Annotated in this window: 49 protein-coding genes (2 of these 49 only partly in view); 26 read left to right on the top strand and 23 right to left on the bottom strand. The window is 47.0% G+C overall.

Features of this window, described 5'->3' with window-relative positions:
- From NYG90_RS01045 to NYG90_RS01000, 10 genes are all read left to right on the top strand, one after another.
- Nucleotides 1-1,350, top strand: partial view of a transglycosylase domain-containing protein gene (locus tag NYG90_RS01045; RefSeq protein WP_115011079.1) — the 3' portion only. It extends 588 nt beyond the left edge of the window; the window shows 1,350 of its 1,938 coding nt (coding positions 589-1,938); its start codon lies beyond the left edge, outside the window; its stop codon occupies nt 1,348-1,350.
- Between the two features lie 169 nt (nt 1,351-1,519).
- Nucleotides 1,520-1,813 carry a hypothetical protein gene (locus NYG90_RS01040; protein ID WP_285264566.1) on the top strand — a complete coding sequence of 98 codons (294 nt, stop codon included), beginning with the start codon at nt 1,520-1,522 and terminating at the stop codon, nt 1,811-1,813.
- Nucleotides 1,759-2,280: an O-methyltransferase gene (locus NYG90_RS01035; protein WP_285264565.1), complete on the top strand. Its 522-nt coding sequence runs from the start codon at nt 1,759-1,761 to the stop codon at nt 2,278-2,280. The genes NYG90_RS01040 and NYG90_RS01035 overlap by 55 nt, the downstream gene beginning before the upstream one ends.
- A 302-nt stretch (nt 2,281-2,582) precedes the next feature.
- Nucleotides 2,583-3,593, top strand: a complete 1,011-nt coding sequence (gene purM / locus NYG90_RS01030) for a phosphoribosylformylglycinamidine cyclo-ligase (protein WP_285256317.1) — start codon at nt 2,583-2,585, stop codon at nt 3,591-3,593.
- Between the two features lie 44 nt (nt 3,594-3,637).
- Complete coding sequence (locus NYG90_RS01025) at nt 3,638-4,438, top strand: SH3 domain-containing protein (protein ID WP_285256316.1); 801 nt, start codon at nt 3,638-3,640, stop codon at nt 4,436-4,438.
- Complete coding sequence (locus NYG90_RS01020) at nt 4,438-5,349, top strand: shikimate dehydrogenase (protein WP_285256315.1); 912 nt, start codon at nt 4,438-4,440, stop codon at nt 5,347-5,349. Before NYG90_RS01025 ends, NYG90_RS01020 begins: the two co-directional genes overlap by 1 nt.
- Nucleotides 5,350-5,567: 218 nt before the next feature.
- Nucleotides 5,568-7,022, top strand: coding sequence for a TolC family protein (locus tag NYG90_RS01015; RefSeq protein WP_285256314.1), 1,455 nt, complete (start codon nt 5,568-5,570; stop codon nt 7,020-7,022).
- 9 nt (nt 7,023-7,031) lie between these two features.
- Nucleotides 7,032-7,739, top strand: a complete 708-nt coding sequence (locus tag NYG90_RS01010) for an efflux RND transporter periplasmic adaptor subunit (RefSeq protein WP_115011072.1) — start codon at nt 7,032-7,034, stop codon at nt 7,737-7,739.
- Nucleotides 7,740-7,778: 39 nt separating this feature from the next.
- Nucleotides 7,779-10,859 carry an efflux RND transporter permease subunit gene (locus NYG90_RS01005; RefSeq protein ID WP_285256313.1) on the top strand — a complete coding sequence of 1,027 codons (3,081 nt, stop codon included), beginning with the start codon at nt 7,779-7,781 and terminating at the stop codon, nt 10,857-10,859.
- An 8-nt stretch (nt 10,860-10,867) separates the two neighbouring features.
- Nucleotides 10,868-11,488, top strand: a complete 621-nt coding sequence (locus NYG90_RS01000; protein WP_285256312.1) for an outer membrane beta-barrel protein — start codon at nt 10,868-10,870, stop codon at nt 11,486-11,488.
- Here the strand turns inward: NYG90_RS01000 and NYG90_RS00995 are convergent.
- From NYG90_RS00995 to NYG90_RS00970, 6 genes are all read right to left on the bottom strand, one after another.
- On the bottom strand, nt 11,485-13,998 hold the full coding sequence (locus NYG90_RS00995) for an RNB domain-containing ribonuclease (protein ID WP_285256311.1): 2,514 nt from the start codon (nt 13,996-13,998) through the stop codon (nt 11,485-11,487). The genes NYG90_RS01000 and NYG90_RS00995 overlap by 4 nt on opposite strands.
- Nucleotides 13,999-14,030: 32 nt before the next feature.
- Nucleotides 14,031-18,248, bottom strand: a complete 4,218-nt coding sequence (locus tag NYG90_RS00990) for a vacuolating cytotoxin domain-containing protein (RefSeq protein ID WP_285256310.1) — start codon at nt 18,246-18,248, stop codon at nt 14,031-14,033.
- 72 nt (nt 18,249-18,320) lie between these two features.
- Nucleotides 18,321-19,526, bottom strand: a complete 1,206-nt coding sequence (locus tag NYG90_RS00985; protein ID WP_285264615.1) for a 2,3,4,5-tetrahydropyridine-2,6-carboxylate N-succinyltransferase — start codon at nt 19,524-19,526, stop codon at nt 18,321-18,323.
- Nucleotides 19,527-19,561: 35 nt separating this feature from the next.
- Complete coding sequence (locus NYG90_RS00980; protein WP_285264564.1) at nt 19,562-20,563, bottom strand: AEC family transporter; 1,002 nt, start codon at nt 20,561-20,563, stop codon at nt 19,562-19,564.
- Nucleotides 20,564-20,727: 164 nt separating this feature from the next.
- On the bottom strand, nt 20,728-22,083 hold the full coding sequence (locus NYG90_RS00975; RefSeq protein WP_285264563.1) for a patatin-like phospholipase family protein: 1,356 nt from the start codon (nt 22,081-22,083) through the stop codon (nt 20,728-20,730).
- 2 nt (nt 22,084-22,085) lie between these two features.
- A complete protein-coding gene (locus NYG90_RS00970) occupies nt 22,086-22,640 on the bottom strand; it encodes a phosphatidylglycerophosphatase A family protein (protein ID WP_285264614.1) in 555 nt (184 codons plus the stop codon).
- Nucleotides 22,641-22,936: 296 nt separating this feature from the next.
- On the opposite strand from NYG90_RS00970, the gene NYG90_RS00965 reads away from it, so the two are divergent.
- On the top strand, nt 22,937-23,110 hold the full coding sequence (locus NYG90_RS00965) for a hypothetical protein (RefSeq protein ID WP_285256306.1): 174 nt from the start codon (nt 22,937-22,939) through the stop codon (nt 23,108-23,110).
- A gap of 25 nt (nt 23,111-23,135) precedes the next feature.
- Here the strand turns inward: NYG90_RS00965 and NYG90_RS00960 are convergent, their stop codons facing one another.
- From NYG90_RS00960 to NYG90_RS00915, 10 genes are all read right to left on the bottom strand, one after another.
- Nucleotides 23,136-24,401: a glucose-6-phosphate isomerase gene (locus tag NYG90_RS00960; RefSeq protein WP_285264562.1), complete on the bottom strand. Its 1,266-nt coding sequence runs from the start codon at nt 24,399-24,401 to the stop codon at nt 23,136-23,138.
- A gap of 9 nt (nt 24,402-24,410) precedes the next feature.
- The gene (gene gap / locus NYG90_RS00955) at nt 24,411-25,391 is read right to left on the bottom strand and encodes a type I glyceraldehyde-3-phosphate dehydrogenase (RefSeq protein ID WP_434062719.1); all 981 of its coding nucleotides are present in this window, start codon (nt 25,389-25,391) and stop codon (nt 24,411-24,413) included.
- A 32-nt stretch (nt 25,392-25,423) separates the two neighbouring features.
- Nucleotides 25,424-27,235 carry a glucosyltransferase domain-containing protein gene (locus NYG90_RS00950; RefSeq protein WP_285256303.1) on the bottom strand — a complete coding sequence of 604 codons (1,812 nt, stop codon included), beginning with the start codon at nt 27,233-27,235 and terminating at the stop codon, nt 25,424-25,426.
- Nucleotides 27,235-28,335 carry a glycosyltransferase family 2 protein gene (locus tag NYG90_RS00945; RefSeq protein ID WP_285264561.1) on the bottom strand — a complete coding sequence of 367 codons (1,101 nt, stop codon included), beginning with the start codon at nt 28,333-28,335 and terminating at the stop codon, nt 27,235-27,237. Before NYG90_RS00945 ends, NYG90_RS00950 begins: the two co-directional genes overlap by 1 nt.
- Nucleotides 28,336-28,407: 72 nt before the next feature.
- The gene (locus NYG90_RS00940) at nt 28,408-29,556 is read right to left on the bottom strand and encodes an AI-2E family transporter (RefSeq protein WP_285256301.1); all 1,149 of its coding nucleotides are present in this window, start codon (nt 29,554-29,556) and stop codon (nt 28,408-28,410) included.
- On the bottom strand, nt 29,526-29,723 hold the full coding sequence (locus NYG90_RS00935) for a hypothetical protein (protein WP_285264560.1): 198 nt from the start codon (nt 29,721-29,723) through the stop codon (nt 29,526-29,528). The genes NYG90_RS00940 and NYG90_RS00935 overlap by 31 nt, the downstream gene beginning before the upstream one ends.
- A 6-nt stretch (nt 29,724-29,729) precedes the next feature.
- Complete coding sequence (locus NYG90_RS00930) at nt 29,730-29,861, bottom strand: hypothetical protein (protein WP_258552173.1); 132 nt, start codon at nt 29,859-29,861, stop codon at nt 29,730-29,732.
- A 19-nt stretch (nt 29,862-29,880) separates the two neighbouring features.
- A complete protein-coding gene (locus NYG90_RS00925; protein WP_285264559.1) occupies nt 29,881-30,207 on the bottom strand; it encodes a histidine triad nucleotide-binding protein in 327 nt (108 codons plus the stop codon).
- Between the two features lie 107 nt (nt 30,208-30,314).
- Nucleotides 30,315-31,571 (bottom strand): amidohydrolase family protein, encoded by a 1,257-nt coding sequence (locus NYG90_RS00920; protein ID WP_285256299.1) that lies wholly within the window; start codon nt 31,569-31,571, stop codon nt 30,315-30,317.
- A 15-nt stretch (nt 31,572-31,586) separates the two neighbouring features.
- Nucleotides 31,587-32,327, bottom strand: a complete 741-nt coding sequence (locus NYG90_RS00915) for a cytochrome c biogenesis protein CcdA (RefSeq protein WP_285256298.1) — start codon at nt 32,325-32,327, stop codon at nt 31,587-31,589.
- A 197-nt stretch (nt 32,328-32,524) separates the two neighbouring features.
- Here NYG90_RS00915 and NYG90_RS00910 point away from each other — a divergent pair, with 197 nt between their 5' ends.
- Nucleotides 32,525-34,129, top strand: a complete 1,605-nt coding sequence (locus tag NYG90_RS00910) for an anaerobic C4-dicarboxylate transporter (RefSeq protein ID WP_285264558.1) — start codon at nt 32,525-32,527, stop codon at nt 34,127-34,129.
- 19 nt (nt 34,130-34,148) lie between these two features.
- Here the strand turns inward: NYG90_RS00910 and NYG90_RS00905 are convergent, their stop codons facing one another.
- Nucleotides 34,149-34,310, bottom strand: coding sequence for a hypothetical protein (locus NYG90_RS00905; protein ID WP_285264557.1), 162 nt, complete (start codon nt 34,308-34,310; stop codon nt 34,149-34,151).
- A 24-nt stretch (nt 34,311-34,334) separates the two neighbouring features.
- Nucleotides 34,335-34,556, bottom strand: a complete 222-nt coding sequence (locus NYG90_RS00900) for a hypothetical protein (RefSeq protein ID WP_285264556.1) — start codon at nt 34,554-34,556, stop codon at nt 34,335-34,337.
- On the opposite strand from NYG90_RS00900, the gene NYG90_RS00895 reads away from it, so the two are divergent.
- Entirely contained in the window at nt 34,540-36,303 is a 1,764-nt protein-coding gene (locus NYG90_RS00895) for a vWA domain-containing protein (RefSeq protein ID WP_285264555.1), read from the top strand. The two genes, NYG90_RS00900 and NYG90_RS00895, sit on opposite strands and share 17 nt — an antisense overlap.
- A gap of 222 nt (nt 36,304-36,525) precedes the next feature.
- Nucleotides 36,526-37,977 (top strand): type I glutamate--ammonia ligase, encoded by a 1,452-nt coding sequence (glnA, locus tag NYG90_RS00890; protein ID WP_285256294.1) that lies wholly within the window; start codon nt 36,526-36,528, stop codon nt 37,975-37,977.
- Nucleotides 37,978-38,138: 161 nt separating this feature from the next.
- Here glnA and msrA read toward each other — a convergent pair whose 3' ends face one another.
- Nucleotides 38,139-38,645, bottom strand: a complete 507-nt coding sequence (gene msrA, locus NYG90_RS00885; protein WP_285256293.1) for a peptide-methionine (S)-S-oxide reductase MsrA — start codon at nt 38,643-38,645, stop codon at nt 38,139-38,141.
- A gap of 137 nt (nt 38,646-38,782) precedes the next feature.
- On the opposite strand from msrA, the gene rpoD reads away from it, so the two are divergent.
- The 6 genes from rpoD (at nt 38,783) to NYG90_RS00855 (ending at nt 44,546) form a co-directional block, all read left to right on the top strand.
- On the top strand, nt 38,783-40,645 hold the full coding sequence (gene rpoD / locus NYG90_RS00880; protein ID WP_115011054.1) for an RNA polymerase sigma factor RpoD: 1,863 nt from the start codon (nt 38,783-38,785) through the stop codon (nt 40,643-40,645).
- 1 nt (nt 40,646) lies between these two features.
- The gene (locus NYG90_RS00875) at nt 40,647-40,814 is read left to right on the top strand and encodes a hypothetical protein (RefSeq protein WP_285264554.1); all 168 of its coding nucleotides are present in this window, start codon (nt 40,647-40,649) and stop codon (nt 40,812-40,814) included.
- A gap of 73 nt (nt 40,815-40,887) precedes the next feature.
- Nucleotides 40,888-42,462 carry a hypothetical protein gene (locus NYG90_RS00870; RefSeq protein ID WP_285264553.1) on the top strand — a complete coding sequence of 525 codons (1,575 nt, stop codon included), beginning with the start codon at nt 40,888-40,890 and terminating at the stop codon, nt 42,460-42,462.
- Entirely contained in the window at nt 42,459-42,638 is a 180-nt protein-coding gene (locus NYG90_RS00865; protein ID WP_285256291.1) for a hypothetical protein, read from the top strand. The genes NYG90_RS00870 and NYG90_RS00865 overlap by 4 nt, the downstream gene beginning before the upstream one ends.
- Nucleotides 42,639-42,711: 73 nt before the next feature.
- Nucleotides 42,712-43,827 carry an alpha-1,2-fucosyltransferase gene (locus NYG90_RS00860; RefSeq protein WP_285256290.1) on the top strand — a complete coding sequence of 372 codons (1,116 nt, stop codon included), beginning with the start codon at nt 42,712-42,714 and terminating at the stop codon, nt 43,825-43,827.
- A 164-nt stretch (nt 43,828-43,991) separates the two neighbouring features.
- On the top strand, nt 43,992-44,546 hold the full coding sequence (locus NYG90_RS00855) for a hypothetical protein (protein WP_285256289.1): 555 nt from the start codon (nt 43,992-43,994) through the stop codon (nt 44,544-44,546).
- Here the strand turns inward: NYG90_RS00855 and NYG90_RS00850 are convergent.
- The 4 genes from NYG90_RS00850 to mraY are packed head-to-tail and all read right to left on the bottom strand — an operon-like array spanning nt 44,543 to nt 52,169.
- Nucleotides 44,543-45,493, bottom strand: coding sequence for a DMT family transporter (locus NYG90_RS00850; RefSeq protein WP_285264552.1), 951 nt, complete (start codon nt 45,491-45,493; stop codon nt 44,543-44,545). The genes NYG90_RS00855 and NYG90_RS00850 overlap by 4 nt on opposite strands.
- Nucleotides 45,494-45,506: 13 nt before the next feature.
- Nucleotides 45,507-48,818, bottom strand: a complete 3,312-nt coding sequence (locus NYG90_RS00845; protein WP_285256287.1) for a valine--tRNA ligase — start codon at nt 48,816-48,818, stop codon at nt 45,507-45,509.
- Between the two features lie 24 nt (nt 48,819-48,842).
- Complete coding sequence (murD, locus tag NYG90_RS10555; RefSeq protein ID WP_434062718.1) at nt 48,843-51,086, bottom strand: UDP-N-acetylmuramoyl-L-alanine--D-glutamate ligase; 2,244 nt, start codon at nt 51,084-51,086, stop codon at nt 48,843-48,845.
- Nucleotides 51,087-51,104: 18 nt separating this feature from the next.
- The gene (gene mraY / locus NYG90_RS00835) at nt 51,105-52,169 is read right to left on the bottom strand and encodes a phospho-N-acetylmuramoyl-pentapeptide-transferase (RefSeq protein WP_285256285.1); all 1,065 of its coding nucleotides are present in this window, start codon (nt 52,167-52,169) and stop codon (nt 51,105-51,107) included.
- Between the two features lie 166 nt (nt 52,170-52,335).
- Here mraY and NYG90_RS00830 point away from each other — a divergent pair, with 166 nt between their 5' ends.
- From NYG90_RS00830 to glf, 6 genes are all read left to right on the top strand, one after another.
- The gene (locus tag NYG90_RS00830) at nt 52,336-53,757 is read left to right on the top strand and encodes an O-antigen ligase family protein (protein WP_285256284.1); all 1,422 of its coding nucleotides are present in this window, start codon (nt 52,336-52,338) and stop codon (nt 53,755-53,757) included.
- Complete coding sequence (locus tag NYG90_RS00825; RefSeq protein ID WP_285256283.1) at nt 53,750-54,799, top strand: glycosyltransferase family 2 protein; 1,050 nt, start codon at nt 53,750-53,752, stop codon at nt 54,797-54,799. Before NYG90_RS00830 ends, NYG90_RS00825 begins: the two co-directional genes overlap by 8 nt.
- A gap of 146 nt (nt 54,800-54,945) precedes the next feature.
- Nucleotides 54,946-56,304: a DUF4422 domain-containing protein gene (locus NYG90_RS00820; RefSeq protein WP_285264551.1), complete on the top strand. Its 1,359-nt coding sequence runs from the start codon at nt 54,946-54,948 to the stop codon at nt 56,302-56,304.
- A 126-nt stretch (nt 56,305-56,430) separates the two neighbouring features.
- Nucleotides 56,431-56,610 (top strand): hypothetical protein, encoded by a 180-nt coding sequence (locus tag NYG90_RS00815; protein ID WP_285264550.1) that lies wholly within the window; start codon nt 56,431-56,433, stop codon nt 56,608-56,610.
- Nucleotides 56,597-57,370 (top strand): DUF4422 domain-containing protein, encoded by a 774-nt coding sequence (locus NYG90_RS00810; RefSeq protein WP_285264549.1) that lies wholly within the window; start codon nt 56,597-56,599, stop codon nt 57,368-57,370. The genes NYG90_RS00815 and NYG90_RS00810 overlap by 14 nt, the downstream gene beginning before the upstream one ends.
- A 2-nt stretch (nt 57,371-57,372) precedes the next feature.
- Nucleotides 57,373-57,671, top strand: the start of a protein-coding gene (glf, locus tag NYG90_RS00805; RefSeq protein ID WP_285264548.1) for a UDP-galactopyranose mutase. It continues 808 nt past the right edge of the window; only the first 299 of its 1,107 coding nucleotides appear in the window; the start codon lies at nt 57,373-57,375; the stop codon falls past the right edge of the window.

Here is a 57,671-nt window from a genome sequence, read left to right as displayed (position 1 = left end):
GTAGGGCTGCCCAATGCCCCTAGCGTGTATGATCCCACAAAGCGCATAGATTTTTCACTAGCGCGTGCAAATGATGTGATCCGCAGAATGTATGACTTAGGCTGGATCTCTAAGGAATATGCCCAAGCCGCACTTGCAGAAGTGCCTGTTGTGTATAATCAAACCTTGACGCAAAATATCGCGCCCTATGTTACGGATTTCGCGCTTCGCCAGCTTAGTAATATCAAAGATATTAAAACCGGTGGCTATACCATTAAGCTTAATATCGATTTAGAATACCAAGCCCTAGCCCAGCAAGCCCTAATCAATGGCTACAATGGCATACAAGAGCGATTGCAAAAAGTCTCCAAAAATGCTAACGCGCAAGAGCAAGATGAGCAGAGCAAAACAGATACATTTAATGGTGCGATGGTCGTTACAGATACGCGCACGGGCAAGATTCTAGCCCTTGTGGGTGGCGTGGATTTTGCCAAAAGCCCCTTTAATCGCGCCACCGATGCAAACCGCCAAATCGGCAGCAGTGTCAAGCCATTTATCTACCAAATAGCCCTTGACAAAGGCTACTCCACCGCGACAAAAGTCCCAGATGCAGCAAGGGATTTTGATGGCTATCGCGCGGGCAATGTCGATAAATCTTTCCGCGGGCTTATCACCTTGCAAGAGGCATTGATGTTCTCACGCAATCTTGCCACACTTAATATCGTGCAGCTTGTGGGCTTTAGCGCGATTTATAACGGCTTGCTTGAGTATGGGTTTAAAGATCTAAACACAGATATGACAATCGCCATTGGTAGCTTGAATGCCACGCCACTTATGCTAGCGCGCGCCTACTCGATATTTTCAAACTATGGCACGCGCGTGGATCCTATCTTGATCGATAGTGTGATTGATATAAACGGCAATGTTTTTACCTATGATACACAGCAGACAACTATAACTTCGCCTGAACAGGCGTTTTTGGGTATATCAATTATGCGCGAGGTGGTGGCAAATGGCACAGGCAGGCGTGCAAGAGTCAATGGCATAGAAGTCGCAGGCAAAACAGGCACGACCAACAACAATGTAGATTTTTGGTTTTGCGGTTTTACGCCAGATGTGCAAGCGATTGTGTGGTTTGGGCGTGATGACTCTAAGCCCATAGGGCAGTATGAGAGCGCAGGGCTTGTAACAGCACCGGTGTTTGCGGAGTTTATAGGCAATGTCTTGCGGCTTGATCCCGCCCAGCGCAAGAAGTTTGTCGTGCCAGAGAATGTCAGCTCAAAAATGCTTGATAAGTATAAATTCTACTACACGACAACCTCTCCGCTTCCTAGCGCATCAAGCGCGCCTACTGAGCAGAATCTATGGTGATAAAGTCTCAAGGATATGCGAGGTATTGCACACTATCAAGCAGCTTTGCGCACAGCTTGTCCATCTATGACAAGGACTATACACTGCTTGCTAAGACAACAAGAGCTTGCATATTTTTAAAACAATGCTAGAATCCACCCTTACTCCCAAAACTCCCAAAGGATCACAAATGCTTACAACACTCAAAAAGCTTCTTAAAGCCATTATCCCAGAGTCATTCTTGCGCAAATACTACCCATATCGGTGGCAGCTGCATAACTGCCTTGTGCTAGCAAGAGAATACAACCAACTAGAGAGTATGCAAAAGTGGCAATGCCTTGATAAATCCGGCGCACCGCTCGCGTGGATCACCTATCCTTGCTTAGAATACTTAGAAAGCTTAGATTTCTCACATAAGCAAATTCTTGAATGGGGGGGGGCTACTCATCTTTATATTGGGGGGAGAGAGCAGAGTCTGTCGTAAGTATCGAGAGTGATAAGAAGTGGCACGCAAGCATTTGCCCTAAGGTTTTGCCGCACAATGCAATGTATCTTAAGACACAAATCCACGCTGCAGATGCAGCAAATGATTATGCACGCTTCCCATTGGGGCTTGGGAAAAAGTTTGATGTGATTGTCATTGATGGAGGCGATATTGATGGCATAAACACGCGCCTACCCTGTGCCAAAGTAGCCCTAGAGCTACTTAATACAAGCGCGCCACAAGGGGCTATGATCATCGTGGATAATGCTGATTGGCATAGTGGGGTTACGCGATTCTTGCGAGAGTCTGGGCTGATACAGGTGGATTTCTCTGGGTTTGGTCCTATCAATTGCTACACTTGGAGCACTTCGATCTTTTTGACAAGGAATTTCGCCTTTATGCCAAAACTCCTTAAGCAGCCACTCTACTCTAAAGATGCATTGCATTTTGAATATGACAAAGAGTAGCTAGGGCTTTGTGATTTTCTTGGCAGGTGATTTTACGCCGTTTGTGATGATGAAAACGCGCTGTGCAAAAAGTGGATTCTAGTATGGATCGCCACGCTCGTTACACTCGCTCGCGATGACAATTTGAGCTTTCACACTAGAATCCACTTTTTCTAAAGAAGCTTCGCTTTGTGATTATAGTAGTGCTACTAGAATCCTCGATTTTGCAATACAACAAGACTTAGCGGTCAAAATCACAAGTGCCACTATAATTTAGCAAGAACTTTAGCTATAATGCGCACTATTTAAGCACAAGGACTACAATGCCCCACAACACTCAAGCAAAAGGGCTGACTTATAAGGATTCTGGCGTTAATATCGATGAAGGTAACGCCCTAGTTAGCGCGCTAAAACCTCTCGTGCAAAGCACATTTTCCCCCCAAGTCATCGGCGGGATCGGCTCCTTTGCCGGGGCTTATGCCCTGCCCAGTGGATACAAAGAGCCTGTGCTACTTGCAGCAACTGATGGCGTAGGCACAAAACTTAAGCTCGCCATAGAATCCAATAAGCTAGATTCTGTGGGGATTGACTTGGTGGCGATGTGTGTCAATGACCTTATTTGCAACTTTGCTACGCCGATGTTTTTCCTAGACTATTACGCCACAGGCAAGCTGGATAAAGATGCTGCCTTGCGCGTGATAGGTGGCATAGTCGCAGGCTGCAAGCTGGCAGAGTGCGCGCTCATTGGCGGAGAGAGTGCAGAAATGCCTAGTATGTATCAAAAAGGGGACTTTGATCTAGCGGGCTTTGCCGTAGGGATCGCTGAAAAAAGCGAAGTAGAATCCACCTTAAGCGCGCAAGCTGGTGATGTGCTTATCGGGCTGCCTAGCAGTGGGCTACACTCTAATGGCTTCTCGCTTGCTAGGGCATTGCTCTTTGATAAGCTTGCTATGCGCTTTGATGAGAAGCTAGGCGATCAAACGCTCATTGACATACTTTTAGAGCCTACAAGAATTTATGTCAAAACATTCAAAGCCCTAAAGCCGCTTATCCACTCACTAGCTCATATCACAGGCGGAGGCATTGTAGAGAATCTCCCTCGCGCCCTGCCTAGCCACCTTGGCGCACGCATTGATACAAGCGCGATCCCTAGGCAGGAGATTTTCACACTTTTGCTCAAACATATCGAGCGTGAGGAAGCTTACCGCGTGTTTAATATGGGCGTTGGAATGATTTTTGCTGTGGCTAGGGAAAATGTCGCTGAAATTCTTGCCAAAAGTGATGGATTTGTCCTAGGGGAAGTGATCGAGTCTCGTGGCATTACGCTGGTGTGATTCTATGTAATGGCATTACGCCCAAACCTTAGCAAGGAAATATCTTGAAATCTTTTTTGAAAGCCTACACGCTTCCGCTACTAGTTTTGGTGCTAGGTGGTGGGATCTACTATATTGTCTTTTCTACAAGTGTCCAATCTCGCCTAGGGGATAGCGATGCCCCTAAGCCCAAAGACTCTACCATAGCCAAAGAGCCAGAATCCACTCCGCCATCTATCAATGCACAAGGTGAGATCTACACCACTGATAACAATATCTTGCACCTATCTAGTGAGCCAGCAAACCTAGCCCAAAATGATCTCCCAGATCGCGAGCCTAGCACGCAAGATCCCCATTCGCAAGATCCGCTAGAATCTAGCACGCAAACTCCTGCCCATATAGATTCTACTAGCTCTACTTCTCCTGCGCCAGAGACTATCTCAAGCCCTATCCAAGACATTTCCCAAGACATTTCCGCCCAGCCCAATGACAAAAGACCTGAAGCCATCTACTACTCCAAAGCCGTAAGCCTTAATATCCGCGCGATCCCCAAAACCTCCGGGCGCATTCTAGGCAAGCTTACTTTGGGGCAGAGTGTCGTAGTCGTGGAGATCCAAGATGAGTGGGCAAAGCTTGATTCTGGTGGGTGGGTGAGCCTAGCACTACTCTCTCCCACACAGCCAAGCGAGCGACTCTATGTCGTCCTGCCCAACACCCTAAATATCCGCCAAAGTCCAGAATCCAGCGCACCTGTGGTAGGCGCACTCTACAAGGGGCAAAAGGTCCAAGTAGAGATGACCCAAGATGAATGGGCAAAGATTAATTCTGGTGGGTGGGTAAGCCTGCGACTTATCAAAGCTCTGTAATGCACTATCTCTGCGTCTTTGGCAATCCTATCGCCCACTCTCTCTCGCCTTTTTTGCATAATGCGATCTTGCAAGCCTACAATCTCCCCTATCTCTATGGGCGATTTATGCTTGATAGCACGCAGGATCTAGGCAGGGCATTTGCTAGACTAGGGCTTTGCGGGGCAAATATCACGCTACCTTTCAAAGAGCACGCCTGCCAGATCGCTCACTCTCTCTCGCCACTAGCCAAACACATTGGCGCAGTGAATACGCTCGTGCGCGATCAAAGCGACCAACTCATAGGCTACAACACCGATGCGCCCGGATTTGTTATGAGTCTTTTGCTAGAGGGATTTACACTAGGGCAAGAGAAGAGCATAAACGGGATAGAAATGCAACAGCTCGCCCCGCTTATACACCAAAAGGGCAAAGAATATGGCAAGGAGAGCATAGAATCTGCGCTGATTTTAGGGGCTGGCGGTAGTGCCAAAGCCATAGCCTGTGCCTTGCAGCAGTGTGGTATCCGCACCCTAGTGGCAAATCGCTCAAGCAAGCACGAAGCATTTTTCACACAAAGACAAATCCCTTACTGCACCTTTGATGAGCTAGATTGTAAAAATGTGGATTCTAGCGGGCGGTTTGATCTACTCATTAACGCCACCAGCTCTAGCATATCCCACGCCCTACCCCTACCAGAATCCACTCTGCGCCCCTTGCTCACACAAGCCAAGCTTGCCTATGATCTAATGTATGGCGCACCTTCGCCCTTTATACGCCTAAGCCAGCAATGCCACACAAGGCATAAAGATGGCGCGGATATGCTGATTTTACAAGCCATTAGCGCACTTAGACTTTTCTGCCCACAGCTTGAAAATACCCCTAGAATCTATGCGATTATGCGCGGTATTTTTCCTACCTTATCTGCGTAATACACTATATAGCCCTTATGGATTTGCATAAAAACACACGAGCAGTTTGCCTCATCTCTATCGCTCACGCTTAGTGATCCGATCTTGCTGAAAGCTCCGTAATTATGGCGTTTTCTTAAATATTTGTATATACAATTATTTAAGAAAACATTAAAATCTTTGTGTTATAATCGCGCTTCAATTTTTATAACTATATGACTAGAATCTAGGAGTTTATTATGCGATATGGTATTGCGCTACTACTTTGCGCCTATGCTTATGGGCTATCTTTCCAAGCTACGCCACCGGTGCCAGAATCTAGCGCGCGCGTAAATGTAAGCACTGCACCTTTAAGCGAGCCTACAAATACGCTAGCCACACAGGATAAGCCAGCCCTAGGGGTCAATGAGCTGCTTAAGCAAATCGAAGATCTCACTAAAGATTCCACCCAAAAAGTAGGGCTTAAAGACTTACTAAATGGTGCGGATAATAACTACTCCCTCCAAGCCCAAATGCTCCAAGCAGAGTCAAACAAAAAAATCGCTTCGGTCGCTAAAGCGGCGTTTTTACCTAGATTTGATGTAGATTATGGCTACCAGCACAATTACAAAACTATCGAGAATATGATGCAATTTGGTAACTTTGGTAACTACCAAACCCAAGCGGCAAATGCACGCTTCTCGCTTGATCTCTTTAGCGGATTTAGCACCATCAATATGATTAGAGAGAAAAACGCCACCTACCGCTCATCAGTCGCTGATGTAGAATACACCAAGCAAAGTATCTATCTCCAAGTGATCCAGCAGTATTACAGCTATTTTAATAATCTCTCCCAGCTCCTATCGCTAAAACGCCAGCTTGATCAAGTCCGCGCAGATTTGACACGCATACAAAAGCTCTATGACTCTGGGCTATCCACCATCGATGACCTAGAATCTTTGCGCTCGCAAGTCTCATCAAACGAATACCAAATCGCTGATATGCGCCTAAGTGTGGAGCAAAATATCCTAATGCTAAAATACCTAACCAATATCGATTTTGATGGGCTAAAGCGCGAGGATCTCACCACCCCAGCGTTAAAAGACAATCTCGAGCGACAAGACATCATCTCGCTAAAAGAGCAGATAAACGCCCTAAAATATCAAAACAAACAGCAGCATTACTACCCCATTATAACGCTTACTGACACCTACTCGTGGCAGATCCAAAAGCCCGAGTATGTAACCAATCCCACGAAGTTTGGCAGTGATCCTTCAATGGCTTCATTTTATCAAAGAATGTTCCCCACACACGCTAACACCATAGGTCTAAGCGTTACGCTAAAAGTGTTTGATGATATAGGCGTAAGCTTTCAAAAGCAAGCCCTGCGCCTATCCCAGCTCGCCCAAGAAAAGCAGCTAGCCTATAAACAAGCCGAAAAGACAAAAGATGAAATGCTCTATCGCAAGACGCTTGAAGTGGCACAGAGCAAGATCCTCTCCGCTGAAGCAAGCCTAAAATCCGCGAACATCTCCTTTGAGAATGTGCGGAAAAAATACAACAACCAGCTTGTAAATTTCACCGACTATCTACGCGCGCTAAGCACTAAATACAACGCTGAAGCCACCTACAATCAAGCCCTAAACAATTATGAGCTACAAAAGGCAAACTATATCTTTTATAGCGGACAACAAATCCAAGAATATATTAAATAAGGAGAAAAAATGAAGCAGATTCTACAAACAATGGTGATAAGCGTGCTTTGCGCAAGTGCGCTTTATGCAGAGGAAGTCTATGCGATCTTTAATGTCAAAGCCGTGCAAGATGCCAATCTAGCCCTTGATTCTGGCGGGATTGTGGATAAAATCCTAGTCGATGTCGATACTGCTGTGAAAAAGGGCGATGTGCTACTCACCCTTGCCAATAAAGACAAATCCGCCCAGCTCCAAGCGATCAAAGAGCAATATATCTTTGCCAAAAAGCAATATGAGCGATATAGCAAAAGTGCTGATGTGATAGATAAAAACACCCTAGATCAATACCACTCAAACTTCAAAAAGCTAGAGGCTGATTACAACTACTACCAATCAAGCTATGACAAAAGTATCTTGCGCGCACCTTTTGATGGCGTGATCGCAGAGAAGAAGATCGAAGTAGGCGATGGAGTAAGCGGTGCTTCTACGACACTTTTGCGCCTTGTAAGCACGAGCAAGAAAATTGTCTTGCAGTTTGATTCTAAATATCAAGACAAAGTGCGTGTAGGGGATTTGTATGAATATAGCATTGATGGCGGTGGTGCGAAAAAGACTGCTACCATTACTAAAATCTATCCGGCAATTGATACCACTACACGCAAAATGACTGCTGAAGCAGCCGTGGATAACGCGATGACCCCCGGACTCTTTGGCGATGGCTTTATCAAAATACGCTAGATTCTAGGCTTAGCATAAGGACAACCACAAAGGACTATAATGTATAAATTTGCTATCAATCGCCCTATCGCGACCCTGATGTTTTCGCTAGGGATTATATTTTTTGGTGTGCTTGGGTTTAAAAAGATCCCAACTGCTCTCTTCCCTAATATCGACTTCCCTATCGTGCTAATTAGCACCGTGTATCCGGGAGCGTCTCCTACAACCATTGAGAGTAAAGTAACTGATAAAGTAGAAGAGCAAGTGCTGGGCATTGATGGACTAAAGCAAGTTACATCAATGAGCGTGCGCAACACTAGCCTTGTCATCGTGCAATTCCAGCTTGAAAAGCCTATGGACCAAGCAGTAAGTGATGTCATCAACAAAGTCTCATCAGTTACCTTTACCGATGCAGATATTCGCAAACCAGCCATTGACAAAATCGACACCAACGGACAGGCGATCATCTCACTTTTCCTTAGCAGTGCGACCCACTCCCAGCCAGATTTGATGAAGCACGCCGATAATATCATCAAGCCTCAACTACAAAAAGTAAGCGGTGTAGGAGGCGTGCAGCTAAATGGCTACCGCGAGAGACAAGTGAGAATCTACCCCGACCCAACCCTAATGGCAAAATACAACATCACCTACGCGCAAATCGCCCAAGCTATCGGTAGAGAAAACACCGAGCTTGATGGCGGGCGTATCGTCAATGAGACCAATGAATTTGCCATTACTACCGATGGCAATAGCCAAAGTGTAGAAAAAGTCGGCGATATCCGTATCACGGATAATACCCTGCTCCGCGATATTGCCGTGGTAGAAGATGGGCTAGAAGAGTATAAAACTTACGCGGCATTTGATGGCGTGGGCGGGGTGATTATGGAGGTGCAGAAAATCTCTGGGGCAAATGACATAGCCATAGCCGATGGCGTGTATAAAGCCCTACCAATGATCCAAGCAGTAAGCCCGGGCTATGAGGTGCGGACATTTCTAGATACCACAGAGTTTATCCGCGCAAGCTTGCACGATATTGAAGTGGATTTGATTTTGGGCGGGCTTTTGGCGGTGAGCATTGTGTTTGTCTTCTTGCGTAATGTAACAATCACGCTTGTCTCAGCGATCTCTATCCCGATTTCTGTGCTTGGGACATTTGCGCTTGTGCAGATGATGGGCTACTCGCTCAATATGCTTACAATGATGGCGATCACACTTTCCATTGGGATCATCATTGATGATGCGATTGTCGTTATAGAAAATATCCACAAAAAGCTAGAATCCGGTATGGGCAAGCGCGAGGCTGCCTATGAGGGCGTGCGTGAAATCGCCTTTGCGATTTTTGCTATTTCTGCGATGTTGCTTTCAGTCTTTATCCCTGTGGGGAATATGTCTGGGATTATCGGCAAGTTTTTCCAAAGCTTTGGGATCACCGTAGCCCTTGCCATTGGCGTCTCATATATCGTAGTAATGACTGTGGTGCCTATGGTAAGCTCTCTTGTAGTAAGTCCTAAGCAGTCCAGATTCTACCATTGGAGTGAGCCATACTTTGTCAAAATGCAAGATGCTTATGCCAAAACGCTTAAAATTGTGATGAAGCAAAAGACCATTGTAACAATCCTAGTCTTTGGTATCTTTGCTGGCTCCATTGTCGTGCTAAGCAAGCTTGGAATGGACTTTATGCTTAAAGAAGATCGCTCGCAGATGTATTTCTGGGTGCAGACAAAGCCGGGTATTAGTATCTATGATATGCGCAAAAAGACTGAAGCCCTGCAAAGAGCCATTATGGCAGATTCTACCAATGTAGAATACACCACCATTCAAGTCGCCTATGGCAAGACGCAAAACACCAACAAATCTAAAATCTATGTCAAGCTTAAAGATGAAAAGCATCGCAAGGTCGATCAATTTGTCTGGGCAAGAGATATGGCAAAAACTCTTTATGGCTTGCCTGAGGCAAATGGGCTTGTGATTATCCCAGCAGAAGTCCCACTTATCGGCGGTGGCGATAACTCTGCCTTGCAAGTCATCATCTACTCACCCTCTCAAGCCCTAGTTGATGAGAGTGCGGCAAAGCTTAAGTCTATGCTGCTTGAAGGTGCGCTTAAGGGCAGTGTGGTGGATTACCACGAGAGTGTGTCTGACTGGACGCCGGAGTATCGCTTGCATATCCTACGCCAAAATGCCAACCAATATGGCATAACCGCCCAAGATATAGGGCAGGCGATTAGCTCAGCATTTGCCGGGGAAAATAAAGTAGGCTACTATAAAGAAAATGGCAAGGAATACAGCATAACCTTGCGCGTGCCGGATAATCGCCGCTTAAGCGTAGAAGACATTAAGCGCATACAGATTAAAACCGCTAATGGAGAGAGCATCTTTATCGATGGGCTTGTAGAGATAGAGCAATCTAGCACGCCTTCTATCATCAATCGCTACAATCGCCAGCGCAGTATCACTATCTATGCCAACCCAGCGGTCAAAGATGGCAAAAAGGTAGATCTAGCGACCTTGCTACGCACTATCGATGATAAGCATAGCGAGTGGGCAAGCGAGGGCGTGGGCTATGTCTTTAGCGGGGAGGCAGATAACCTCACAGAGACACAAGAAGCCTTTGGGATAGCTGTGGCAACCGCCTTTGTGCTTATCTATCTAATCCTAGCGGCGTTGTATGAGTCGATTTTGGAGCCAATTATCATTATGGTAACAATGCCTCTAAGCTTTTCAGGCGCGTTTTTCGCACTAGGGCTTGTGGGGCAGCCGCTTAGTATGTTCTCGCTTATGGGGCTTATCTTGCTCATAGGTATGGTGGGGAAAAACGCTACCTTGCTTATTGATGTGGCAAATGAAAAGCGTGAAGAGGGATATAGCATAGCTGAAGCGATCCTTTTAGCAGGCGAGCTGCGATTACGCCCGATCCTTATGACAACTATCGCTATGGTCTTTGGTATGCTACCCCTAGCCTTTGCCACAGGGCAGGGCTCATCGATGAAATCAGCCATTGGGATTTGTATGATAGGGGGGCTTATTGTCTCGATGTTCTTAAGCTTGCTGATTGTCCCTGTGTTTTACAGAATCCTAGCCCCAATCGATGATAAAATCAAACGCTTCTATAAAGTCTCTAAGGATCAAATGCTAGCGTAAGGATAGTGATGCAACAAGTGCGTAGCATAATGCGAATTAGCCTAGTAGCCCTAGCGTGCTTAGCGTGGCTACAAGCAACCCCACTAGAATCTAAATTTACAACCCCTGCTTCACAAGTATTTGTCGGAGCAGGAGCATTGCTAGCACTCCAGCAAGATCTCACTCCACATAGCAAGCCCACCACCTACCCTGCCCTAAGCGTATCTGGGAGAGGTGGGTATCAGTATAGGTTTTTTACGCCACTAATTGTGCGGCTGTATTTAGACTATACGATGAGTGTGCGTCCCACAGGGATTGAGAGTATCGCAACTTCACATTTTCTTGTCAATAGTGATGTGGTATCGTATTTTTATACACTAGGGGGGGTGGATTTTGGGGTGTTTGGTGGATTTGGGCTTGGGATTGGGGTGTATGGCAAAGAGGTGCAAGAAGATCCAAATGCGCTAGATTCTGTGCTAGCAAAGGGCTTTAGCGCGTTTGTCAATGGCGGCATAAGCGTGCTATTTAGCAAGGCACACCGCCTAGAGCTTGGCGTGAAATATCCGCTAACTACGCTTACCCTACCTAGCACGCCTGCTAGAGACTATCAAGAAGTGCATATACTCTTTATGTATGATTATGTGTTTTAGGGGATTTGGACATAGATTTTCGCAGCGATTAGATCGACTCGCTCTATCACTGCAGTGTATAGCTCATCGCGCATAAGCTCACAAGGGGCTTGTGTGATAACTACGCGTGCGCCTTGGAGGAGGGCTGGATTTTTTTTGGCATTGCTACTTTCTATACTTTGGGCGTTTTTCCGGGCGTTTTTCCTAGAATCCACTTTTTGCGTTTTGGCGTTGGGATTATCAAAAGTGGATTCTAGGCTTGTGTCTTGGGCGTTGTGTGTATGGATCGCCACGCTTTGCTGCCGCAAAGCTCGCGATGATAGAAAGTGGGCTTGCTTGCTAGAATCCACTTTTTCACATATCGCGTTTTTATTGTCATTGTGAGCGGACTTGTCCGCGTGGCAATCCACATTTTCCCTAGAATCCATTTTTTGTATTTCTTGTCCGCAATTTAAAAAAGTGGATTCTAGAGCTTGGGCTTGTTTGTCAATAGCGGCTAATTTTTCACACAAAGCGTGTTTTTCTTCTTCAAGGATTCTAGGAATTGCGGTGTTGCTAGTGGGGCTTTTTATCGATTTTAGGGCAGAGCTAGACTTGGGGTCTGCGGTTGCCTTAAAACAAGGGATACCGCTCGGCGATAGCCGATGTTTCTTTAGTAAAGCTGAATCCCCCACATTAAAATCCCCCGCACAGATCACACCTAACGCCGGATACCGCTCATCAACAACCCTAACCCCAACACACTCGCCCACAAGCCCACTAGCTAAACGGGTGTATTTTCTGTCTTTAAACTCCGCTTCCGCCCTAGCGATTTGCCGCTCTTTTTCATTGAGCAGCGGGATAATCGCGCCACTAGATTCTAGGATATAGGCGATTTGCTTGCGTGTCTTGCTAGCTAGGCTCACGCCTCTTTGCAGCGTGATTGTGCGCTTGGGGAAATCGCGCATTAGGGTTTTTAGCAAGCGATGTGCGATTAGATCGCTATATCGGCGGATAGGCGAGGTAAAGTGCGTGTAGGCTGCAAACCCTAGCCCAAAGTGTGCTTCTCTCTTGTCCGTATATCGCGCTTCTTTTTGGGATTTTATGATGAGCGTGTCAAGCTGCTCGCGTGCGTTTTCTCCGCGCTTTAGGGCATCTTTTTGCAGGGCTTGTATCTGGGCGTGGAAGTCGCCTTTGGGAATCGTGTAGCCTAGCTCTTTGGCTTGCGACAACAGCGCGTAAATCCGCTCATCACTTGGAGGCTCGTGCGCACGATAGATCCCGCCCTCTTCACACAAATCCGCCAACACCTGCGCGCTTAAGATATTTGCCAAAAGCATTGCTTCTTCTATAAGTGAGTGGCTGGGGCAGGCAGTGTGTATGTGGATAGATTCTATCGCACCTTGTGTATCTAGTCTCATAGCCCTATCAACACTCATAAAATCATAGCCGCTCTCTAATCGCTTTGCCTTTAGCTTTTGTGTGTTGCTATACAAATCACGCAGCCAAGCAAGCTCGCTCTCCCCACTAGAATCCAAAATGCCTTGTGCCTGCTCGTAGCTGATATTTGCCCTAGGGGTGATCACTGCTTCATACAGCCTAGCAGAGCGCGGTAGCTTAGTGCGCTTATGCAGCACGATCTCCCATACAAGTGCTAGTTTAGGCTCATTGGCACGCAAGGAGCAAAGTGATTGGCTTAAAGTATTTGGCAGCATAGGGTAGCAGATATGCGGGAAGTATAGGCTAAAGCAGCGTGATCTAGCCTGCATATCAAGCTCGGTATTTGGCGCGACATACTCGCTCACATCAGCGATAGCGATATAGAGCGTGTGAGAATCCTGCTCCCAAAACACCGCATCATCGTGGTCTTTGGCATCGCTTGGATCAATGGTGATAAAGGGCTTATCACAGAGATCGACCCTATCTGTATAGTAGCCCACATCAACAATCCCAAAGCTTTTAGCAAATTCTTTGGCTTGCTGGCTAAAGTCGCTGGCAAAGTTATATTTATCTAAGATTATATGCTCATCAATCCTAGGATCAAGCAAAGATCCTAGGATCTTTGTAATCTCTGTGCCTTGATATGCTAGCACGCAGTGCTTAGGCAAAGCTCGCAGCGATTTTTGCGAAAAGGGCAGAGGTATGGATTCTAGGCTTTTGCAGTCTATGCCGATGATTTTGCCCTTTTTTTGCGCTAGGCATACAAGCCTTGAAGCAGGCGTGCTATGGCGATTTAGCACTTTGATGATCCTAGGATCTTTAGATCGTATCAAAAGCAGTGCTATATCACCATTAGCTAAAGTGCTAGCTCCATTGCGCCCACGCCCCAAGCGCAGTCCCTTTGCCTTAGGGCTAGCGATATTATGCGCAAATACGCCGCCTTTGTTTTTGTGGATTCTAGCGATGATGAAAGCTGGTGAGAGCCTATGTAGCGCACTATCTTTGGCGATCGCCCCACAAGAGCGTAGCTGCTCATACACGCTGGCAAATTTCTTAGGCAGATCGCGCCGACCTACCACAAGACTGACTAAAAACTCCTCCAAATCCTGCACACCCTACCCCCAATCACACTCTAGAATCCACTCTAAAACACATACCTTACTCCTAGGTTTGCTGTAAGGTTAATGTCTTTATAGCTTAGTCCTATCTTTGACCCTAGAGCAAAGTTGATGAAAGTTTGCTTGCCTAGTAGCACCTCTCCACCTGCTGTGCCTAGTAAATGTGTGTTTAGTCCATCATTGCTACGATAGCTTAGAGAGTTATTCCCTACAAATCGCACATTCTCTCTATTGCCATTAGAGATATAGAGATCTTTTTGCGCTCCAATGTTGATAAACCAATAGCTTGATTGAGAGAAATACTGCCTTGTCTCTAGGGCTAGATTTAGGGCTAGGAGATGTCTTTGTGTATCTGGGCTTTGTATAGCGATATTGCTAGAATCTGGTGTGATATTTGACTCTGGATTAGCAGTGATAAATTTATTGCCACCATTAAGCTCTCCTACACTGATATAGTAGTAGCTAAGCCCACCCATAGGCTTAAAGACAAGCGATTTGTTATTCGTGCCAAAGATATAGCCATAGTTGGCATTGATATTGATAGCGTGAGTATTGTAGGCATAGCCTTGCTCTAATGATCGTAAAAATGGATTCTCTCTTGTTTTAATATCTTCAGTATTGATCCCTAGGGTGTAGTTTGCAGTGAAGTCTATCTCGTGATTAGCGATAAATGCCCTAGAGTAGAATCCTGCATTGACATTGTGGCTGTGATTTGTAAGTAAATCAGCATTATAAGTCCCATAGCCATAAGAAGTAGAAGCCCCAAGGATTAGCCCACTCTCTCCTAGGGGGATAAATCTATCATAGCCAGCATTTAGCCCATAAAGTGTGCCGTGCCCATTTTTGACAAAGGTGGTGCTACCAATCCCTGTCGCCCAGATATTATTCATAAAGTCGTGGCGATTGCTAAACTTATACAAAAAGGCAGGATTCTTCCTAGGAGTAGCATCGCTTGCTATGGTGCTAGACTCTGCATAGTGGGGGAGCTTTGCTAGGGCTTTGGCTTTTAGAGCTGCAAAGGCATTGTTTGTAGAATTAGGACTAAAGTTTGAGAGCTTGACTAGGCGATTTGATCTAGCAATATCTGCTGCAAGTCTTGTAGAAGATGAAGTAGAAGTCTTCCTATCAATAGAAGCAAGTTGGTCTAGGGTGTTATTAAGCTGGTTGGCAGTTTGCAAGAAAAAGTCTAAATCATAGTTTAAGACATTTGCCCCTGTCCAAGTGATACCTTTATCATAGATAGAGAGAAAGTTTAGCCAATCATACACATCAGATTCTACCTGTGTGGCATTGGATTGGGTTAGGGTAATGCTGCCATTGTTGTCTTCAATCTTATTGTCTTTTTTACACTGCTCTGTGTCGTTAGAATTACAAAAGATTTTATTAAGCTTGCCACTAGAATCTGTGTATTCATACACATAGATTTCCTTGCCATCACCACTAAGCTGTGTTTGCACTCCTTGGGTTATAGTAGCGGTATTAGAGATAGAGCCTATTTGCTCTATGCATTCTTGCCCACATTTTTCATAGAGGTAGTAGCGTATATCGCCTATTTGATAAGGGTTGTTTGCATTATCGGAGCTAATCTTTAGCCCTATGTAGTTATAAGTGAGCACTTTTTCATACTTTAGCCCTATGGCTTTAAGATCAAAGCGATCTTTTGTATAGTCTGGGTTATTAGGATCTTGTGTAGGCATATTGCCTGCATAGATTCCTATAAGGTTTTTGATACTCTCGCATTTTTCTTTCTCACTGCCATCACAATGGATTAGAGAAGCCTGCCCACTAGAATCCACAAAGTTATACTTAATCTCCCCTGCATCAATGAGCCTTTTTACTTCGCCTGCTTTAAAGTGGATATTCTCTAGATTTGCTCCAGCATTAGTGATAGCTAGGATTGGCTTGCCATAGCCATTGTGCAAATTAGAATCCTTGATCGATACGCCTAGCTCTAGCACGCCTGCTTCATTTTTACCATTGATAAATTGATTATCTAGCACAAGCTGGGTGTTGGTAGCGTCCATTATGATCTGCCCACCGGGAGTTAGGGTGAGATTGTGGAAAGAAGCAGTGGAGTTAGAATGCAAGGTGATGTTAGTAGCGGTGGTGTGGTGGATATTGGAGGCGTAGAAGCCGCCTTTGACCCCCACAGAGAGCGAGCCTAGCTCTAGCGTGCTATCTTTGACAAAGGCATTGCCGCCATCGCTATTGACAAAGGTCATTCTCGCTGTATCTGCGGCGAGATCTGTGCCATCATCTAACTTAATAGAGTCAAACTTATACTTCCCGCCCTCTTGTGCCCAAAGCTTCGTGCCTAAGCCATCTTGCCCGCCATTTGTATTGCGCTTTTGCACGACTAGGGACTTGGCGGCGAAGTCTTTGTTCATCTTCACATTTGCAGCGACTATTTCCATATCGCCTACACTTGCCTTGCCTTTGACCTTGCTAAAGTCAAAGGTCGCCCCACCCCAAGTCTGCTGGGCAGTAGCAGTGGTAAGCTTGCCTGTATGAGTGAGATCCCCACCACTCTCAAACACCGCATAGTCCGCCGAGCCTACACCTTCTAGCTGGTTGGTAAGCTTGATATTGGTATCTTTTAGCGTGATAGAGTCTTTGGCGATAAACTTCACCACAAATGCCCCAGCATTATCGGTGGCGTTGTTGATACCGCGCGTGGAGTAGATCTCTGCTTTATCAAGGTTTATGCTATTGGCTTCAAAGGTGGCATAAGTCTCATTGACTGCTGTGCCGACATTGCCGTGGAGATTGAGATTTTTGATTGATAGATTTTCTCCAGCCTTGAGATTCATTTCACCTTTGCCAGAAAATAGCGTGGCATTAAGTGTATCAATAGCGATGTTTTTCTCCGCTGTGAAATTGATGTAGGCATTGATCGTAGAAGTGCCAGACTCTATGCTTGTGCTGCCTTTTAGGTAGAGATTCTGCCCTGATAGCTCTAGATGATCGGCAGAGAGCTTGTTTTGCGTGCTAGAGTCTTTGCCTATGGTGAGATCGCCACCTGTGGCGTGCATTTTTAGATGAAATCCCCCAGCATTTAGCGCAGTGCCCTTGGTGTTGTAAATATTGGCGCGATCAAGGGTGATTGATTTGGCTTCAAGTGTAGCGGTGGTAACATTCACCGCGGTGCCAAGATTGGAGTGCAAATCAAGGTTTTGTATCTTTATAGACTCGCCAGCTTTGGCGATAAACTGCCCTTTGCCAGAGTGTAGCGTGGCATTAAGCGTGTTTAAGCTTAGGTTTTTCCCAGCTTCAAATAGGATATAGGCATCGGCTAAATTACTGCCTGATTGCATATTGATCGTGCCTTGCAGATTGATGTCTTCTCCTGCTTTCATTTCAAAATGGCTTGCCCTGAAATTTGCTGTTGTTTTATCATCAAAGGTGATGTTTTTATCTGCTTGAAACTTGGTCGTGCCTATCCAGCTCACGCCATTACTCACTATATCTAAATTAGAATTTTTGAAGTTAATCTCACTAGCTGTAAAATGCGCATTGACACTCTCACTATTAGCAGGCATACTAAGCGTAAAATTATCGGCATTTAGAGAACCTTTAGCAGTGATGTTGAGATTGGAATTAGAGCCTTTGATTTTGAAAGTAGAGCTATTGATTGTAACATTGCCTTGAGCATTAAGCGTGAGTGTGTCGCCTGTGGTGTTAGACCACATATCAAGGTTGAGCCCTTGTGCTGTGATATTCTCTGTGGTATTGAAAGTAAGAGTCGCGCCAGCACCTGCGCCTGTATTATTCCCAGCCCCTAAATGCCCTGTAAGATACGCTTCTTTTGTATTCCAAGTGCCATTGACATAGCCTGTAAATCCTCCAGAACCAAAATGCACGCCTTGTGTGCCTTGCTCCTTTTTATCATTGCCAAAAATCAATGTGCCGTTTTTGTAGTTTGCAGTGAAGTTGCTATCGCTTGCCGCATAGGTAGAAATGTTTTTAGCATAGAAATTACCACTTTCATCGCTGCTAGTAGTTGGGTTATAGCCACCCCAGCTTCCGCAGTATCCAGCCCCCCAATAACTCGCATACAAACAATGCACATCTTGCCCCACATCTTTATCTGCATATAGCCACACAGGCAACACAAACACACAAAAAACTAAAATCCAAAAAGGTCTTAAAGTAGGGCTATGAAGCTTATGCCATAAGTGTTGCGTAAGAGAATCTAGCCAAAAGAGCGTGAGAAAAGGACGCATAGACAAGATAGCTAATCTCATACCCACTCCTTTGCTGATTGCTCAACCAGATTCTATATCTAAACTGCTTTATCGTAAGGCTTTTGTATAAACCTAATGTAAATCCGCGTTTAGCTCGATTTTGCGATTACTTCGAAAGGCGATCATCTTGCCGCTTTTAGAGTCCTGCCTGTAATGCACGCCGTGCTTGCCTGATAGCTCACGCCCTTTATACAGCCCGCTATCTTTGATAGCAAAGTCCGCATTGATCTGCGCGATCTTTTCAGCCCCTGCTTTGTCGATAGCAAAAATTGTGCCTGCAAGCACTGCGATCCCGCCATCGACTATGCAGCCATCGCCTAGACTTATGCCAGTAGAGCTATTGACCCCGAGCAAGCAATTTTTGCCGATGGTGATTGGCTCGCTATTGCCCCCACTTAGCACGCCTAGGATACTCGCCCCTCCGCCGACATCTGTGCCTTCTCCCACAATCACACTAGAGCTTATGCGCCCTTCATTCATACACGCTCCAAGTGCGCCGGCGTTGAAATTCACATAGCTAGCCCCGGGCATTTGCGTATAGCCACCGCTGCCAAGGTATGCGCCAAAGCGCGTTTTGGCAGAATCTAGCAGGCGGATATTGTCGTATTGGGGGATCACTTGCATTAAATATCGTGGGAATTTATCCACAAAGTCAATCGCAGGGAAGCTGCCCTCCATTTTTAGGCGGATTTCATTCTCTCGTAGCCACTCTAGCTCATAGGGGGTATTCCCACTCCACGCGACATTTTGCAATAGCCCAAAGATCCCATCAAGCTGGAGTGAGCGCAAGGGGGCTTTGCCAAGTGATAGGGCTAGGAGCTTTAGGTAGGCGGATTCTACACTCTCACACTTGCTATCGCTATATAGCACGCACAAATGATAGCGGAAATGCCCGCTATGAGTGCAGAGGCGATTTTGCGTTAAGGCTTTTTGGAGCTCTAGGATAACTTGGATATTCTTATGTGTGCTTGGGCTTGTGAGCGACTCTGCCAAAAATGGCTCATACAGCTCTAGCGCACGCTTGATGAAGCCCTCTGTAATGCCAAAAATCGCTTCATTTTCACTAGTGTGGAGTGATTTAGCAGCTTTAAGTGCCTCAAAAAACACCGCATAGCTGCCGAGATTCTCATCGGTCCAATTTAGTAGCGGATAAGTCGCGCTCAAAACCGCTTGAGACTTCTGCCCATACTCAATCCGCGCGATCCCAAATGCTAAAGGCTTTTTATACTCGGGGAGATTTTGTGTAGCGGCGACAAATGCTTTAAATGAGTCTTTCATCATAGCTCCTTAATAATTATAATGGCGGTATTATATTACAAATGGCTTATATATAGCCATAATGGCGTGCTAAAAGCTGCGATAGGCACTCCTGCTACGATACAAGAAATCGCCAGCTTAGAATCCAGCCCCGCACGCGCGATCACCGCGACCGCGCTGATAAGCGGAGGCATAGCCACTTCTAGTAGCACCATTTGGTGATCTTCTTGCAATGGCACTTGAAATAGCCACAAAATCGCAAGATACAACAAAGGAGCCACAAACATACCAAAGCCTAGCACGACAAGCACTTTCCTCCACAGCAAGCGCAAGAAGTCAAAGCGCAGCTGCACCCCTATGGCAAAGAGAGCCACCGGCGTAGCACACGCCGCTAGAGCCAAAATCGGCGCGAAAAGCACCTCTGGGATACTAAAGGGCATAGCCTTAAGCGCAAAGGCGCAAAGCATAGATAAAAAGAGCGGACTAGCAAAGAGCCGCACAAGCACGCTTTGGATACGGAATTTTGTCTTAGAGCTTAGGCTAAGGAGCAGCGGGGTCAAAACAGCTAATGGCAGCCCCGTGCAGAACTGATCTAGCACGATGGCTTTATGCGCGGCTTGCTCGCCTAGCGCGCCTTGCACGATAGGCACACCTAGGAAAAGCGTATTATGCAAGGAAACCAAAAAAGCCATAGCAAGAGAAGTGCCAAAATCAAAGCGCAAGATCTTTGAGACAAATACAAACGCCAGCGCGCCAGCTACAAGATTGCACACAAGAGCTAGGGCAAAAAGCCCCAAAAGCTCTAGGCTCACGCTTGAGTGATATACCCCTGTGAAAATCGCGCTAGGCAGGGCAAAATTGAGCAAGAAGCCTAGCAGGATATTGCCCTGTCTATCGCCAAGCAGGCGCACGCGATTGGCAAAATACCCCAAAAACATAAAGACAAATATGCTATATATCGCGACAAACACAAATGCCTCCTTACGCGCTAGATCTAGCTGCGATCCGTGGCGTGGCGATCCACACAAGTGGATTCTAGCAAGTGGATTATTAAACAAACATCAACACAGCCTAAGTGCTTGCTAAAGCGGATTTATGATCGCTACTTTTACGCGAGTTATAGGCTTATGATGGATCGCCACGCCTTGCTGGCGTGGGGCTCGCGATGACAGAGAGAAGTTGGCTTGTAAAATTGGCAGAGCTAGAATCCACTTTGTCAAGCCTAGATTCTAGCACCCTCTTCATACCCTAGCGCAAAAGCCAGCATAGCGCACAAAAGCTTCTCCCCAAACTCATCAAAGAGCGAAGTCTCTGGCTTTTTATCTTGCAAGAGTGCATAAGCGCGTGCGATCTCCTGCCCCACGCTGGAATCCAAGCTAGAATCTAGCCTAGAGATAGGGGCTGTGGCTTGGGCGATATAGGCTAGGTCGCGCTTGGCTTTAGCGAAGACTTCTAGGGCGTTATAAGTCTTTGCCTCATCATAATTCATAAGCTGCATATAGGATTCTAGCAGGGCAAGGGTGAGCTGCTCTAGGCTTATATGCGTGGCATTATAGGGCTTAAGCGTGCTTAGGAGCATATCACAAAATGGCGTGGTAGAAGTGATTTTAGAGATGATCCCTGTGCTTGCAAGCTGTGTGCCAAAGCGTGCTAGAGTGCTGCTTGATGGGGCGTTTTTATCAAGCTCCTTTGCCAAAAGGCTAGCAAGCAGCCTGCGTGAAAGCGCGCGAAAGGTGCTAGAATCCACTTCATCTAACGGCATAAACGCAAAACGCAAGCCAGCAAGCTTGCCAAAATACCGCTTTGTATCTAAATAGCCTAGCTTGATATTTCGCGCGATAGAATCTTGTGAGAAATCCAGCATCGTGCCTAGATAGCGCGATGGGCGGATATGGCGCACAAGCGGGTTGCTATCATATTTGGTTACAAAATCATTATGCAAAGAAATGGCGATGACTTCACTCGCCCCCATTTTAAAGGCTAGATCGATAGGCAGATTATCATAATAGCCCCCGTCAATGTAGCTTTTGCCATTGATATTATAGATAGGAAAAGCCGGGAAGCACGAAGCAGAAGCCATCACCCAATGCGCTAGGCTTTGCTTGCTTAAAGTCGCTTTGGTCTGCTCGCACGCTTGAAAGCTAGGCACCTCCACGCACAAAAGCCCAAAATCCATAGCCGAGCTAGAAAGCTTTGCATAGTCTAAATGCGTGGTGATGATCTCCCACAAGGGCGCAGTGTCCATACCTTTGTTTTGCGTGTAGGACTTGAGAAATGGCAGGAGCTTTTGGACATTATTGAAGTAGTAGTCTATATCGGTGGTGAGATTTAAGCCCTTGCCTATGACTTTCTCTACATCAAGGCTCTCCCAAAGCGTGCTAGCTTTGTCAAAATCCCCTTGCACGATCATCGCGCCATTTAACGCGCCAATGGACACACCTGTAACAAGGCTAAATGACAATCCAAGCTCGCGTAATGCCCTATACGCGCCTACTTGATACGCGCCCTTTGAGCCGCCGCCACCTAGCACGAGTGCGAGCTTTTTAGCGGGGGTGGGGGCTAGACTCTGGGTGTGCATAGCTAGTAAGCTCGTGCAGAAATTATGCCAGTAGCCACATCATACGCAAAAAGCACCAAAATCCCAGCGATCCCAGCCACAATCCCAGCCGCTACATCATCTAGCACCACACCAAGACCGCCTTTAAGCTTTCTATCAATGCGCCCGATGATAGAGGGCTTCCAAATGTCAAATACGCGAAATAGCACAAAAGCTAGCATAATATGCGCAAAATGCCCCTCGCGCCACAGAGTGCTCATAGTCAGCCATATATCCGCGCTCTTATCGATAGTGAGCCATAGCGAAGGATTCCCATAGCATAGGATACTCATCGCCAGCCACACACCCACAAGCTCATCGATGACGATCCACTTTTCATCGTGCTTTTTGCTATATGCTTCCCATTTGTCAATCTCACGCACCGCGATCGCCCCTATCAAGCACGCAAGCAAAAAGAGCGTCTGCGCAGAGTAGAGCAAAATCGGCAGCCCAAGCAGCACAGAGAGTGCGCTGCCGGCGGTGCCGGGGGCTTTGGGGGATTTGCCACTATATAGCACACTTAGAAAGGCTATTGCTATGGGCGATTCAGCTTTTGGGCTAGAATCGTGGATTTCATCGCCGCGCTGCGTCGATAGACACTCGAGTCTTATCTCCTTGCGCGGCTTGAAAAACCCCGATTCTAGCTCCAAAATCTTAGAATCGCTAGGGCTTGGTGTGGGCTTTTTGCTGGTGGATTGGGCTTTTGCGTTTTGGGCGTTTTTCCTAGAATTCTCGTTTTTACTAGCGGCGTTGTTTTCTGTCATTGGCAGCACCGCTTGCACCGCGTGGCAATCCATAGATTCTACGCTAGCAGAATTGACTTTCTTAGAATCCATTGTTACTCCTTTTAGACTTCACCCTAGAATCCACTTTTGCGTATCAGCGGCAGAGTTTTCAAAAGTGGATTCTAGGAATTGCGGTAGTGCTAGTGGGGCTTTTTAAGGATTTTAGGGCAGAGCTAGACTGGTGGTCTGCGGTTGCCCTAAAATCCTTAAAATCGCCGCTATGATTACCCAAGACCGAATCCCTCTGTGTTAAGCAAAATAAGTTCGCAACCTCCGCTTCCCAAACTCCACCCCGGGCTGATCGTAAGCATTAACCCCCAGCAGCACCCCCGTGCAAGAAGTCAAAAGCTCAAAATACACCACAAGCGCGCCGATATGCCACTCATCTAACCGCTCTAGCACGATAGAATCTGTGGGGATAGCAAGCGACTCCAAAGTCTCTAAAGTCGCTTGCTTTTGGAGATTGAGCAAGCGTAAAAATGGCGTGCCATTGACAAAATCGGTGGATTCTAGTCCTGCTAGATGACAATGCGGCACGATAAAGCTAGAATCCTCACTAGAATCCACCTTATCACATTCATCACTTAAAGACAAAAAGCTCACCACCTTATCACGCGCGCCTTGCACGATGAGCTGCAAGAATGAGTGCTGATCGATACTGCCCACAAGCCCCACAGGTGTAAGCCCCACGCCCTGTGTGCTACTAGAATCCGCTTGGCTCAAACTTTTGCCCAAGCTTTCCCCCCAGAGCTGCACAAACCAGCGATTAAGCTCGCTAAACACACTCCCATAAGAAAACAGCACACTTATGGGATACTGCTTGTGGTGCTTGGCTAAAAAGGCGGCTTTATCGATGATATGCCCCTCTTTGCCAGCAAAAAAGCTCTCCATCATCGCCCTAGCACCTTGCAAAAGTGCGCTAATATCAAGCCCAAGCAAGCTTAAAGGCACAAGCCCCACTAATGAAAGCACCGAAAATCGCCCGCCCACATTAGCAGGGATTGTGAAGCACTCTAGCCCCTGCGCCTTGGCAAAGCTCTCTAACGGCGAGCCAGAATCCGTGATACAGGATAAATGCTGCTTGTTTGCGCTGCTTAGTAAATCAAAATGCGTGATAAGAAACTTCACTAGAGAAATGCTCTCAATGGTCGTGCCGGATTTAGAGATAAGCAAAAAATGCGTGCTTTTTAGCGTGATGGATTCTAGCACGCGCCTTGTCTCAAAGGGATCTGTATGCTCCAAAAAATGCACGCGCCTAGTAGCACTTCTGCAAGAATGCCCCAAAGCCGCATACACCGCCCGCGTGCCTAGCGAGCTACCGCCCACACCGATGATGACAAGATCTGTGATGCTTGAGAAATGCTCGCGCGTGCTATATGCTAAAGCGGATTCTAGGGCGAGTGTGTCAAAGGGGAGCTTGTAGTAGCCACTTGCGCCGCTACTAGATTCTGCCTTGATCGCTTCTAGCACAGGGCTAGAATCCACTTTGGCATAGGGGGTGTGGAAGCTAATCATAGCCGCGCCCTAATGCCCTAGCACAAACGCCGCCATATCCACAAGCCGCGTCGTGTAGCCAAACTCATTGTCATACCACGCAAGGATTTTGGCAAATCGCTCGTGCAGCACCATCGTTTTATCCGGGATAATAATCGCGCTATATGGTGCGCCGATAAAATCGCTTGAGACACATTGATCCATATCGATGTGGAAAATCTGTGGATTTTCTTTAGCATATTGCATAAAAAGGGCGTTTAGCTTATCTTTGCTTGTGGGCTTAGAGAGATTGACACTTAGATCCACCACGCTTACATCAGGCGTAGGCACGCGCATAGCATAGCCGGTAAATTTGCCCGCAAGCTCTGGGATCACAAGGGCTACTGCCTTTGCCGCGCCGGTGGAAGTGGGGATCATACTTAGTGCTGCAGCCCTTGCTCGGCGCAAGTCTTTGTGCTTGACATCAAGGAGATTTTGGTCGTTGGTATAGCTGTGGATCGTGGTCATAAGCGCAGATTCTATGCCTAGATTCTCGTGTAAAACTTTGGCGATAGGGGCTAGGCAGTTTGTCGTGCAAGAGGCATTAGAGATGATAGGCTCGCCTTTATAGCTTTGCTCATTGACACCATAGACAAAAGTGGGCGTCTCATCAGCAGGGGCTGAGATCACAACTTTTTTGACATTGCCTTTAAGGTGGGGGCGGGACTTTTCTAGGGAGTTAAATTTGCCGGTGCATTCAAGCACAGCTTGCGCACTGCCAAAATCTAGCGCGGTTATGTCGCGATTGCTTTGGATTTTGACACGCTTGGAGTTGCCGATCCTTAGCGTAGTCTCATCAAGCTTTTCTACATCATATCTGCCGTGGATAGAGTCATATCGCAGCAAATGCACTAATGTATCTATGCTCGCGGTGGTATTCATACTCACAAGCTCCATATCATCGCGCTTGCCGATGATCCTAGCCGCACAGAGTCCTATGCGCCCTGTGCCGTTGATCGCTACTTGTTTCATCAAACTCCTTTAAAAGTGGATTCTAGTAGTCGCTAGACTTTTGCTCGCTTAAGTTCGCGCGCTTGGGGCTTTTCCTCTCGCATTTTCTCTTCTTTCATCTTTTCTTCCTCTTGGCGCATAAGCTCTTCTTCAAAGGCGTGGGGGTATTTATCCTTGCCCTTAAACTCTATAATCGTGCATTCTGGATAGACTTCTATCAGGTGGAATATATTATCCACGCGCGCTTTGAGTCGCCCTGCGGTGGCTGGGTTGCACTTGGGATTCTCTGCTAGCTTTTCAAAGTCCTCCGCATCGACAACAACTTGCGGCTGCTCCTCTGGCACATCGCCCCAGCCATAGTGCTTCATCGCCGTGCGCACCCAATATTTGCCATCGGTGATTTTCACAAGCCGCTTCATCAAAGGATTGTGCTTAGAGGAATTTTCTAGCACAGGCGAAGCAGTGATCCAGCCCTTTATGCGAAAGGTATAGTCTTTATAGCTTTTTTGCTTAGGCATAACATTGACCAAATCTTGCAGCAAAATCGTTAGGCGGAAGGTTTGGTATTTATCTTGCTGGGAGAGGGCATTGCCATAAGCATTAGCAAAGACAATGAGCGACCACGAGAAAAACCCAACCACAACCGCTGAAGCGACAAAAAACGAGCGAGCATAAAAGGGGCGCGAAACAAGGGTATTAGAATTTGTCTGGCGCGTGTCTTCTTGCTTATACGCCCAGCCACGCCACGCGCTCACCACATAAACCGCCATAGCCGCGCTCCACACACCTATCCCAATAAATGCGCGCGGTCTTTGCAGCGGCTCTGCAAGCACCAAATACACCCCATAAGAAAGCATTATCCCAAGGCTAAGCAGCAGCACACCTAGAAGCAAGGCTAGAATCTTGCTGCGCTTAGATTGGTAGATGATTGATAAAAGAAACATTCCCATAAGGGCGAAAAAGCAGATTTTAATCCCCGTCCAGTCAAAGTCGCTCCACAAGTAGCCAAGATACATTTGCATATTGCTAAGCACTCCGCTTGGCAGCTCACTAAGCGGGAATGTCGAAGTGCCAGCTTGTGAGTGAGCGAATGGGTGCATAATAAAGACCTTGAAAATCCCAAGCGCAGTGGCATAGGTGAGAAATGAAACGCCGATGAAGGTTAGCGTTTTCTTAAGTCCTGCGTTTGTTTGATTAAACATCAAAAAGCCAAAGAAAAGCACAAGGATAATCTCCACCCCACTACTTGCTTGATAGGTCATACACATACCAAGTGAAGAGAGAATCGCCACAGGGATATACGCACGGATATGGTGGATAAACACAAAAGGCAGCACACCAAAAAGCACCGATAGTGCCATATAGGGCGAATCGTATTTAAACGATAGCTCTTCTAAAAAGTAAGGAGAGAGCCCAATAGGGATTGAAGCGATGATGGCAAGCGCGGTTAGGCGTTTTTTATAAGGCTGCTCAGCAGAATCCCACTGGGACTCTTCATTTTTCCAAATAACCTCGCGGATACTCCACACCAAAATCAACGATGCAAAGCTCAAAAACCCTATGGCGACAAACTGCGTCAAAGGCGAGACATCTGCTAGCACTGTGTCCATATGCATAAAGGTGGAGAGATAGTAGCTAATGTAGCGCGAGAAGTTATCCCACTCCTTGTAGCCGATGATAGAGCGATTTAGATCATCGATATAATACACATCTGCACGGATAAGGCTAATGATCCCAAGCAAATACAGCCCAAAGGCGATGAGAAAATACTTCCAAAAGCCCTGCGTGTGAAAAAACGCCCAGCACGCCGCTTTAAACTCTTCAAGTGTTTTTACAAAAAGATTGTCCTTAGATTTCGGTGGCATTAACTCTCCTTTGTGGTAGTAGTGGAATGTGCTAGGCTAGATTCTGCTGCGCTAGGGTGTGGCTGCTCTAAGGTGGCACAAGAGCTTGGCGACTTTTTGCGCTTATCAAGTATGAAGTGTGGGCGCATTTTGACTTGCTCATAGATCCTAGCGATATACTCGCCAATGACTCCAAGCAGCATAAGCTGAATCCCACCGATAAAAGTGATGATGACAATAAGGCTTGGGTAGCCAGCCACGGCATTACCATAGAGAATAGTATCGATAATGCGATAGATCCCAAAGCACACTGCAAAAGCTGAAATAAAAAAGCCAAGCACAAAGGCTATGCGCAGCGGCATCGTGCTAAAGCTTACAATCCCTTCAATAGCGTATTTAAACAGCTTCCAAAAGCTCCAGCTTGAAGACTCCTTAAAATGCGGGATATACTCATACTCTAGGCACTGCCGTTTAAAGCCCACCCACGCGAACATCGCTTTAGAAAAGCGGTGGTATTCTCTCATCTGCAAGAGGGCTTCTATCACCTCTTTATCCATTAGGCGGAAGTCTCGCACACCAGATTCTATTTTGACTTCAGAGATGAAGTTTGAGATCTTATAAAATGTCTCACTAAGTGCAGCGCGGATCTTGGACTCCCCAGCACGAGTAGTGCGGCGGGCATAGATGACCTTGGTCTGCCTGCTAGATTCTAGCCAGATTCTAGCCATATCAGCAATCATACTTGGTGGATCTTGTAAATCTGCATCAAGCAGCACAACTCCCTCTCCTTGCGCTTGCTCTAAGCCGGCTAAAATAGCCGCTTCTTTGCCAAAATTACGCGAGAAAGAATGCACACAGATTCTGCGGTTTTTGTTTGTGTCTTTAGCGGCGATGTCTTCTAGCAAAGCTAGCGTTTTATCACGGCTACCATCATTGACAAATATCAGCTCATAAGGGATAAGCTGCGATTGCGCTTGGGCAAGCTGCGCACTATGCTCCATAATAAATGGCACAAGAGAATCCATAGTCTTTGTGATCTCTGTGAGAAACACAGGCAAAGAGACTTCTTCATTGTAGCAGGGCACAACTATGGATATACCTATGGTGGCAGATGATTTCATAATACACTCTTTACACAGCAATATCTAGGCGGTGCAGGATTATAATCTTTGCAAATAAACCAAGATTAAATCCTAAGCGGACGCGAAATCTCTCTCATAAATTCTCACCATAACGATGAAAAACGCCGTGATCGCAGGTCCTATGATAATCCCCCAGAATCCACACGCGCCAAGCCCCGCAAAAATAGCAAAAAATATCACAAACTCATTGATATTTAGCGGCTTATCTAGTAGCTTGCGATTGACTATGCGGATAAGAAAGGGCTTGATAATATTATCGATAATAAAGCCGATAAAAATAACGCTATATAGCACCAAAACTACCGCTTGAGCCACTTCACCTTGCACATACAAAATAAGCCCCACAGGCAGCCACACAAGCACACCGCCCACAATAGGGATAAGCGAGCAAAGCCCATACAGCACGCCAAGCAGCACACCATCTAGCCCAAAGGCACTAGCCAGCACCCCAAAGGCAAAGCCCTGCAAGCAGACATTTAAGATTGTAGAGAAAAACACCACGCGCAGCACGCCGCTTACATCTGCGGCTATAAGGTCGATTTGCTCATCGCGCACGGGTAAAAGCCTGCGCACATACCTATACCACGCCCCACCATAGTAGAAAAACACCGATAAAAACAGCACGATGAAGCACGCATCAATAACAAAGCTCACGCTACCTTTGCCGATCATAGTGCTTAGGCGACTCACAAAGCCAGCGATAGAAGAGAAAGAGAGATTGGCTAGCACATCTTGGGCTTGGATAAAGGGCAGATAATGCAGCACATTGCGGATAAGCTCTTTTATCTGGAGAAACCACACTTCCGCTTGCTTCCAATCCACTCCTAGAATCCCCACCGCCCCACGATGAATGACAAAATACAATGGGATAATAAATAGTGCCAGCAAGATAAGCACGCTAAAACTAGAAGCAAGCAGATTGCTCCTAGTTTTGTGGTAGAAAAATTCCTTGATCCAATAAGTCGCGATACACAGCAGTGCCGCGATAATCATCGTGTATAAAAAGGCATAATAAAGCCATATAATTAGCCCAAGAGAGAGCGCGAACGCACAGGCGAAAAATATCTTTTTTTGGGGATTAGAATCCATTTTGCTCCTTTTGTCTTTGTTGCTAGAATCCACTTTTTTAGCATTGTGTGAAAAAGTGGATTCTAGACTGTGCGATTTATCTACACTTTGAGCGTTTTTCCTAGAATCCACTTTTCACTAGAGACGGTTTTGTCGTCATTGCGAGCTGCTGCGGTAGTAGCGGCGTGGCGATCCATAGATTCTGCGGCAATGCCAGAATCCTCGTAAGAAGCTACGCCTTGCTGCCGCAAGTCTCGCAATGACGATGAAGCCACACTCAGCCCCTTGTTCTTCTTCAAAGGATTCTAGGAATTGCGGTGGGGCTGTGGCTGCTTTGCGCTATTTTTGGGGTAGGAGTTACCTAGAGCGGTAATGACTGCCCCAAAAATAGCGCAATCAACCGCATTGCTCACCCAAAGCTGAATCCCTACTAGCAAAAGCCCAATCCATTACACACTAAACTATCGCTCCTAACGGCTCTCCGCCTAATATATGAAAATGCAAATGCGGCACCTCCTGCCCACTATGTGCGCCTGTATTGGTGATAAGCCGATAGCCACTCTGCTTGATCCCTGCCACTTCTACGACCTCTAAAATAAACGCGCTAAATCGCGCCATAAGCTCTAGGGTAATGGCATTAAAATCCTTTAGCTCTTGCTTTGGGATCGCTAGGATATGCACCTTTGCCTTTGGGGCGATGTCATAAAACGCCAAAAATTCATCATTTTCATAGACTTTTTTGCAAGGAAGCTCGCCTCGCACGATTTTGCTAAAGATTGTCATCGCTACTCCTTGGGTATAGATGGGGTGGATTATATGTTAGGGGCGTTAATACTTGGCTTAATGGCACATTGCAAGCGGATCTAGGAAGCTGTGCTTGGCAAGATGATCTAGCTAGATTCGTGCTGATATTGCAGCTTGCCACTAATGAAGACTTGCTTGATCACGCCAGAGAGCAACTCGCCATTATAGGGGCTAAAGCTATCATTGATACAAAAGCTCTCTTGCAAATCCACGATGATAAGATCCGCATCTAGCCCCACTTCTAGCGCACCTTTTGGCAGGGAGAGAAGCCTAGCTTGTGCGTATGAAGTAAGCTCGCTAAAGCGCGAGAGTGTGATTAGCCCAGACTTCACAAGATAGCTAAAGCCAAGCGCGAAGTAATGCTCTAGCGCATTTATCCCAAAGCTAGCAGACTCAAAGACTTGGTCTTTTTTAGATTTGTAGCTATCGCTTTGCAAGCAAGTAAGCAGGCTAATGCTAGAATCCAAATGCGCACGCAAAGCCTCTCTTGTAGCAGGATCTTTAAGCGGAGGGAAAAGCTTAAATCTCGTATCAAACGCCGCGCAATGCTCATCGCTTAAAATCAAGTGGTGCAAGGAGGTTTGCGCTAGGATTTGCGCGCCCATTTGCGTGAAATACGCAATAATCCGCATAGATTCTACCTCGCTTATGGTGTCAAACACCCACTTTGTCCCGCTATATCGCGCTAGCTCACAGAGCTTGGCTACTTGCATAGTTTGCGCTAGGGGCGGGATCGCTGGTAGCCCTAGCTGTGCGCTTACTTGAGATTCATTCATCACGCCTTCACTTAGGCTAGGCTCTTGGGGGCTAGCGATGATAGGGACTTGGAGCATTTGGGCGTATTGGGCGATTTTGTAGAGCGCATAGCCATCGATGTTTTGCGCGCTAGATTCTAGATAGATCGCACGAGCTCCAGAGGCGATGAGTGTGGCGATTTCTGCGATTTTGGGCTTGGATTCAAACGAGGATTCTAGGGTGGGGGCTAGGCTTGGGAGAAAATGCACGCTTAGACTAGAATCTAGCGAGGAGATAAGCTCAATAACAGCTGCATTATCCACCCTAGGTGTAGTCTCTGGGCGTAGCAGTATGCTGCCTACTCCACCGCGCAGAGCCTTTTGCGTTAGGGATTCTAGATTTTTACTTGAAAGGACTTGGTTTTTAGGATATGCCATATCAATGAGAGCAGGCAACACCACCTTGCCACGGCACTCAAGCACAGATTCCGCGCCTATGGGGGCTAGATCATCACCGATCTCACAAATGACCCCGCGCCCCTCATCAATGCGCAAATCCGCCTTACACTCTTTGTGTGCATCACATAGCACGCCATTTTTTAGCAGCATAATCTCTCCTTCGCTCTAGTAACTCACAAGCCACGCACTAAGCGCACCAAGCTCACCACTCATAATCAGCACTCCCATCACCACCAAAATCCCCCCAGATACACGCTCAATCCACCGTGTAAAGGGCTTGATCCTAGCAAGCAAGCAAAAGCCCTTTTCTAGCATTATTGCCACGAGCAAAAATGGCATAGCCAAGCCGCACGCATACACGATCAGCAATCCCACGCCATAGCCACCTGTGCCTACAAACAGCGTGATCGCCCCAAATATCGCCCCTGTGCAAGGACTCCAGCCAAGTGCGAAGCTAATGCCCAGCACAAAAGGGGCTAGAATCTCTAGGGCTTTATAGCGCAGCCTCAAGTCATAATGCACGCTTTTATCAAGCAAAACAAACCGCCACAATCCCAAAAAATGCACGCCAAAGATCACCACAATGCTCCCGGCGATTATGTTTGTGATGGGTGAATGCAGCACAGAGACAAGGCTTGAAAATGCCAGCCCCATACCCACAAACACCAGCGAAAACCCAAGCACAAACAAGCACGCACGCCAGAAAATCGCCACACGCAGGCTTCTTTGAGTAATCTTACTAGAATCCAGCTTTTCCACCCCGACTCCAGAGATATAGGACATATACGCCGGCACAAGCGGGAGGATACAAGGCGAGAGGAAGGAGAGCAGCCCAGCGACAAAAGCCACGAGCCACACCGCGCCAAGCTTGCCACTATAAAACCACTGCAATAATACTTCTTCCATACTCCGCGCCTTTATAAACCCTTAAGAGCCTATGCCAAATCCAATGCTTGCAATAATCTTATATCGCGCATATTCTTGCTGAATTGCCACGCATTGTAACGATTTTTATATAAATTTTGCTACAATCGCCGCCTATTTTGCAACGCTATGGCACATATCGTCTGTAAAAGGAGTTATTTTACTTAAAAGGGGTTTTGATGGATTTTCTTGTCAATCTTAGTGAAGGGTGGCAGTTTAGCATTCAGCTTTTGGTGGTGCTTATTTGTCTATTTTATGGTGCGCAAAAGGGCGGTATCACACTAGGGCTACTTGGCGGTATCGGTATTTTTGTGCTTGTGTTTGGCTTTGACATTAAGCCCGGGAAGCCAGCCATTGATGTAATGCTTACGATTTTGGCGGTTGTTGTAGCTAGTGCGACATTGCAAGCAAGTGGTGGGCTAGATGTGATGCTCCAAATCGCAGAGCGGATCTTGCGCCGCAATCCAAAATTCCTAACCATTCTTGCTCCATTTGTTACCTGCTTTCTTACAATGCTGTGCGGGACAGGGCATGTTGTTTATACGATTATGCCTATCATCTATGATATTGCGATCAAAAACAATATCCGCCCAGAGCGACCTATGGCAGCAGCGTCTATCAGCTCGCAAATGGGGGTTGTGGCTTCACCTGTATCCGTGGCGGTAGTGAGCCTAACCGCGCTACTTCTCAATGCAGATCATAAGCTAGCAGGATTTGATGGCTATATCAACTTGCTGCAAATCACTATCCCTAGCACATTGTTTGGCGTGCTGATGATTGGGATTTTTAGCTGGTTTAGGGGGAAAGATTTGGACAAAGATCCAGTGTTTCAAGCAAAGCTCAAAGACCCAGAATTTAAACAATATGTCTATGGCGATTCTAAAACTTTGCTAGGCGTAAAGCTTCCTAAGAAAGATTGGGTAGCGATGTGGATATTCCTAGGGGCGATTGGCGTGGTCGCACTTATTGGGGCGTTTGACTCACTCAAGCCTTCGTGGGGGCAGAAGTATGACTACAAAGCGACTTTAGAGTCTGGCACGACACTAAAATGGACGCCTGAAAAGGGCGATAAAGGCGTCTTCACGCTTAAAGATGTCAAAATCGCTGATGTGGATAATCCGGGAGAGAAAATCGGGCTTGATAAGGCGGTCAAAGCCGATAAGCTAGGCAAAGTAGAAGAAGGCAAGGTAGAGAAAGTCTATAAAGCTGATAAGCTTGGCAACCCAGATATGGACAAAATCTCTATGGTGCATATTATCCAAATGTTTATGCTCCTAGCTGGCTCGCTTATCATTATTTTCACCAAAGTTGATCCTAAAAAAATCGGTAGCAATGAGATTTTCAAATCCGGTATGATCGCGCTTGTGGCGGTGTTTGGGATCTCGTGGATGGCGGATACAATGTTTGCTGTGCATACGCCGATGATGAAATCAGCTTTAGGCGATATTGTTAAAGCGCATCCTTGGACTTATGCCATTATGCTGCTGCTTATTTCAAAATTTGTTAATTCCCAAGCCGCAGCTCTTGCAGCATTTGTGCCAATCGCCCTAAGTATTGGTGTAGAGCCCGGGATCATCGTGGCATTTGCCGCAGCGTGCTATGGCTACTATATTTTGCCAACTTACCCAAGCGATCTAGCGACAATTCAGTTTGACAGAAGCGGGACGACACATATTGGCAAATTTGTCATCAACCATAGCTTTATCTTGCCCGGGCTTATTGGGGTGTTTAGTTCGTGCTGCATTGGGTATGTGCTGGTGGCTATGGTGGCAGGGTATATTTAGTTTTGTAGTTTTTTACGATTCAGCTTTGGGTGAGCAATGCGGCAGTATTACGATTTTTGTGAAAGGCACGACCGCTAAGGTCGCTAACCTTCCCCAAAAATCGCAAAGCTCCCACAGCCCCACCGCAATTCTTAGAATCGTATTGAAGCAAACAAGCGTAAAAAGCGGATTCTAGCTCCAAATCCTAGAATCCTTTGCGAAGTTCTTACATTTTGGGCATTATCCCTAGAATCCATTTTTCACTAGCAATGCCTTTTCTGTCATTGCGAGACTTGTGGCAGCAAGTCGTGGCAAAGCAAGGCGAAGCCGCAGCTTCTTTAGCAATCCATAAAGCAAGGCACAAAAAATGGATTCTAGGGATAAGGTTATAAAAAGCACTCCCACCTAAATCCAAGTCGCAAGGATAGAAAATGAAAAACCTTAGCAAAATCCTAGCAAGCCTTGCCATACTCGTAGCAGTGGGGCTTGGGATATTTAGCTGCTTGCCCCCACAAAAGAGCTCGCAAGAGAGAATGCCCAATATGGTCGATATGCCCCATCACTTTGAGAGTGCGCATAGACCGAATATTAGTAGGGCTTATGATATGGGCAAAGTGGCTCCTCCCACTATGCGCAGCGCGCCAAACCGCAGAGAAATGGCAGAATCCACCGATTCTTTTGCGCAAAAAGATGAAAACTCTTTCAAGCTTGTAGCAAACAACCCACTCTCTACCTTTAGCTCTGATGTCGATACTGCTTCCTACGCGATTGTGCGCAAAGTCATAGAGTCTGGCAGACTGCCTAGCCCTGATATGGTGCGTATAGAGGAGCTGCTTAATAGCTTTTCCTACAGCTATCAAGCACCAAAGGGCGATGAGCCAATCTCCATAAACTTAGAGCTCGCACCCGCCCTGTGGAATCCTGCGCACAAAATCGCACGCATAGGCTTACAGGCAAAGGCGATTGACTGGGATAAACGCAAGCCATTTAATCTTGTCTTCCTTATCGATACTTCTGGCTCTATGGCGGGTGAGAATCGACTAGGGCTTGTGCAAAAGTCCCTAAAACTCCTAGTAGAGAATCTAAGCTCCAAAGATTCTGTGGGGATTGTTACCTACGCTGGAAGCTCTACAATCGCGCTAAAGCCCACTAATGATAAGAAAAAGATCCTAAAAGCTATCGACTCGCTTAGTGCAGGTGGCAGCACACACGGAAGTGCTGGGATAGAGGACGCTTATGAGCTTGCGCAAAAGCATTTTATCCAGAGCGGATATAATCGCGTGATCCTAGCTACTGATGGGGATTTCAATGTGGGTATCACAAGTGAGAGCGAGCTACTAAAGCTCATCAAGCAAAAGGCGCAAAGCGGGATCTATCTCTCGGTATTTGGCTATGGTATGGGGAACTACAAAGACTCTATGCTCCAAAAGCTCGCTGACTTTGGCAATGGCAACTACGGCTATATCGACACACTCCTTGAAGCCAAGAAGCACCTAGTAGAGCAAGTGGGTGCTACGCTCATCACCGTGGCAAAAGATGTGAAAATCCAAGTGGAGTTTAACCCTGCTAAAGTCGCTGCTTATCGACTTATCGGCTATGAAAAGCGAGTGCTAAATGATGAAGATTTCAACGATGATAGCAAGGACGCAGGCGAGATGGGAAGCTCGCATCGCGTTACCGCGCTTTATGAGATTGTCCCTGTGGGGGTAGAATCTAGCCTAGCTACTCTTAATAATGCCAAGCTCGCCCCAGATGCAAAAGGCATCATCGATCCGCTCAAATACGCCCAAACCACCAAGACACAATCACCAAGCCAAGCAAATAGCGCAGGAAGTGCTGAGTGGCTCAATGTCAAAATCCGCCACAAAGAGCCTGCCAACAAAGCGCGCAATGATGAGAGCAGCAAGCTTATCGAGCAAGCACTAGATTCTAGCGCGATTTTGGCTACACCTAGTGCAGATATGCGCTTCGCCCAGAGTGTGGCTGGGTTTGGACTGCTGCTTATGGACTCTAAGTTTGTGGATTCTAGCTTTAGGGGTATAGATAGCAAAAATAGCGCGCAGAGCAGAAACGGCTATCAAACAATCCTTGATACTTTAAGTCAGCAGGGTGTATGCGATGATAGCTATAAGCAAGAGTTCCTAGGGCTAGTGGCAAAGGCAAGCCGCCTTGCTAATCTTGCGAAAGGAAAATAGATTTCAAGGTAGTTAAAGCTGGATTTGGCGCGACACAATTCACACGATAGCTAGTGAGATTATATTAAGCGTTAGATTCTAGCTTTATTATCGCCAAAGCCATAAAATCTGCAGGCTAGGCAGATAGGCTGGATTCTAGCTTTTACTTAGTTTTGCTATACTGCGACTTTGTTTTTGACTTTATTTTACGCAATCTATCACAATACCAAGCAAGGAGCGATAATGGCAGCAGCAGACATTGATAAAGTAGCAGTGGATAAAGCAGCGGTGGCGGAGTTTTTTAGATTCTGCGATGATAATGAAGTGGAGTTTATCGACTTTCGATTTAGTGATATTAAGGGCGTGTGGCATCATGTGAGCTTTTCACGCTCTGCGATTGATGAAAGCAGCTTCCAAGGGCTGCCCTTTGATGGTAGCTCGATCCCTGCGTGGCAGAGTGTGGATAAATCAGATATGATGCTAATCCCTGATCCCGTGCGCTACTTCATCGATCCTTTTACGGCTGATACCACAGCGGTGGTGTTTTGCGATATTTGGGATATTTATAAAAACGAGCCCTATGAAAAATGCCCACGATCTATCGTAAAAAGGGCGATGAAGTTTTTACAAGAGAGTGGGATTGGCGATGTGGCTTACTATGGACCGGAGAATGAGTTTTTTGTCTTTGATTCTATTAAGATAAAAGATGCGGTGAATTGTCAATACTATGAGATAGATTCCGAAGAGGGCGAGTGGAATCGCGCCAAAGAGTTTGAAGGTGTCAATATCGGGCATCGCCCCGGCACCAAGGGCGGCTACTTCCCTGTGGCTCCGGTGGATTCTATGGTGGATTTGCGTGCAGAAATGGTAAAGGTGCTCAATCAAGTGGGGCTAGAGACCTTTGTGGTGCATCACGAAGTGGCACAGGGGCAGGGCGAGATTGGCGTGAAATTTGGCGATATGCTAGAAGCAGCAGATAATGTCCAAAAGCTCAAATATGTCGTCAAAATGGTCGCGCATTTAAATGGCAAAACCGCGACATTTATGCCAAAGCCTTTGTATGGCGATAATGGCAGCGGAATGCATGTGCATATAAGCATTTGGAAAGATGGCAGAAATCTCTTTGCCGGCGATGCTTATCAAGGCTTAAGCGATATGGCACTCCACTTTCTAGGTGGTGTGCTAAAGCACGCAAGGGCATTAGCCGCTTTCACAAATCCTAGCACCAACTCCTACAAACGCTTGATCCCGGGCTTTGAAGCTCCAAGTATTTTGACCTACTCTGCACAAAATCGCTCTGCTAGCATTAGGATCCCTTACAACAGCGGCGAGAAAGCTAAAAGAATGGAGTTTCGCTTCCCCGATAGCTCGGCAAACCCTTACCTAGCCTTTGCAAGCTTGCTACTCGCGGGGATTGATGGGATTAGGAATAAAATTGATCCGGGTAAGCCAATGGAGATCAATCTCTTTGAGCTAACATTAGATGAGATTAGAGAAAAGGGCATTAAGCAGCTGCCCCACACGCTGCGCCACGCTATTGAAGAAATGCTTGTGGATAAGGCGTATTTGAAAGAGGGGGGGGTGTTTAGCGAAGAGTTTATCCAAACTTATAAAGCCTATAAGTTTGAGACAGAAATCTGGCCCTGGGAAGCCCGCCCACATCCATTTGAGTTTTTGACAACTTATAGCTGCTAGAAGCTCTATAAGTAGGGGCAGCGATATGCCCCAGCGACTTTATCCACTAGCACATAAGCCAAGCCCACAATCTTAAAATGTCAAATCTACGATAAACCTAGAATCCACTTTTGATATATCGCTTATTATTAGCGTGCCTGCGGCGATCCATACACGCAGATCTACTTACGCTCCCATAGCCTTAAGGCAGCTTCTATATCAATATGGCAGTAGCCGTGGGGATTAGCCTGCAAGTAGTTTTGGTGGTAGGATTCTGCTAGATAGAAATTTTGCAATGGCAAGATCTCTGTAACCGCCTTGCGCCCACTGCGTTGCTCCCACGCGTGAATGCGCTCTTTGATCACAGCTTCATCGCTGCTATATTCTTGCAGATAATACACACCATTGCGGTATTGCGTGCCAATGTCGTTTGCCTGATAGTTTAGCGCACTAGGATCGATGATAGATAGCAGCCTATCGACAATCTCACTAAGCCCCAAACGCTTCTCATCATAGACAAGCTCCAATGCCTCTACCGCGCCACTTATCCCAGAGCACACAAGCTCATAGCTAGGATTTGCTATGCGTGAATTAGCATAGCCTACACTGGATTCTAGCACGCCAGCCACACGAGTAAAATACCCCTGTATCCCCCAGAAACACCCGCCAGCGAGATAAATCTTGCGCATAAGCACTCCTACATTTATCTTTACAAAAGATAAAATATTATAGAATCCGCGCTTTAAAATTTCTTTTACCAGCCGATAGTTCCATAAGTCTTAACCCCTGCAAGCCCACTTGGCTTAGATCCACACAAAGGCACCCAATGTCCGCAAAGACAATCAACCAGCAATTAGAAGAGCTTTTTGCCACCACAGAGCAAAAGATGATCGCGCACGAGACCATCGCGCAAATCCTAAAAAAGCCCCCCACAGCCGCGCAAGCAAAAAAGATCCTAGAGCTTGCTAAAAAGCATAAATGCGAGCTTGTAAGCTCATCAGAGCTTGCCAAAACACTCAACACCCAAGACAAAATCAAGCTAGAAGAAGAGCGCAAGAAAATCTTAGATGAAGAGCTTGAAGAAGAATTTGACTTTATGAAAGAGCGCGAGCTGCTTGAATGGAGCAGGAGCGATAGCCCTGTGCGTATGTATCTACGCGAAATGGGGCAGATCGACCTGCTCACCAAGGAAGAAGAAGTAGAGCTAAGCAAGCAGATAGAATTTGGCGAAAATATTATCCTTGATGCGATTTGCTCTGTGCCTTATCTCATTGATTTTATTTATGATTATAAAGATGCCCTAATCAATCGCGAACGCCGTGTCAAAGAGCTTTTTAAAAGCTTTGATGAAGAAGGTGGCGATAGCGATGCAGAAAACTATGATGATGAAGAGGAGAGCGAGGAAGAGAGCGAAGAGGGAAAACGCCCCATTTCTAAAAAAGACCAAAAGCGCATTGATAGAGTGCTAGAGAGCTTCAAAGCCCTTGAAAAAGCCAAAAAAGATTGGCTCAAAGTGCTAGAATCCCACGCTGATACGACATTTGATAGCGAGATAGAAGAGCTTGTGTTTATCCTAACGCTTGCGCATAAAAAAGAGGTGCTAAAGTCCAAGCTCCTTGACCTAGGACCTACGAGCAAGCTCATCAACGAAATCGTCAAAGCTATGGAAAATAGCCTAAAAAACGGCGATGGCTTTGAGCGCGAGCTAGCACGGCTAGAATACAAGCTCCCGCTTTTTAATGACACTTTGGTCCAAAACCACCAAAAAATCCTTAGCAATATCACCAATATGAGCCGTGATGAGATTATCCAAGCTGTGCCAGAAGCGACTATGGTAAGCGTGTATATGGAGCTTAAAAAGCTCTTTCAAACCAAAGAAGCAAGCGAGAGTAGCTTCAATATCGACCCAGAAAAGCTTAAAGAAATTTTAGAGCAAATCAAGCGCGGCAAGTCGATTTCTGACAAAGCCAAGACCAAAATGGCAAAGTCCAATCTCCGCCTAGTAGTGAGTATCGCCAAGCGATATACCAATCGTGGATTGCCATTTTTAGACCTTATCCAAGAGGGCAATATCGGGCTGATGAAAGCGGTGGATAAATTTGAATATGAAAAGGGCTTTAAATTCTCCACTTATGCGACTTGGTGGATCCGTCAGGCAATCTCTCGCGCCATTGCCGATCAAGCTCGCACGATACGAATCCCGATCCATATGATAGAGACGATCAATAGGATCCACAAAATTATCCGCAAGCACCTGCAAGAGACAGGCAAAGAGCCAGATGTCGAAGTCATCGCAGAAGAAGTGGGGCTAAGCGTGGATAAAGTCAAAAATGTCATCAAAATCACCAAAGAGCCTGTAAGCCTAGAAGCCCCTATCGGTAGCGATGATGATGGGAAGTTTGGGGATTTTGTCGAGGACAAAACCACGCCAAGTGCTATGGACCATATTTTGAAAGAAGACCTACGCGCCCAGATCGATGAAGTGCTATCCCAGCTCAATGAAAGGGAGCAGTCTGTCATTAAAATGCGCTTTGGGCTGCTAGAAGATGAGAGCGATCGCACGCTAGAAGAGATTGGTAAAGAGCTGAATGTAACGCGTGAGCGCGTGCGCCAGATAGAATCAAGTGCTATCAAAAAGCTTAAACACCCAAAAGTGGGCAGAAAGCTCAAAAACTACATAGAAGAGTAAAATGCACCCCATAAAATCTAGCATTAAGCGGCTTTTGCTCGCGCTTGGGCTTTCGCAAAAGACTATCACACATCTAGGCTTTGCTTATGCGCGTGGGAAAAGGAATGTATCTATTGTGCGGTTTGTTGTGGGGAGGATTCTAGTAGGGGGGGGGGCGACAACAACTTAGGCGCGTAGGCTTTGGGGCTAAAAATGGCGATTGCGGCGCGCGCGCTGCAGTTACATACGCCAAGTATGCGCCCTTGCACGCGCTTGCAAAACACCATTTTTATCACCCAAATCCTGCCGCGAGAGACTTTACACTAGAATCCTCGTTTTCACAAAGCTCCGATTCTATCTCTACAATCCTAGAATCCACTTTTCATCGTCATTGCGAGCGGATTGAAAATTCGCGTGGCAATCCACACGCCGCCCAAGCCCTAGAATCCCAAAGCGAGATTAGAAAGCAGCCAAATCCCACCGCGAGCGACTTTGCACTAGAATCCACTTTTACGCAAAGCCCAGATTCTATCTCCAAAATACTGCCGCGAGAGACAATGGGCGAGAAAAAAGCGGATTCTAGCAAATCCAAACCACAAGCCAACCCTCTGTCATCGCGAGCCGACACTGCCCAATTTCTGTCATCGCGAGCGAGTGAAACGAGCGTGGCGATCCATAGCCTAGAATCCATTTTTTCAAAAGTGGATTCTAGTCATACCAATCTAGTCCCTTATCATAGCAGCGAAGTATCTCATCAAGTGGATTCTATGAATTGCCACGCCTTGCACAGCAAAGCTCGCGATGACAAGAATTTAGATTCTAATAACAACGCCCAAAAGTGCCTAGAATCCACTTTTGAAAATACCCACGCTCAATACGATTCCAAGCATTGCGGTGGGGCTTTGCAAGCTTTGGGTCAATGTGGGGGTGGGAGTTACCTTAGCGGTAATGACTACCCACAAATTGACCCAATCTTGTCGAATCGCTCACCCAAGACTGAATCGCCACAAGCGCAAAAGCCAACACCCCAAACCCCGCCCGTGCTAGTGAGCCTAACCTCCTTCCCCGCCCGCCTCCCCTATCTCCACCACACGCTCTACTCTATCCTCACCCAAGACTACAAAGACTTCCATATAGCCTTGTTTCTTAGCTCTAGCGAGATAGCTCCAAGCAAGCTCCCGCTTATCTTAAAGATTTTTGCAAGGCTCGGGCTGCTTAGTATCCACTTCGTAGAAGAAAATCTGCGCGCGTATAAAAAGCTCTTCTACGCCCTGCAAGCCTACCCAGAGCATATCATCATCACCATCGATGACGACCAAATCTACGCCCCAAATACCATAAGCCTCCTACTAGAATCTTACAAGAAATTCCCGAGCGCGATCCACACGCACCTAGCCTATGATGGCGCGTATATGGCAGATATTTTGGATCTAGATTCTGCTGCATACTGCGCGATCATCGCGCAAGACTCTCCACACCTAGCCCTAGCAAGTGTGGGCGTCTCTGGCGTGCTTTACCCGCCAAGCCCCTTTAGCCAAGAGTTTTTCAACACGCAAGCTATTGTATCGCTCGCGCCTTATAACGATGATTTGTGGTTTTTTGTGATGAGTGTGCTAAATGATGTGCCAAAGGTGCTTGTGAAAAACGCGCTAGAGCACCCTAAAGAATCTAGCATAGCCATCTATGAGAGCCCAAATCTCTGGGAGATAAACTGCGAGCAAAATCGCAACTACGATCAACTCCGCGCTCTGCTAGAAGCCTACCCACAAGCAAGAGCAAAGATCTTAGAATCACTAGGGCTTTGCTATAATGCCACAAATCACAAGGAGCAAGAATGATACTAGTAAAGCTACAAGGCGGTCTGGGCAATCAGCTATTTCAATACGCCTTTGCACGCGCTTTGGCGCATAGGGGGTTTAGCGTAGGCTTAGATGCGAGCTTTAGCTATGTAACGCTAAAAACCTTGCGTGCTAAAGGTGGGCAAAATCTCATAAGGGGGGGGGCAACAACTTAGGCGCGTAGGCTTTGGGGCTAAAAATGGCGATTGCGGCGCGCGTGCTGCAGTTACATACGCCAAGTATGCGCCCTTGCACGCGCTTGCAAAACACCATTTTTATCACCCAAATCCCACCGCGAGCGACTTTGCACTAGAATCCACTTTTACACAAAGCCCCGATTCTAAGAGCAACGCTCATTTTCTGTCATTGCGAGACACTGCGCAAGCAGTGGCGTGGCAATCCACACAAACAAAGACACTAATCCCAGAATCCCAAAATGACAATACTAAAGAAAAATCTTTCCGTGCAGATACTTCCCTAGAATCCGCTTTTACAAAAGTGGATTCTAGCCCTAAAGCTCTAGATCACCACGCAAGCACTATCCGCGATCTAGAGCTTGCAAAGTTTCGCATTACACTGCCTATCCTCCGCCATTTTTCACCAGCACAGGACTCTCAAGCAGACATAAGCACACAAATATATTGCCAAGCACTCTGTGCCAAAGCCTTGCGCAAGATCCTCCCGCCTAATAGCAAGCCCGTGCGCTTGCTCCGCAGGCTCTACACCACGCGCGACTCTCCAAAGCTAGCAAGACTCTTCCAAGCACGCTATCCATTCTCGCGCAACGCCTACTTTGAAGGCTTTTTCGCTAATGCAGTGTATTTTGCCGAGATAGAATCTATCTTGCGCCAAGAATTTACCCCAAAATGCTTAAGCCCTAGTGCCAAAGCCTTGCAAGAGCAGATACGATCCACTAGCGACTCTGTCTTTCTCCATATCCGCAGGGGCGACTACCTAGCACAAGAGAATTGGGAGTATGTCAAGCTAGGCAGCGCGTATTATGACACTGCCATAGCCCTTATGCGCAAAAAGCTCAAATCCCCAAGCTTTTTCATCTTTAGCGATGATTTGGAGTGGTGCAAAAGTGAGCTTTATGCAAGACTAGGGTCGCTTAAGGGTGCAGAGCTACACTTCATCGGCAATAATGATCAAGGCGATGCGATCAGCGATCTTATGGCTATGGCAGCGTGTCAAAACGCCATCATCGCAAACTCCACCTTTAGCTTCTGGGGTGCGTATTTGATCGATAATCCCGCAAAGCTTGTGATCCGCCCAGCCCAATACACTTGGCGCGGTGATAATCCCCTATGCTACCCAGAGTCTTGGATCACGCTTGATGTGATCTGGGGCGATGTGCTGCACTAGCTAGAATCCACTTTTTCACAACGGCGATTTTTGAAAGCCGATTTTCCTGTCATCGCGAGCCGATGAAACTCTCTCCTTCATCGCGAGCTGGCACTGCCCATTTCTGTCATCGCGAGCGAGCTTTGCTCGCGTGGCGATCCATAGCCTAGATCCATTTTTGAAAAGTGGATTCTAGTGCAAATGCAGTGGATTGCCACGCCACTGCTAGCGCAGTGTCTCGCAATGACAGAAGAAACGCCGAGAGTCAAAACGCAGTTTCTTTAGAAAAAGTGGATTCTAGGATTTCTAAAGAAGCTTCGCTTTGTGGTGGGGCTGTGGTTGTTTTACGCGATTTTTTGGGTAGAGCTAGACTAGAGGTCTGCGGTTGCCCAAAAAATCGCGTAATCAATCGCATTGCTCACCCAAAGCCGAATCCCCACCACCAACACCCCAGCGATTCTAAGATTTTGGAGATAGAATCATCACACGCACTGCAGGCGGCAGGATTTTTGATGAGAAAACAAGGCGTAGCCGCAGTTTCTTTAGAAAACAAGGGACACCGCTCGGCGCAAGCCGATGTTTCTTTAGAAAAGCCAACCCAAACAAAAGTGGATTCTAGGATTTGCGATGAAAAAGCAGGGTTGTGCAGTGGCGAGCGAGGAGATAAGACTTGTGGTCTATCGACAAAGCGAGCCACAAACTCCCTGCTTTATCGCGCAAAGCCGAATCCCCAAAGTTAATGTTTTTTGCCTAGGATATTGATGATATATATACTCCCCACCGCCAGCACCCCCCCTACAATCGTATGCCACCTTGGCACCTCATCTAGCAGTAAATACGCAAAGCCTAGTGCAAACACCGGTGCCAAAAGCGCGTAGATCCCGCCCTCCACCACCCCTAGCACAAACAGAGCTTTATAGAAAATTGTCGTAGCAAACACCGTGCAAAACACCGCCGCTACCACAAGCAGAGCGAAAAATACCAAAGGCTTATCCCAAAGACTTGTGATAAACGCCCCACTCTCAATAACTACCCCACTCTCAATAACTACCCCACTCTCAATAACTACCCCACTCCCAAAATCCCCACCCAATCCGCTAGAATCCGCAAATAACGCAGGGCAAAGCAGCACAAAAGTCATCACACTTGTGTAAAAATTGAGTGCTATGGCATTGATCTTTTCTGTGGCGAGCCGCGAGCTGATCATAAGAGCCGCCCAATCCAGCGAAGCTAGCACATAAATGACATAAAACGCGCTAAACATCGACCGCCAGCTCCCAAACACATCGACCAAAAATGCCCCTGCCAAAAGCCCTAGCATAAGCCCGATTTTGGCTGATTTGGAGAGCGACTCTCTCTTATACACGCTCCACAAAAACGCCGCGATAATGGGAGATAGCACTTCAGTGATCACCCCTGCATTCCCAGAATCCCCATAGGGCATACCTGCATACATTAGATAAGAGTAAAGCGCGTTTAGCACACCTGTGATAAGCGTGGGGAGTAGCACAGCCCTTGGGACTGCAAAGGGGATTTTCCACAGCCACATAAGCGGCACAAAGCACACAAGCACAAGCAAATAGCGCAGGCTAGCAATTTGCGCTGGCGAGCCAAACTCAAGCAGCATTTTTGATAGGGGCCACACAAGCCCCCAGCCCATCATCGCTAGCACAAGCAAGATGCGCATAGCCGCTTCTCCACTACTTTTGCGCAAATATGGCTAATTGCGCTAGCACCTCTGCTTGCTTTGCCTTGGCTTCTGCAAGTGCGCTAGCGTTGGACTCTAGGACATTTTTGGGGGCATTGGCTTTGAATTTTTCATTAGATTCTAGGGCTTGGAGCTTATTGATTTCTTTTTCAAGCTTTAGATTTTGGCTATTTAGGCGCGTGATGATGGGAGCTAGATCAATGCCCTGCAATGGTAGATAGCTTTTAATTAGCGATCCAATATCTGCCACGCAGTCTTTATCTAGCCCATTTTGCGCCTTTGTATCCACGCACTCAATCGCGCCTACTTTAGCAAGCTTGCAAATCGCCTGCAATGCGCTAGCAGAGAGCCTAAAATCCGTGGCGATATAAGCTCGCTCGATGGGTTTATTTGCTAGATCGATTAGAGCTTTAACGCGCCGCAAGGAGACAATGGCATCTTTGATATATGCGTATTCCTGCTCTATCGCGCTATCTTGGGACACTTCGCTAGGGTAGCGCGTGATCATTATCGACTCGCTGGATTCTAGCGCACTGCCGCGCAAGGTGTGGTAGAGTGATTCTGTAAGAAAAGGCATATACGGGTGCAAAAGCTTCATCGCTTCTATCATCACCGCGCCAAGCTCGCAAATGGCTTCCTTTTGCGCTTTGGCAAGCTCGATACACCAATCACAAAACTCCCCCCACAAAAAGCGATATGCCACACTCGCGCCATCATTAAAGCGGTAGGATTCTAGCGCGGCTCTAAGCTCCTTTGTCGCGCTATTTAGGCGCGATTTGGCGTAGCGACCAAGCGGGCTTTGGTAGGCATTTAGAGACTCTAGCTCGCTAAATCCGCTAAAGTTAGGATCTGCTTGCCTAGCATAGAGCAGCAAAAACTGCGCGGCGTTATAGAGCTTATTGGCAAAGTTTTTAGCCAGCTCTAGCTGGGATTTTGCTAGGCGCACATCTCGCCCTTGTGCGCAGGAATATGCCAAGCCAAAGCGCAAGGAGTCCGCCCCATACTCCTCTATCATCGCCAAAGGATCGATGACATTGCCCTTGCTTTTGCTCATCTTTTGCCCAAACTCATCTCGCACAAGCGCGTGCAAATACACATCTCTAAAGGGCAGCTCCCCTAGCAGACTCTCCCCGCTAAAGAGCATTCTCGCCACCCAGAAAAAGAGAATATCAAAGCCTGTGATAAGCAAAGAGTTAGGATAAAAGCGCGTAAGATCATTTGAGTCATACAGCTCCTTGCACGCGCCATTATTCCCCCAGCCAAGCGTGCTAAACGCCCACAGCCCCGAGCTAAACCAAGTATCTAGCACATCAGGGTCTTGTAGCACGCTAGAGTGGCATTTGGGGCAGGCGGATTCTCGCTCATTTTTGCTAGCAAAAATATGCCCACACGCGCTATTTTGGCAATACCACACCGGGATCCTATGCCCCCACCATAGCTGGCGTGAGATGCACCAGGGGCGGAGGTCGCGCATCCAAGCGTTGAAATTATTTAACCACTGCGGCGGGTAGAATCTAGCCATAGGCGTTGGCTTTTGCGCTTGTGGCGATTCAGCTTTTGCGTTTTGGGCGTTGGCTTTTTGCGAAAAAGCGGGGAGTTTGTGGCTCGCTTCGTCGATAGACACTCGAGTCTTATCTCCTTGCTCGCCACTGCACAACCCCGCTTTTTCATCAAAAATCCTTCCGCCTGCGAGGTTTTTGTCAAACACATTTTCTACTCTTTCGTTTTTCAATCCTTCCGCCTGCTGGGTGGTTAGATTTGTGGCATTTTGGATAAAAATCCTAGAATCCTTTGCTGGCTCGCTTAGATTTTGGGCTTCATTGCTAGAATCCGCTTTTTCTAAAGAAACTGCGTTTTGACTCTCGGCGTTTTTTCTGTCATTGCGAGCAAATGCACTAGCATTTGCGTGGCAATCCATAGATTCTGCGCTAGCAGAATAGTCTCCACTAGAATCCACTTGCGTGGTTTTGTGGATCGCCACGCCGATTTCATCGGCTCGCGATGACGATGAAGCGAATTTTTCACACTCGGCGCGATTGTCTTCTTCACAGATTCTAGGAATTGCGGTGGGGCTGTGGGAGCTTTGCGGATTTTGGGGAAGGTTAGCGGACTCCCTGTCCGTGCCTTTCACAAAATCCGCAACACTGCCGCATTGCTCACCCAAAGCCGAATCTTTTTGAGCATTGACTTTTTTTATTGTCTCCCTTGCTATTCTCTCATCAATAAACCACTGCCTAGAAATATACGGCTCTATCACACTCCCACACCGATAGCACACGCCCACTTGGTTGCTATAAGGCTCAATTTTTTCCACCGCGGCTGCTTGCTGCAACGCCTCCACAATATCCGCCCTAGCCTCTAGCCTATCTCGCCCAGCAAAGCCCAGCGCATAATCATTTAGCACACCCTTTTCATCAAAGATCACAATGGATTCTAGTCCGTGGGCTTTGCCTACGGCATAATCGTTTTCATCGTGGGCGGGCGTTACTTTCACCACCCCTGTGCCAAACTCCATATCCACGGCATTATCTGCGATTATGGGGATCTCTCTGCCCACCAAAGGCAGCACGACACTTTTGCCCAGCAAATGCGTATAGCGTGTATCGCTAGGGTGTATCATCACCGCGCTATCGCCGAAAAATGTCTCCGGACGCGTGGTAGCCACAAGCAGCACTTCATTAGAGTCTGCCACAGGGTAGCGCAGGTGGTAGAGATGCGTCTCTTGCTCTTTATACTCCACTTCAATATCTGAAAGCGCGCCATCTTTGACACACCAATTCACCATATAATCCCCTTGGTAAATCAGCCCCCTTTCATACCACGCCACAAAGGCTTCTCGCACGGCATTTTGCAGTCCAGAGTCCATCGTAAAGCGCAGGCGCGACCACGCCGGGCTAATGCCTAGGGCTTGCATTTGTGTGATGATTTTGCCTCCGCTCTGCTCTTTCCACTCCCATACCTTTTGCAAAAATGCTTCCCTGCCTAGCTGCTCCTTGCTTAGTCCTTGTGCTAGAAGCTGCTTTTCTACGACATTTTGCGTGGCAATGCCAGCGTGATCAAGCCCGGGCTGATAGAGTGTAGCAAAGCCATCCATCCGCTTAAAGCGCGTGATGATGTCTTGCAGCGTGAAAGTAAGCGCGTGCCCTATATGCAGCACGCCTGTTACATTGGGTGGGGGCATCATTAGACAAAAGCTCTTTGAGCAATCGCTCACAATGCTAGCATTACCATCTATCTCAAAATACCCGCGCTCTTTGCAGATAGTATAAATGCTCTGCTCTATGGATTTGGGATCATAGCTCATTAGAATCCTTTGAAATGTAGTAGCTTAATGGCGATTGGCAAGCTCTTTTGCCAGCGTTTTAAACAGCTCGCCGCGCTCCTTGTAGGAGGAGAATTGATCGAGGCTGGCGGCAGCAGGGGAGAGGAGACAAACAAAGTCTTGGGCAAGCCTTGTGCTAGATTCTGCGATCATCGCCCAGATCTTTTCCATAGCGCGATCTAGCGTGCCGCATTTATGTGCTTTGACACTATGGCGTGCGGCGAGATCTAGGAGCTTTGGCTCATTGGTGCCGATAGTGAAGATCTCCACGCGTTTAAGCCCTGCTAGCAGGGTGAAAATCTCTTGCATATCCGTCCCCTTATCATCGCCCCCTAGGATCAAAAACAACGCGCGATCCTTATAGCGTGCTATCGCCTTTAGCGTGGCATCGATGTTTGTGCCTTTAGAGTCATCGACAAAGAGCCATTCCGCCCCAAACGCGCAGACATAAAACTCCTCCACCCTATGCGCCCCGATTGTAAAGCTAGCAAGCGTGGGGATAAAGCCAGCGGCAGCGATACTAGGGCATTTGCGCGAAAGGGCAAACGCACAGCAGAGCGCGACATAGGCATCAAGCAAAAATGGCTCAAAAAAGGGCAAGGTATCTAGGGCATTTGGCTCAAATCCTTGAGCGAGCAAATACGCGCGCAAATCACTAGAATCAGTGTAGAAAATTTTCTCCCCCAAAAACGCTTGGCATAAGCGATGATCGCGCAAATCGCTAGGCAAAATCGCCACGCTATGCGCTCCCATTCGCGCTAGAGGTGAGAGCTTATCGCACACATAGTTTTCAAAGCCATTGTGCCAGCTGATGTGATCAGGGCTTAGGGGCAAAAGCGCGTAGATTGCAGGTGTGGCGGTCCTTGTATAGTGCAGGGCAAAGGAGCTAGTCTCTAGAATCCACAAGGGCGTGTTTTGCTCATAGAGTGTGATGAGCGGTGTGCCGATATTGCCCCCAGCGCGTGCGCCATAGGGGGAGAGGAGGAGTTCAAGCATTTGGGTGGTGGTAGTTTTGCCATTAGTTCCGCTAATCCAGATTTGTGTGTGGGGCGTTGGCTTTTGCGCGCTTTTGCGGGAGTCTGCGGCGTGGGCTTGCTCATTATCGCCTAGATAAATCCCTTCGCCCACGCCTTGACAACCCGCAAAATCATCGCAAAATCCTGCCGCCTGCTGGGTGGTTAGATTTTGGGCGTTTTGGGTAAAAATCCTAGAATCCTTTGCTGGCTCGCTTAGAGTTGCGGCGGTGTCAAAAGTGGATTCTAGGTTTTTACAATCCTGCCGCCTATCTGCTTGGCTACAAAACACATTTTCAGCCCCTGCGTTCTGCGGCGTTTTTAAATTTGCGGCATTTTCCCTAGAATCCACTTTTTCTAAAGAAACTGCGTTTTGACTCTCGGCGTTTTTATCGTCATTGCGAGCAAATGCGGTAGCATTTGCGTGGCAATCCATAGATTCTGCGCTAGCTTTAGAATCCACTTGCGTGGATTTGTGGATCGCCACGCCGACCTTGTCGGCTCGCGATGACAGAGAGAGAGTTTCATCAGCTTGCGATGACAATTGGGGCGTTTTTCCAAAAGTGGATTCTAGGGGTTGCGTGGATCTTTCACACTCGGCGCGATTGTCTTCTTCACAGATTCTAGGAGTTGTGCTTGTTTGCTTATCCATCTCGGCGCAGGATTCTAGGATTTGCGATGAGAAAACAAGCGAAGCGGTGCAAGGCGGAGCCGCAGCAGGTTTCTTTAGTAAATCGGGGCTTTGCGAGCGCGTGCAAGAGCGCATACTTGAGGTATGTAACCGAAGCGCGCGCGAAGCAATCAAAGATTTATCGCGCAAAACAAGCGAAGCGGTGCAAGGCGGAGCCGCAGCAGGTTTCTTTAGTAAAGCCGAATCCACCAAAGAAGCCAAATCCCCACACAACCACCAAATGAAGTCATATTCACTAATTGCTTTCTTAGCCCCCCCAAAATACTTATGATCCGGCGGTATCCCGGGGCTTAGAATCTCTAGCACACTAGAATCCGCGCAAAACTCCCTAGAGTGCAGCAGCACATTCTCTACCCCCCCACCGCTAGAATCCACATTTTTCCCCTTATCATCATAAATCGCGCAAGCCTTCCCCAGCGCGTTTAAAAACGCCACGATAGGCTTAGTCGTAACGCCATAGCCCAAAATACTAATGGGCGCGCTAGATTCTAGGGCTTTGGCGATGTATTCAGCTTGCAGCTCTTTGGGCAGTGGCTCTAGGGGCATAGCAGTCCTTATCGCACTTTATCGCACCTTGAGACTTAGCAGGGCGATTAGGTTTGAGAGCAGCGCGATGATCCAAAAGCGGACGATGATTTTGTTTTCCGCCCAGCCCTTTTGCTCGAAGTGGTGGTGGATAGGAGCCATAAGAAACACGCGCTTTTTGCGCACTTTGTAGCTGCCAATTTGCAGCATCACAGACAAAGTCTCTACCACGAAAATTAGCCCGATTAGCAGCAGCAAGACTTCATTATTTGACACGATCGCCATATACGCCATAAAGCCCCCGATCGCCAAGCTCCCACTATCGCCCATAAAGACTTGGGCGGGGTGGCAGTTATACCAGAGAAAGCCTAGCAATGCCCCTATCATCGCCACGCCCACGACCATAAGCTCCCCAGCATTCACCATAGGCAAGAAGAGATACCGCCCAAACTCGACATTCCCCGAGAGATAGACAAAGACACACAGCGTAGCAAGGGCAAAGATTGAAGGCACGCACGCCAAGCCATCAAGCCCATCGGTGATATTTACCGCATTGCTCGTAGCTAGAAATACCAGAATCCAAAAGCTAATCATAAGCGCAGGATACGCGCTAAGGGTGAAAAGGGGCTTTTTCATAAAAGGGAGATAAAAATCACTCGCAAGCCCCGCGCCATAGTGCAGAGCCAAGCTCACGCCAAGTGCCGCTAGAAAGAGCAAGAGCATTTTCGCCCTAGCACTCATACCGGCATTAGATCTTTTGGCGATTTTCATATAGTCATCTCTTGCGCCGATAAGCCCAAAGATAAGCAGCGTGGCAACGCCCAAAATCGCATAGAGATTGCTAAGCTGGATACACAAAAGCGCGGCGATACTCGCAGAGATGATAAACACGCTTCCGCCCATTGTGGGGGTGTTGGACTTGGCTTTGTGCGTGGGGACATAGCTAGAGATAGGCTGGCTTGCCTTGCGAGCTTTCGCCCACGCGATAAATGCTGGCATAAGCCACACACACAGCACAAACGCGACAAAAAAGCTCACCCCTGCGCGGAAAGTAAGGTATTTGAAAATATTTATATCAAAATACGAGTAGAGATAATACAGCACACACACTCCTTACACAGCTGCCCACAAAGCCCACAGCCCACAAGCCTAAAATAAAGCGCAAATTATAGTAGTTTTACCTTAAAAAGTGTAGAATGCGCGATTTTTAAGCAAGCTACCTAGAATCCATTTTGATCTCTATGCTATCAAGCTATTTCAAGGAGTATTTGTGCCTCTAGTCAATCCCCAGAATCTCTCTTGCGCGTGTAAAACTACTGCGCTTTATGTAAGCCTAGTGCTTGTGGTGGCTAGCGTGGCGATTTTGCCTTTTTCTTACTCTTTTGTTTCTATCAAGCTTCCTGTCAATTTGCTATTTATCGCGCTTGGGGTGTTTGCGCTTGGATTTTGGCGCGAGTATAGGGGGCTTATGCGTGCGCTTGGGGGGATATGGTTTGCGCTTGTGTGCTTGCTTGTGGTAGTCATTATGGCGTATATTTCGCTCTTTTTCGCGGTGGATTCTAAGGCGACTTTGCAGGCAATCCGGCAGTATCTGCTAGAGCCTAGCCTTTTTCTTGTGCTTGCTTTTTTCATCGCTACAAAGCTTGATGAAAGAGGGCTAAGACTCCTGCTTCTAGGGCTTTGCCTAGCACTAAGCTATCACCCCATTGCTACGATATGGGATTTTTTCGCCAATGGTGGTGGGAAGTTTGGGTATAGGGCGACACTTAGTGCCTATACTATCGCAGAGACAATTTATGTGTTTTATCTCGTCTTTGCCTTTGGCTTAAGCTTGGCATTGAGTCTTTTTACCAAAGGTGCTGTAAAGCTTTTTGCCATTGTCTTGGTGTGTATCAACATAGCTGCGCTTATTGCAAATGGTGGGCGGTTTGCTCTTTTGGCTGGGCTAGCTATGCTTATTAGTCCATTTGTGCTGCTTGCGTATCGCTATAAACGACTCGTGCTAGGAGTGGTGCTGGCTTTATGCGTGGGGCTTGGATATGGTATTTACACGATGAGCAAAACTTGGGATGCACGCTACAATGTTTATAGTATGGTCAATAATTTTGCAGAAGTTTGGAGTGTCGCGCCAGCAGAGATGGGGCGATTTGCTCATTGTGATGAGTATTCTTGCTCTCCCCATTCGCTTGCCCCACACCCAAGCATTCAATGGGAGTATTCAAGCCTATCTAGACTCTCAATGCTAAAATCCACTTTGCTAGCCATAGCGCAAAATCCTTTCCGCCCCAATGGCTACCACTTCCAGCAGTTTTATCAAAATTTAGAGACAATTTTCCCCAAGACTTCCAAAAACTCTGTTTTCTTCTACCACTTCCACCACCACAATCACAATCGCTTTGCTTCATTTTGGTTTGAGTTGGGGCTGGTGGGGTTTCTTGGGGCGATGTTGTTGCCATTTTTTATCATTTATCGATTTTATCGCTTGCATTTGCGATTTACTAGCACATTTTCTAGCACAGATCGATCGCTTGTGCTTATCAATGGTGGTATTGTATTTGGGCTAATTGGGCTTGGCGTGAGCAATATATTTGACTGCATTCCTATCCGCGAGGGCAATCTTGTGCTATTTATCTTATTTGGGATTGTTTTAGCTGTATCGACACAATTACAAGCAAGGGATAGCTATGTCTAATATCTCTGTCATTATCCCTATCTACAATGTAGAATCCTACCTCGCGCAGTGTTTAGACTCTGTGCTAGGACAGAGCTATAAACATATAGAAGTCATTTGCATAGATGATGGCAGCACGGATTCTAGTGGGGCAATCGCGCAACAATACGCGAGCAAAGATTCTAGGATCATCTACATACAGCAGGAGAATCAAGGCGTAGCAGTAGCGCGTAATAATGGACTAGAGAGAGCAAGTGGAGAGTATATCGCCTTTATGGATCCTGATGATTTCTACCCCACCACCACGACCCTAGAGCGACTCTACACAAAGGCAAAGCACGCTAATGCGCTAATTTGCGGCGGTGGCTTTAGTGATTATATCAATGGCACAATAAAAACCACATACCCTAGAGAGTTTTATGGCTACACTTTCACGCAAGAAGGCTTTATTGATTATGATAAGTGGCAGTTTGACTTTGGCTTTCATCGCTTCATCTATCAAAAAGAGTTTTTGCTCACACACAATCTACACTACCCACCTTTGAAACGCTACCAAGACCCTGTATTTTTTATCCAAGCTATGCTACTAGCTAAGCGATTTTACGCACTCACAGACACCACCTACTGCTACCGCGTAGGGCACCAAGATCGCGCAAAATGGCAGGCAAAGCACTGGGGAGATCAAACAAAGGCAATGAGCGAGATCCTAGCCCTTGCCAAAGCCCACAATCTCCACACTCTCTATGATCTCACGCTATTTCGCGCCAGCATAGAGAGCCAGATACTTCTGCACCTAGTCAAGCGCGGCATTGCCCCATTGCCCCAGCTTATCGATCTAGCTAGCCTGCTTGATAGCAATCCAGCTAGAGTCAATAGCGACTATCCCTTATCCATATCTAAGCCTTACCCCACCTACTATGAAAGCCTGCTTTATGAGATTTCTACGCATATTGCCCAAAATATTGCGACCATAAATCTCTATCAATGTAAGCTTGGCAGAATCTTTACAAAAATTTTGCAGCAATATGCGCGATTTAAGAAGTGGAAAGCGCGTAGGAAATAGCAACTCCCCTTTGCTCTGCCCTACCTTAAAAGTGCCTATTTCGCGCCTTTGCGCGTGCGGTGTATCAAAAAAAAAAAAAACAGCTATAATTTCGCTTCCCCATTGATATATTTGATGATATGTTTGATACAAATTAAGGATATGCCGTGCCAGATACTCCCACGCCCAAAGACCCAGCCACCCCAAAGCCCCGCGCCACGATCCTTGTGTGCTACCATAAATTTTCTACACCTATCATCGCTAGCGAGATCCTACGCCCTATCATCGTAGGCGCGGCAAATATGGGCGAGGGAGCTAGGAGCTTGCAAGAGAAGCTAGAATCTAAACTGCCTAAAAATTTACGATTAGGGGGGGGGCAGATCGCGCTAGATTCTAGCTCTTCTCTGTCATTGCGAGGCGATACAATCGCCGAAGCAATCTATACAAACGCACAAAACGCGGATTCTACTCAAACGCACAACGAAGCTTTTTTAGAAATGGATTGCCACGCCGATACATCGGCTCGCAATGACAGGAGTAACGCACCAAACGCCAAAAATCCAATCAACTCGCAGGCGGAAGGATTTTGCGATGATTTTCTAAAGAAACCTGCTGCGGCTGCGCCTTGCACCGCTGTCGCTGGTTTTGTGGGTTGTCAAGCGGTGGGCGAAGGGATTTACCTTAGCGGTAATGAGCAAGCCCACCGCGCAGACTCCCGCAAAAGCGCGCAAAAGCCAACGCCCTTTATACTAAGAGATGATAGCGGGGAGAATATTAGCCACCTAAACGCCAATTTCTGCGAGCTTACGGCGATGTATTGGGCGTGGAAAAATGTGGATTCTAGCTATTATGGGCTGTTTCACTACCGCAGGATTTTGGATCTAAGCGAGCAAGCCCAGCAGATCCGCACAGACTATCCTATCATCGTCTCACCTCGCAGCTACAACCCTAAGCGACAAGGACTCACGACCGAGAATATCACCAAGCTCCTACAAGAATACGACATAATCCTCCCACAAGGCTACAAAAACCACTACAATCTCCCCTGTGATGAAGGGCTTGATAATTATGGGATCTATGCACACTACCACTACGCAAAAGATTTAGACAGGATCATCGAGCTTATCAAATCTCGCCACCCAGAGATGCAAGCCGCGCTAGAATCCACTCTTTTTACCTATCCGCCTAGGTGGCATATAGCCAATATTTTTATAATGCGCAAAGAGCTGTATTTCGCGTATTGTGAGTGGCTTTTCTCTCTGCTTTTTGACCTAAGCAAAGAAACTGATCTAAGCGACTATACTCCTTATCAAGCTAGGATTTATGGCTTCTTAAGTGAAAGAATGTTTAATATCTGGCTCGCATATCAAAGGCACACCCAAACCCTAAAAATCTTAGAAGCCCCTATGCTGCTTCTCACCAAGCATACCAAGCCCCTAATCGGCTGGGATATAAACGAAAAGCACAAGCGATTCTATCTCTTTGGGGTGCGTGTGTATAAAAAGAGCGTAAATCCCAAAAGCTAGGCTAGAATCCACTTTTGAAAGGTTGTTTAGCACGATTTTGAGGTCTGCAGTCGCCCAAAATCGCGTAGTCAATCGCATTGCTCGCCTAAGATAAATCGCAAATCCACTTTACAAAGGACATCGACAATGCCCAAGTCATTACATATTGTAGTTTGCACACATCAAGCTGGCTATATCTATGGCAGCGAGATTTTACGCCCTATCATCGTAGGCGCGGCAAATATGGGGGAGGACAAGATTCAAAGCCTGCAAAAAAGCATCGCGGCTAAAACGGGGGGGGGGGGAGCAGATTTTGCTAGATTCTAGCGGCGATAATATCTCTCATCTCAACCCCCACTTCTGCGAGCTTACGGCGATGTATTGGGCGTGGAAAAATGTGGATTCTAGCTATTATGGGCTGTTTCACTACCGCAGGGTGCTGGACTTTAGCGGCAAGACTAGGCGCAAAAAACGCCTTGATGTCAATCGCGTGAATGTCAAGCCTAGCGATATTGTGCGCAAATTTCGCCTAGATAGAGGCACGATCCTAGCCGAGCTAGAAAAATCCCCCATAATCCTAGCTAGCCCCATAATCGTCCCGCACGGCTTTGAAGTCTCATCTGCTATAAGTCAATACGACATCTACGCACGCGATCATCGCAAAAGGGATTTAGACATAGTCATAGACATTATCCGCGAGAAATTCCCGCATTTGGTAGAGTCTATGGAGGCAGTGCTTTTCACACCCGGCACGCCTCTTAGCTGGTGCAATATGTTTATCATGCGCAAAGATCTCTACCAAGAATACTGCGAATTTCTCTTTGGCACTCTGCTAGAAGCACAAGCTAGGATCGATCTAAGCGGATATAATGCCTACCAAAGCCGCATTTATGGCTTTATCGCCGAGCGACTGCTCAATGTCTTTGTGCGCTATAAGAGCTTCTCTGCTGGGATAATGCCAAGCTATAAGCACCACTTCGAGCTACGCGCCCCTAAGCCACTCTTTGGCACAGAGATCACAGGCGATACCAAGCGTATCTATGCCTTTAGCGTGCGTATCCACAAATCTAAAATCACTAAGGAGTAAATGTGAGAAATCTCATCGTAGGAGCAGGGCTTAGCGGGCTTGTGCTAGCCGAGCGGCTGGCAAATGACAGGGGAGAAGAGGTCTTGCTTATCGATAGGCGCGATCATATCGGGGGCAACTGCGCGGATAAGGATTGGGGCGGGATTTTGGTGCATAGCTATGGGGCGCATATTTTCCACACCAAAAGCCCTAAAGTCTGGGAGTATATCACGCGATTTAGCCTTTTCTACCCCTATATGCATAAGGTCTTTGGGCTTGTGCAGGGGCAGCTAGTGCCTGTCCCTTTCAATCTCAACGCGCT

This window comes from Helicobacter zhangjianzhongii, from assembly GCF_030249855.1.
In the GTDB taxonomy this organism is placed as follows: Bacteria; Campylobacterota; Campylobacteria; order Campylobacterales; family Helicobacteraceae; genus Helicobacter_B; species Helicobacter_B zhangjianzhongii.
This window is presented reverse-complemented; position numbering and strand designations above follow the sequence as displayed.

What these genes read in the sequence shown, in the direction of transcription:
- NYG90_RS01040 (WP_285264566.1), top strand. Translation starts at nt 1,520, where the DNA reads ATGCTTACAACACTCAAAAAGCTTCTTAAAGCCATTATCCCAGAGTCA.
- NYG90_RS01035 (WP_285264565.1), top strand. Translation starts at nt 1,759, where the DNA reads ATGGGGGGGGGCTACTCATCTTTATATTGGGGGGAGAGAGCAGAGTCT.
- purM (WP_285256317.1), top strand. Translation starts at nt 2,583, where the DNA reads ATGCCCCACAACACTCAAGCAAAAGGGCTGACTTATAAGGATTCTGGC.
- NYG90_RS01020 (WP_285256315.1), top strand. Translation starts at nt 4,438, where the DNA reads ATGCACTATCTCTGCGTCTTTGGCAATCCTATCGCCCACTCTCTCTCG.
- NYG90_RS01015 (WP_285256314.1), top strand. Translation starts at nt 5,568, where the DNA reads ATGCGATATGGTATTGCGCTACTACTTTGCGCCTATGCTTATGGGCTA.
- NYG90_RS01010 (WP_115011072.1), top strand. Translation starts at nt 7,032, where the DNA reads ATGAAGCAGATTCTACAAACAATGGTGATAAGCGTGCTTTGCGCAAGT.
- NYG90_RS01005 (WP_285256313.1), top strand. Translation starts at nt 7,779, where the DNA reads ATGTATAAATTTGCTATCAATCGCCCTATCGCGACCCTGATGTTTTCG.
- NYG90_RS01000 (WP_285256312.1), top strand. Translation starts at nt 10,868, where the DNA reads ATGCAACAAGTGCGTAGCATAATGCGAATTAGCCTAGTAGCCCTAGCG.
- NYG90_RS00990 (WP_285256310.1), bottom strand. Translation starts at nt 18,248, where the DNA reads ATGAGATTAGCTATCTTGTCTATGCGTCCTTTTCTCACGCTCTTTTGG.
- NYG90_RS00985 (WP_285264615.1), bottom strand. Translation starts at nt 19,526, where the DNA reads ATGAAAGACTCATTTAAAGCATTTGTCGCCGCTACACAAAATCTCCCC.
- NYG90_RS00975 (WP_285264563.1), bottom strand. Translation starts at nt 22,083, where the DNA reads ATGCACACCCAGAGTCTAGCCCCCACCCCCGCTAAAAAGCTCGCACTC.
- NYG90_RS00960 (WP_285264562.1), bottom strand. Translation starts at nt 24,401, where the DNA reads ATGATTAGCTTCCACACCCCCTATGCCAAAGTGGATTCTAGCCCTGTG.
- gap (WP_434062719.1), bottom strand. Translation starts at nt 25,391, where the DNA reads ATGAAACAAGTAGCGATCAACGGCACAGGGCGCATAGGACTCTGTGCG.
- NYG90_RS00950 (WP_285256303.1), bottom strand. Translation starts at nt 27,235, where the DNA reads ATGCCACCGAAATCTAAGGACAATCTTTTTGTAAAAACACTTGAAGAG.
- NYG90_RS00945 (WP_285264561.1), bottom strand. Translation starts at nt 28,335, where the DNA reads ATGAAATCATCTGCCACCATAGGTATATCCATAGTTGTGCCCTGCTAC.
- NYG90_RS00925 (WP_285264559.1), bottom strand. Translation starts at nt 30,207, where the DNA reads ATGACAATCTTTAGCAAAATCGTGCGAGGCGAGCTTCCTTGCAAAAAA.
- NYG90_RS00920 (WP_285256299.1), bottom strand. Translation starts at nt 31,571, where the DNA reads ATGCTGCTAAAAAATGGCGTGCTATGTGATGCACACAAAGAGTGTAAG.
- NYG90_RS00915 (WP_285256298.1), bottom strand. Translation starts at nt 32,327, where the DNA reads ATGGAAGAAGTATTATTGCAGTGGTTTTATAGTGGCAAGCTTGGCGCG.
- NYG90_RS00910 (WP_285264558.1), top strand. Translation starts at nt 32,525, where the DNA reads ATGGATTTTCTTGTCAATCTTAGTGAAGGGTGGCAGTTTAGCATTCAG.
- NYG90_RS00895 (WP_285264555.1), top strand. Translation starts at nt 34,540, where the DNA reads ATGAAAAACCTTAGCAAAATCCTAGCAAGCCTTGCCATACTCGTAGCA.
- glnA (WP_285256294.1), top strand. Translation starts at nt 36,526, where the DNA reads ATGGCAGCAGCAGACATTGATAAAGTAGCAGTGGATAAAGCAGCGGTG.
- msrA (WP_285256293.1), bottom strand. Translation starts at nt 38,645, where the DNA reads ATGCGCAAGATTTATCTCGCTGGCGGGTGTTTCTGGGGGATACAGGGG.
- rpoD (WP_115011054.1), top strand. Translation starts at nt 38,783, where the DNA reads ATGTCCGCAAAGACAATCAACCAGCAATTAGAAGAGCTTTTTGCCACC.
- NYG90_RS00875 (WP_285264554.1), top strand. Translation starts at nt 40,647, where the DNA reads ATGCACCCCATAAAATCTAGCATTAAGCGGCTTTTGCTCGCGCTTGGG.
- NYG90_RS00865 (WP_285256291.1), top strand. Translation starts at nt 42,459, where the DNA reads ATGATACTAGTAAAGCTACAAGGCGGTCTGGGCAATCAGCTATTTCAA.
- NYG90_RS00850 (WP_285264552.1), bottom strand. Translation starts at nt 45,493, where the DNA reads ATGCGCATCTTGCTTGTGCTAGCGATGATGGGCTGGGGGCTTGTGTGG.
- NYG90_RS00845 (WP_285256287.1), bottom strand. Translation starts at nt 48,818, where the DNA reads ATGAGCTATGATCCCAAATCCATAGAGCAGAGCATTTATACTATCTGC.
- murD (WP_434062718.1), bottom strand. Translation starts at nt 51,086, where the DNA reads ATGCCCCTAGAGCCACTGCCCAAAGAGCTGCAAGCTGAATACATCGCC.
- NYG90_RS00825 (WP_285256283.1), top strand. Translation starts at nt 53,750, where the DNA reads ATGTCTAATATCTCTGTCATTATCCCTATCTACAATGTAGAATCCTAC.
- NYG90_RS00815 (WP_285264550.1), top strand. Translation starts at nt 56,431, where the DNA reads ATGCCCAAGTCATTACATATTGTAGTTTGCACACATCAAGCTGGCTAT.